This window comes from Roseateles sp. P5_E4, from assembly GCF_054049255.1.
In genome coordinates, this window is sequence record NZ_JBFUMS010000001.1 from 283480 (window position 1) to 339420 (window position 55941).

The following is a 55941-nucleotide window of genomic DNA, read 5'->3' on the forward strand; positions in this document are numbered from 1 at the left end:
AGCGGGCCACGGGCGCGCATCAGCAGCACGTCATCCATTTGGCGATGGTCGCGCACGAATTGCGCAGCCCACTCGCACCACTGAGCAATGCCGCGGAATTGCTGAGCCGATCCCGCGGTGATGAAAGCCGGCATGCGTGGCTGCAGGAGGTCATCAAGCGGCAGGTCGCGCACATGACCCGCATCGTCAACGACTTGCTGGATGGGTCTCGCGCCGAGACGGGCAAGTTCCATCTGGTTTGCGGCAATGTTGACTTGGTGGAGATCCTTGGCGAGGTGGCCCAGGCCTGCCAACCGGCGATGGACGAGAAGCATCAGCGCCTGCGCGTTTCTCTTCCACAAGGCCCGCTGAACGTGCATGGCGATCCCGTGCGGCTCGAGCAAGTTTTTCGGAATCTGCTCGACAACGCGGTCAAGTACACGCGTGACCGGGGCCACATCGCCCTCACGGCTGCCGTGATCGATCGCGTGATCTCGGTCACCGTGTCGGACAACGGCATCGGTATCGTGGCCGAGGCGCTGCCGCATGTATTCGACTTGTTCGTGCAAAACGAGCATGCGATGGCCATGCACCACGGCGGCCTAGGTATTGGCCTGGCGGTGGTGCGCGAGCTCGTAGAGGCCCATGGCGGCACAGTGGTGGCCGTCAGCGCGGGCCATGACAAGGGCAGCGAGTTCATCGTCAAGCTGCCCCTGGCCGCGCTTGCCACGCCTTGAGTGGGGACGCAAGGCCGGCATACAGCAGGCGGCCTCGATGGCGGAGCTGCCCGCAGCGTTCAGGCGAGTTTGCGGTCGCTGGGCCGCGCCAGGTAGAACCACTCGGTTCCCGGCGCGGACTTGGTGTTCGGGAACACGATGCGCCCCTCGCTCGGTGCCAGCACGGCCTCGCCGCTGGCGCGGGTGCCGATGCGCTGGCCCTTCGCGATGGCGTCGAAGCTGGCCCAGCCCTGCTCGAACTGGTCGCCCTCGGCCTCGCGGTCGATGACGTCGTAGAGCTGCAGCAGCTCAGGCGCCTGAGTGGGGCGGTGTGGCTCGACGGCGCTTGCGTCCAGCATGCCCAGGAACACCAGTGAGCGCAGGATGGCCATGCGCGCGACCTCGGGGCCGTTCGGGTCCAGATGCTGGCCGCATTCCAGCGTGATGGCCCAGCCGCCGGTGGAGCGCATGTATTCGGTGGTGCCGACGCCGTAGTGCGGGTCGGAGATCAGCGAGGCGCGGCGTGAGCCGTCGTGCTCGCGCTGCTGGCGGCGCTGCAGGCCCAGGGCATAGGTCGACAGCCAACCCTCGACGATGCGGCCCACGCCCAGGCGCGCGGCCAGCGCCGATTCGGTCGCCTCCTGAGAGAAGGGCTCCAGCTCGCCGCTGTTGTTGCGCGGGCCGATCATCGCGAAGGCCGGGCCCTGGCCCTGGAAGCTGTGCAGATCCAGGATGCCGTCGTGCTGTGCGATCAAGGCACAGAGCTGGCGGGCGATGCGGTCCTCGAAATCGTGCGCGATGACCGGCGGGCGCAGGTTGCGGTTGAGGTTGCGGTCGCCTTCGCGGCGGTTCAGCTGGTGGGCCAGCGGGTTGACGATGGGCACCAGGGTCAGCGTGCCGCGCAGCAGTGTCAGCTCGCCGGCATCGAGCTGGCGAATGATCTCGGCCATGGCTTTGGTGCCATGGATTTCGTTGCCATGCACAGCGCCGGTGACGAGGAAACGCGGGCCAGGTTGCAGGCCGGCGAACTGGTGGACACGGATGTGGGTGGGCTGGTTCATGACTGGAGCAGGGCGGAAGACAGGGCCTTGTCGGCGGAGAAGACGCGGCGCGGCAGTTCGGCGGCGGGCTGGCCGGCGCGGTAGGCAACGAGGCGATAGAGGGTGGCGAAAGCGAAGTCGGGCGGCTCCTCGCCGGCGCCCAGCACCAACTCGCCACCGCGGCGCACGGCGTCGGCCAGGAAGGCGGGCAGGCGCAGGTGATACGGGTTGCGCTCGATCTCGCCGGTGTGGCGCTCCAGCGCGGCGATGAGGCGGGCGGTGTCGGCGATATTGGTTTGCACCAGCGCATTGGGTGCCGACTGCGTGGACCAGAACTCGGTGTGGGCCAGCACCGCGTCCAGGCGTGCGGCGGCCAGCGCTTCGGCGACGAGGCGGTAGACGCCGCGGTGGCTGGGGTTGTCGTCCAGCGCATGCGGTGCCAGCACAAGGGCCGGGCGATGCCGGGCCAGCAGCGCGGCGATGGTGTCGACATGGGCGCGCCAGAGCTGCGGCTCGCGTTCGGCCGTGTCGGCGCGCACGTCCGACAGGCCGTCCTCGCCAACGCGGATGCAGTCGAAGCCGAGCACGCCGCAGGCGTCCTGCAACTCGGCCCAGCGCGACTCGCGGCGCTCGGGATTGCTGCCCAGGGTCACGGCGACATTGCCGACCCGCCAGCCGGCCTCCTGCTGAAGCCGCAGCGGCAGCGCGCCGACGATGCATTCATCGTCGGGGTGGGGCGCGAAGATCAGGCAATGGCCGGGGCTTGGCTCGCGGCCGGGTGCGGTCACGCGGTCGGGCGGGTTGCCCAACAGCTCGGCAAAGCGGGAAAGGTGCTCACGCCAGCGCGCGAGGTCTGCATCCAGGGACATGCCGGCATCCTACAGAGAGTAGGAGCCAGCGAGGCCGTGAGCGTGGCCCGCGTTGGGTCTGGCGTGGGGGCAGGCAAGGCGCGAGGAGGCCGCGGGCTCGCGCCCACAACGACGAGCAACGCCGCATGCGCCCACGCCAGACCCAACCCGGAGGGCCGGGGCGATTTGCGGCACCCGGCGGCGTTGCCGGCTCCTTGCGTGGCGCCCGCCACGCCGCGTCACCTGCGCCTTGCCGGCCACCGCAACTCGCCCCGGCGCGGGCCGCGCTCACGGCCTCGCTGGCTCCTTGGCCGGCCATGTCGCCAGCAGCACACCCAATAAGGCCAGGCCATAGGCCAGGGCCTGAAGGGCGGAGATGGATTCACCGAGAGCCAGGCCGATCAGGGCCGTGCTGATTGGCAGAAAGACCATGAAGACCCCCGCCTTGGCCGCCGGCAACCCCTTCAGGCCAGCCATCCACAGCCAGACGGTGATGACGCTGGCCGTGGCGGCGTAGTAGCCCAGCAGCGCCCAGTCCAGCACGCGCGGCGCGCCGAAATCGAAGCTCAGGGCCTGCCAGATGGCCAGTGGCGCGACGAGCACCAGGCCCCAGAGGTTGATCAGGGCGCTGATGCGCTTCGGGCCCAGGCCAGCGGTCAGCTTCTTGCCGATGACGACATAGCAGCCCTCGCAGAACACGGCCGCGAGCAGCAGCAGGGCACCCACCGGTGTCGTTTCCGCGCCGCCCTGCTTGCCACCGGCCACCAGCGCAATGCCACCCACCGCGCAGGCGATGCCGGCCAGCACGCGGCCGCCGAGGCGCTCACGCAGAAAGGCCCAGCTCAGCAGCGCCACCGCCGCCGGGATGCCGGCCATGATGACGCCGGCGACGACGGCCGAACTCTGCCGCAGCCCGAACAGCATGCAGATGGAGAACAGGAAGTTGCCGAGGAAGGATTCGAGGAAGAGCAACCAGCGCGAACGCGCATCCAGCGGCGCTTCGTGGGCGGGCTTCTTCAGCCAGGGCAGCATCAGCACGGCCGCGAAGCCGAAGCGCAGGCCGGCGAGCAGGAAGATGGGAAAGGCCGCCACCAGTAGCTTGGACAGGCCGACATAGCTGCCGACCAGGCTGGTGCTAGCTGCCAGCAGCGCGTAGGCGCGCCAGGGGACGGGATGCATTTGCTATTGGCTTTCGGGCCGAGCGCCGGGCCGCTCCCTAGCCGGCCCGCTTTGGCGATGTGCTTGCGGCTCAATGCCGCAAGCATCGCCGTCCCCGCGGGGGACCGACCAGGCCTGCCGGCGTTCAGCCGGCGCAAGACTGGGCGAGGGGCTCATTCAACCGTGAAGGCCAGGAACTGCGTGAACTGCGCGGGATTGAAGTTGTTGTCGGACACCAGGATCAGCGTGCGCTTGCCTTCCAGCATCGGACCGAACGTGATGCCTTCGATGTTGTCCAGGGCCAGCACGCTGCCGTCGTCGTTCTTCAGCGACGACAGGTCCAGCAGCATGGTGCGCTTGACGGGCACGACCTCGTGGCCCTTGATGCTGGACCAACCCGACACATCGGTCGCGCCGCGTGTGTCGATCAGGTAGAGCTTGATGGTGTTGCTGGTGGGCTGCTTGGTCAGCGCCGCGATGCCCGGCGTCACGGCGCCGACGGCGAAGGCGCGCTCGATGACGATGAACTCATGGGTCGACAGGGCCAGCATGTCGGGCACGCCGTTGGTGGCGAAATCGCCCTGGCGCGCCGGCGGGAAGGGTACGGGACCGACGTCGTAGATGTATTCGGCGCCGGCCTTGCCGCTGTCCAGGTCGAAGGACAGCATGCGCGCGCGGCTGCCGCGGCCTACGGCCGTGGGCAGGCTGTCCTGGGCCAGGCCGTTCTCGCTCATCGTCCACAGCGTCTTGCCGTCGGGCGTGATGGCGATGCTCTCGAAGGCGAGGTTGTTGTAGACGCCCACGTCGCCGGGCGTGATGCCGCCGGCGCTGCCCAGGGGGTTGTAGTAGCCCGGTACCGGGAATTCGCCGGCCGGCTTGCCGTCGGGGCTCATGCGGCGCACGGTCGGGTTCTGCAAGGAGCTGGAGACGCGCTGGCCCTCGTTGGCCCAGTAGATGAGGTTGCGCTTGGCGTCCAGGCGCAGGCTCTCGGGGTCGACCTGGTTGCGGCCAAAGGGCTGGCCGTCGAGGTCGAGAATGGTGGTCATGCTGACCCAGGCCACGCCGGCCTCACCGGGGTTGGCGCTGCGGCGGAACTTGGACAGGTCCAGGCTCAGTTCGTAGTAGCGCGCCGGCGCGCGGTCGCTGCGGTCATCGCAGATGGCCAGGTAGCGGCCGGTGGCGGGCACATAGTCGATGCTGGACAGGCCACCGACCGGCACCCCGCGGAAGCTTGCACTCGTCGGCACGATCTGCTGGCCGATGTAGTTCAGGGTCTGTGCGTGGGCGGACCCTGCAAGCAGCAGGGCGAGTAGCCATTTCATTGGGAAAACTCCAGGGCGGGGCCGCGGCGCCGGTACTGCCGCCACGGGGCGCGGATTATGCGGCGCGGCGCAGGGCGCCTCTGAGCGTGTCGACGATGCGTTCGATGTGGCCACTCTCGATGATGAGCGGCGGCGACAGCGCCACGGTGTCACCGGTCGTGCGGATCAGCAGGCCCTTGTCCCAGCAGTCCAGGAAGACGTTGAAGGCGCGCTTGGCCGGCTGGCCGTCCAGCGGCTTCAACTCGATGCCGCCGACCAGGCCGATGTTGCGCACGTCGATGACATTGGGCTCCTCGCGCAGCGAGTGCAGGGCCTTGGCGAACTCGCCTTCCATGCGCGCGGCGCGGGTCAGCAGGTCGTCGTCGGCATAGGTGTCCAGCGTCGCGATGCCGGCCGCGCAGGCCAGTGGGTGGGCCGAGTAGGTGTAGCCGTGGAAGAACTCGATGAGGTGCTCGGGTCCGGTCATGAAGGCGTCGTGGATCTTCTGCTGCGCGAACACGGCGCCCATCGGCACGCAGCCGTTGGTGATGCCCTTGGCCACCGTCATCAGGTCGGGCGTCACGCCAAAGGTCTGGGCGGCAAACGGCTTGCCGGTGCGGCCGAAGCCGGTGATGACCTCGTCGAAGATCAGCAGGATGCCGTGCTTGTCGCAGATCTCGCGCAGGCGCTGCAGATAGCCCTGGGGCGGGAGCAGCACGCCCGTGGAGCCGGCCACGGGCTCGACGATCACGGCGGCAATCGTCGACGCATCATGCAGGGCGACCAGGCGCTCCAGGTCCTCGGCGAACTCGGCGCCATGCGGCGGGACGCCGACCGAGAAGGCGTTGCGCGCCGGGTCGTGCGTGTGGCGGATGTGGTCCACACCGGCCAGCAGGCTGCCGAACATCTTGCGGTTGGCCACCATGCCGCCCACCGAGATGCCGCCGAAGTTGACGCCGTGGTAGCCGCGCTCGCGGCCGATCAGGCGGGTGCGGGCGCCTTCGCCGCGCACGCGGTGGTAGGCGATGGCCATCTTGAGCGCGGTGTCCACTGACTCGGAGCCCGAGTTGGTGAAGAACACGCGGTTCATGCCCGTGGGCGCGATGGCCGCCAGCCGCTCGGCCAGCTCGAAGGCCTTGGGGTGGCCCATCTGGAAGGGCGGTGCGAAGTCCAGCTCCGCGGCCTGCTCCTGGATGGCCTTGACGATCTTGGCGCGGTTGTGGCCCGCGTTGACGCACCACAGGCCGGCGATGCCGTCGAGGATCTCGCGGCCCTTGTCGTCGCGGAAATACATGCCATCGGCTTGCGTCAGCAGACGCGGCGCCTGCTTGAACTGCCGGTTGGCAGTGAAGGGCATCCAATAGGCGTCAAGCTTGGAAACGTCAGCGCTCATGCGGGGCTCCTCGACAAAGGAGCCCAAAGTCTAGAGTCAATTTGACGGGTTGGTCAGAATTTGCCGTTGCCTCAGGGTTCTCACCAGCGGCGTCAGCTGCACGAGCAGGATGCAGGCGAGCATCAGGCCGCAGCCGATCAGCCCGGCGGTGTTGAGCCGTTCGCCGAGCAGCGCATAGCCGAAGGCGGCAGCGAACAGGGTCTCGGCCGACAGGATGATGGCCGCGTCCGCCGCATGGGCGTAGCGCTGGGCCACCACCTGGGCCGTGAAGGCAATGCCGACCGAGACGATGCCGGTGTAGGCAATGGGCCAGGCGGCAGCGACCAGGCCGCTCCAGTGCACCGGCTCCATGCCGAAGGCCGCGATCAGCGACAGCACGCCGCAGACAGCGAACTGGCCACTGGCTACAAGAAAGGGCGCGCCCATGCGGTCGGCCCAGCGGCCCACCATCAGCACATGCACCGCCCAGGGGATGGCCGAGCCGGCCACCCAGAGGTCGCCCAGGCCGATGTGGAGCTCATGCGCGCCCGACAGCAGAAAGGCGCCCACCAGGCAACCCGCCGCCGCGGGCCAGACCGACCAGTGCGCCACCTGGCGCAGCAGCAGCCAGGCCAGCACCGGCACGAGAGGCACATAGACGGCGGTCAGGAAGCCGGCGTTGGTCACGCTGGTGTATTGGATGCCGACCTGCTGCATGACAGCGCCAAGCGTCATCAGGAGGCCCAGGCCGGCAATGTGAATGCCGTCCAGCTTCACCAGCGGCCGGCCTTCGCGGCCCAGGCGGCGCCACTCCAGCACGGCCAGCGGCAGCACGACCAGAGAGCCGATCAGGAAGCGCACGCCGGTGAAGAGCAGGGGGCCGACGTCGGCCATGCCGCGACTTTGCGCGACGAAGGCCGAGCCCCAGATCAGCGCGACGAAGGTGAGCAGCAGATTGGCTTGGAACCGCGTCATGGGCGAGCCAGCGCGGCCAGTTCCGCTTCATCGAAGCCGGCCGCGCGGCGGGCTTCGAGATTGAAGGGCGCGCGCAGCTTGGGCGCCTGATGAAGGGTGGCGAGTTCGGCGTAGGTCGCGATCGGGTCCAGGCCGCGTTGCTCGCACAGGAAGCGGTACCAGCGGTTGCCGGCCAGCACATGGCCGATCTCGTCGTGCAGGATGATGTCGAGGATCTCGCCGGCGCGTTTGTCGCCGGCGCCGACGAGCTTGCGCTTGACGGCGGGCGAGGCGTCCAGCCCGCGTGCCTCCAGCGTGCGCGGCACGAGGGCAATGCGGGCGAGCAAATCGTGTTTCGTCCGCTCGGCCATGTCCCACAGCGCGTTGTGGGCGTCGAAGTCGCCGTAGTCGAAGCCCAGCGTCAGCAGATGCTCGCGCAGCAGCGTGAAGTGCTTGGCTTCTTCCTGGGCGATGCGCAGCCAGTCGCGGTAGAAGGCCTCGGGCATGCCGGGGAAGCGCCAGCAGATGTCCAGGGCCAGGTCGATGGCATTCAGCTCGATGTGGGCGATGGCGTGCACCAGGGCCGCGATGCCGGCCGGCGTGCGCAGCGATGGACCTTTGAGCGTGATGTGCTCGACCAGGCGCGGGCGCGCGGGCCGCCCCGGAATGCCGCCGGGCTCGGGAATCAGCGCGCCGGTATCGACCGGCAGGGCGGCGTCAAGCGTCAGCGTGGCGGCGGCCTTGGCGGGCGCATCGGCAATCAGGAGGGGGCCGAGCGTGGCCAGGCGGAGGTCGGACATTGCCCGGGATTCTAAAATCCGCCCTTTTGCGCGTTTTGCGCGAGGCCGCGATGGCGATTTACCAGCTCGACGAGCACCTCCCCGACGTGGCTGATTCCGCCTGGGTGGCCGACAGCGCCGAGGTCATCGGCCGCGTGACGCTGGGCGAAGGCGTCAGCATCTGGTTCAACGCCGTGCTGCGCGGCGACAGCGACACGCTGACGATTGGCGCGGGCAGCAACGTCCAGGACGGCTCGGTGCTGCATGCCGACCATGGCTTCCCGCTCGTCCTCGGTCAGAACGTCACCGTGGGCCATCAGGTCATGCTGCACGGCTGCACGGTCGGCGACGAAAGCCTCATCGGCATCGGCGCGGTGGTCTTGAATGGCGCGCGCATCGGCCGCAACTGCATCGTCGGCGCCGGCGCGCTGGTGACCGAAGGCAAGGAATTCCCGGACGGCTCGCTGATCGTCGGCGCGCCGGCCAAGGTCGTGCGTGAACTGAGCGAGGCGCAGGTCGCCGGGCTCAAGGCCAGCGCGGCCCATTACGTCAACAACGGTCGCCGTTATGCGGCCGGCCTGAAAAGAATCCGATGAGTGAACTGCACAAATTCCTGTTCGACGGCCTGCCGGTGCGCGGCATGCTGGTGCGGCTGACCGACGCCTGGCGCGAGGTGCTTAGCCGCCGCGAGCCCGGCCAGGAGTACCCGCCCGAACTGCGCGACCTGCTCGGCCAGATGAGCGCCGCAGCGGTGCTGATGCAGGCCAACATCAAGTTCAACGGCGCGCTGGTGTTGCAGATCTTTGGCGACGGCCCGGTCAAGCTCGCCGTGGCCGAGGCTCAGCCCGATCTGAGCTTTCGCGCGACGGCCAAGTGCATCGGCGAGCTCGCTCCCGGGGCCGACCTGCCCAGCATGCTGAACGTGCACGGCCAGGGCCGCTGCGCGATCACGCTCGATCCCAAGGACAAGTTCCCCGGCCAGCAGCCCTACCAGGGCGTCGTGCCCCTGCACGGCGACCACCGCGAGCCCCTGTACAAGCTCTCCGAGGTGCTGGAGCACTACATGCTGCAGTCCGAGCAGCTCGACACCCGGCTGGTGCTGGCCGCCAATGGCGACATCGCCGCCGGCCTGTTGATCCAGCGGCTGCCGGTCGAAGGCGAGGGCAACCTCGAAGGAAAACGCAACGAGGATGACATCGGGCTGTCCGAGGGCTTCAACCGCGTCGCCATCCTCGCGGGCACGCTGACCGCCGAGGAGCTGCTGACGCTGGACGCCGACACCATCCTGCGCCGCCTGTTCTGGGAGGAGACGGTGACCCGTTTCGAGCCCCAGGCGCCGCATTTCGCCTGCACTTGCTCGCGGGAGCGTGTGAGCCAGATGCTGCGCGGCCTGGGCCGCGACGAGGCCGACAGCGTGCTGGCCGAGCGCGGCGAGATCGAGATCGGCTGCGACTTCTGCGGCCGGCACTACCGCTTCGACGCGGTGGATGTCGGCGCGCTGTTCACGCCCGCCGGACGCCAGCCGGACGGCGCCGAAGGCACGCTTCAATAGTTCTGAGGTCGTTCAGCGTTTCCATTGCGCAACGGGCCTCATGCCTTCTGAGGATGCCCGGCAGCCTAGTGATTGACGCCACTGCCCCGAGCTGAGACTTTCGCCTTTTGGCCCCTTCTTGAAAGGGCCAGGAGGCGACTGTGGCCGACAAGGGCGGATTTGGCAGCTTCCCGTGGGCAAGTGCCGCGGTGCTGGTGGCCTTCGTGGCCAGCACCCAGCTCGTGCCCCATGCCTTCGAACCGCTGCGGCCCGCCGAGAAGGCCCGCGCCCAGGCGCCGCTGGACCCGGATCTGGACGTCAACGCCCGCCTCTGGGAAGACCCGTTCACTGCGCTGCGCCGCTACGAGACGGAACGGGCGGAGCGCTGCGAGCGCGTGCGCAAGCAAACCTCGCAAACCCTGGACATCGACTGCCGCGACCGCGTGGCCGAGGTGCGTGACCCGCAGCGCATGCTGGCCAAGCTGGACCGCGACCACGACCAGCGCCTGGACGACACCCTCATCATCATGGGCCTGCTGCCCGGCGCCGATTTCGTGGGTGCCGAGGAGGCGCGGCGGCGTGTGCGCTACGCGACGCTGGCCGGCCTGCTGGCCCAGGACTATGTGCCCGACAACGCGGAGCGGCTCAGCCTGCTGGAGTTCAACCTGCTGGAGGCGGCCGCTCCGGCCGAGGCGGCGTCAGTGGCTTCAGCAGCATCGGCGGCCTCCCGGCCCGCTGCCGCCGACAAGCAGGCGCGCGCGGCCAAGGACAACTTCGTCGTGCCCTACGAGCTGTTGTCGGCGCGCTCGGAGCACCGCCGCAAGCCCGACGGCGAGGGCGATGCCAAGGCCGACAAGCCGCGCCGCTATGGCCAGATCGCCTTGCTGTGGGTGGACGAGAATTCCCTGCCCAACCGCAAGCTGGATGCCCTGGCCCGGCTGACCCAGCAGCTGATGGGCAGGCCGGCCCGCGACCTTGCGGCACCGGGTGGATCAGACGGGCAGCGCCTGCCCAGCCTGGCCGTCATCGGCCCTTCGTCGACCGACGCGCTGCGCGCCGCACTGATGGACCTGCGCTGCGCGGCCGACCGCAAGAACGCCGCCGCCGATGCCCTCAGCCCTGCGGCCAGCGCGGCGGCCGCACGCTGCAGCTCGGGCGTGGCGGGTGCCGTGCGGGGTCTCGCGCCCGACCTGCAGGAGGGCTACGAGCTGCTGTCGCGTGCCGAGTTCTACAACTCGGCCTCGACGGCGCCCAACAGCATGATCGCGGAGCTCAGCGACCAGAAGCTCGAGTCCTTCGTCACCGACCAGTTCAACCGCATCACCGGCGTCAACCCGGTGCGGCCGGTGCAGATGGTGCGCACCATCGGTACCGACGCCGAGCTCATCAAGCGCATCGTCGCCGAGCTCGGCCTGCGCCTGCCGCATGAGGGCCGGCGCGTCGTCATCGTTGCCGAGCGGGATTCCCTCTATGCCCAGTCCCTGGTCAGCGAGCTGCGCTACCGCCTGCCCGAGGGGCGGCCGCAGAGCCAGCCGCTGAAGATCGAGGTCATCTATTTCTTCCGTGGCATCGACGGCATCACGACGCGCGAGGCCGGCACCGCCGCCGCAGCCGGGCCGGCGGCCAAGAGCGCGCCGCTGGAATGGCCCGAGAGCCGTGACCAGCTCGACTATCTGCGCCGCCTCGGAGCCGGGCTCAAGCGCAGCGAGGCCGACTCAAGCCGCCTGCCCATCGGTGCCATCGGCATCTTTGCCAACGACGTGCACGACAAGCTGCTCGTTCTGCAGGCCCTGCACGAGGATTTCTCCGACCGCATGTTCTTCACGACGGACATGGACGCGCGCTATCTGCACCCCCGCACCCAGGCTTTCACGCGCAACCTGGTTGTTGCCAGCAGCCTGCCCCTGGCCTTCTACCCGCCCGCGGCAGGGGCACCGCACGGCGCCGTCGACCTGCAGGCCGGCACGCCGCCGCTGCGCGACATCTACCAGGCCAGCACCTATGCCGCCGCCCGCCGGGCCGGCTGCCGCAGCGAGAGCTGCAAGCGCGACGAGAGGCTGTCGCTGGAGCCGGCCCTGCAGAAGCCCTCGCTGTACGAGGTGGGCCGTTCCAGCGCAGTGCCGCTGGCTGGCTATGCGCTGGAGGCCCAGCCGACGCCACCGAGCGCGGGGCGCCACGGCCTGGCCGTGCTGATGGTGGTCGTGATGAGTTGCGCGCTGCTTGTCTGGCCGTCCACGCCGGCGATCCGGCAGGCGCGCCGTGTCTTCCTGCGCGAGCCGACGATGGACAACCAGCCGCAGATGGACATGACGTCCATCGTGCTGGTGGCCCTGCATGCCGGCGTGTTCGCCTACGTGCTGGCCAGCCTCATCGAATTCCTGCTGCCCAGCCAGCTCGGTTTCGTTCATGCCCTGCTGCTGGCCAGCCTGGCTGCTTTCGGGGCACTGCTGGCCGTGCTGCCGGCTTTGCTGCTGGCGCGGCGCGAGCAGCCAGCGCCGCCCGACCAGCGCGCTGGCGTCGACCGCCTGCATCTCGTCGTCGTGCTGCTGGTGGTGGGGGTCTGGCTGTGGCTGGCCTGGCCGGCCGGCGGATGGAACCAGGCCGGCGTCTGCGACAGCTGCGAGCCGGTGGCCTGGCTGGAAGGCGTCAGCGCCTGGCCTTCGCATCTCATCCACCTGCTGGCGCTGTTCGCCATCCTGTGGACGCTGGACTGGGCCTGGGCCGACTCGCTCAACCAGCTCCGCCACGACTCCGACTGGCTGCGGCTGCCGCGGCCCGTGCCCAAGCCCGTCGTGCGCAGCGACATGCGCCAGCTGTTGCGCGGCTGGTTCGAGCATGTCAGCGTGTTGTTCTGGAAGCCCGGCGTCGGCTACAGCTGCGACTTTGACGAGCTCTGGCAGGAGTACGGCGAGCGCGGCGAGGCCCGCCCGCGCGCCGCACGCACCCTGGTCTGGTACGGGCTCACGCTGAGCTGCGTCGGGCTGCTCTTCCTGTGCCTGTCCGAAGGGCAGATTCCCGAGGTGCCCGTGCGCGGCGACGAGCACCGCCAGATGGTGAGTGCCACGCTCTACGCCATCCTGCTGCTGCTGCCGCTGCTCATCGTCGCGGTGGCCGACGCGACGGTGCTGCTGGTGCGCTTCGTGCATCACATGAATGCCGGGCGCACTTTCTATCCCGAAAGCACTATCGAGATGTTTGCCAAGTCCCTGGGCGAGGAGCACAGGGCCTTGTGGGCGCAGCGCTTCAGCGCCCGGCCCGAGGACCGCAGCAAGGACGGCGGCGGCTTCGCGGTGCACACGCTGCTCGACGACTGGATCGACATCCAGGTCGTGGCTCGGCGCAGCACGCCGGTGGCCCGCCTCGTCATCGGTCCGTTCGTCGTGCTGGCGTTGCTGGTCGTCGCGCGCAGCCGGCTGTTCGACAACTGGTCGCTGACGCCGGCCATCGCCGTCGGCGTCAGCTTCTACATCGCCGCGCTCATCGGCCTGACGCTGCTGCTCAAGCGCGCCGCCGAGACGACGCGCCGCCGGGCGCTGGCGTCCATGCAGGCCGATCTGCGCTGGCTGGCGGGCAGCGGCAAACCGCTGTCCGACCTCGTCGAGCCCTACAAGCGGCTGATCGTGTCGGTCGAGAACGAGCAGTGCGGTGCGTTCGCCTCCTTCTTCGACCAGCCCCTGCTCAAGGCCATCCTCGTGCCCCTGGGGGGAGCGGGCGGTACGCAGCTGTTCGACTACCTGCTGCTCGGCCGCTAGAACAGCGGCGCTGATGCGATCTGGCAATTTCAAGCCCTAGAACCGCGGGCCGACCGGTCTGCACTTCCCCCCTCCATACGATGGTGTTTGCTGTCAGGGCGACTAGCCTGTTAGAGCGGCCGCCCCGATTCGAGGCCCCCGTCGGGCGCTCCCGGCATCGCCGTTCCATGCCGGTCACTGGAGTGAAGCATGACATCCGATCAACGACTGCTGGCCCTGATCGGCCGCCGGCTACCGGCCATCTTCGACGTCATCCCACGCGGGCCCCAGGGCTTGTCCGTGCATGATCGCGTCAGCGCCGTGGCATTGAATCCCCAGCCGCTGCCGCCCGAGCACATAGGCGCGGCGCTGGCGCAGGAGTTCGCCCACATGGCCTGGGTGAGCGACCGACTGGGCCTGAACTGGAAGACCATGGGCCAGGATCTGGACGACTGGTGCCCCACGCAACCGCGCAAGATCAAGTTCCCCGTTGGTTGGCCGCCCGTGCCCGAGCCCGATCCGCATCCGAACTGGCTGGCCGAGTTGCACCTGGGCTTTGCGGCCAAGCTGTCGGCGATCTCCGCCGAAAATGCCGGCACGCCACTGGCCGCCACGCTGGACCGCGCCGTCAATCGATCCGTCGACGCGCTGTCGCAGTTGCAGGCGAAGTGAAGCTCAGCGGGCCGGTGCGCCCACGGCCTGCGCGGCCTGAGCGAGACGGCTCGCTTCGTCGCCGCAGATGTCGACCCAGGGCAGGCCCTGGGCCGACAGTGCTGCGCGCAACCGGCCGTCGAAGCGCGACCGCACCTCGGGGCCGTCGCGCTGGATGCCGTCGGCCAGCCAGGGGAGGTCAGGCGCGCACAGCAGCGTCAGCGCGCAGCGGCGCTGGAAGGCCAGCGCGGGGACGAGCAGGCTGTCGTCGCCGAAGTAGTGCTGGCTGCACAGTGCCGTGATCAGCGGCGTGGTGTCGCAGAAGACCAGTTCATGCGCCCGCGCCGCGGCCTCGATGCGCGCGGCCTGCTCGGCAGCGATGTGGGCCTGCTCGTGCTGCAGCGGTGTGCGGCCATGGGCGTCGCACCATTCGCGCAGGTATTCGCTGACGAGCCCGGCATTGAAGCGGGCCGCCAGCGCCTCGGCCAGCGTGGACTTGCCGGTGCATTCGGCACCCAACAAGGCAATCATCCTTGCCATGAAGGCTCCGCAAATTGTGCGTGGCCAAGTTCGCCGTGTGGTGGCTGGCCAAGCGACTGCCGTGGAACCGGCTTTGCCGGGCCACTGGCAGTGCCCCCTCGAAGGGGGCGCGCGCAGCGCGGCGTAGGGGGTGAGCTCATTTTCTCCAGGCGCGCCAGCCGATCACGCTCATCGGGATGAAGCCCGCGTAGAGGATCACGGTCAACCAGTAGCCCTTGAGGCCAAAGAGCACGACGCTGACCACGTTGACGACGATCCAGGTCGGCCAGTTCTCTTCGTACTTGCGCGCCAGCAGCCATTGGCCAAGCAGGCTGGCGACGGTGGGGAAAGCATCCCAGTAGGGAAGGGGGCTGTCGGTGTTCTTCGCGAGAAAGACGCCGAGCAAGGGCCAGGCGGCCAGCGTCAGCAGCGCGGGCTTGACGAGGCCTTGCAGGCCGAGGCGGCGTACCTTCAGCGCCTCGCCCTCGCGCGTGCGGCCAAAGCGCCATTGCCACCAACCCCACAGCGCCAGTGCTGCGAACACCAACTGCAGCCCGGCCTCGCCGTAGAGCTTGCCGTCCAGAAACAGCGCGAAATACATCAGCGAGCTGATGAGGGCCAGCGGCCAGGCCAGCAGGTGGACGCGCATATTGCAGACCACCATCCAGACGGCCAGCACGAAGGCCACCAGCTCCAGCCAGGAGATGGGGCTGCCGAATGCTGTGAAGGCCGGCGCAAGAAGCGCCGTCCAGATGGTGGCGAGCATCAGCGCTTGATGGAAGACGCTGCAGCCGGCGCCAGCGGCACGAAAACTTCGTCGGACTTGATCATGCCCAGCTCGAAGCGGGCCTTCTCCTCGACCATCTCCAGGCCTTCGCGCAGATCACGCAGTTCGGCCTGCAACTGGGCGTTGCGGGCCCGGGCCTTGTCGTTGTCGGCCTGGGCCTGGCTCAGTTCCTCCCGGAGCTGAGCGACGTGCGGAATGCTGCCCCGGCCCACCCAGAGCTGGGCTTGGATGGCGATCAGGAAGATCGCCAGGACCGCGGCAAGCGCCTTCAAGCTTTACTTGAGGTTGTAGAAGGCGGCGCGGCCTGGATAGAAGGCGACGTCGCCCAGGTCTTCCTCGATGCGCAGCAGCTGGTTGTACTTGGCCATGCGGTCCGAGCGCGACAGCGAGCCGGTCTTGATCTGGCCGGCATTCAGGCCGACGGCGATGTCGGAGATGGTGCTGTCCTCGGTCTCACCCGAACGGTGCGAGATGACGGCGGTGTAGCCCGCGCGCTTGGCCATCTCGATGGCGGCGAAAGTCTCGGTCAGCGTGCCGATCTGGTTGATCTTGATCAGGATCGAGTTGGCGATGCCCTTGGAAATGCCTTCCTGCAGGATCTTGGTGTTGGTGACGAACAGGTCGTCACCAACGATCTGCACGTTCTTGCCCAGGCGGTCGGTCAGGATCTTCCAGCCGTCCCAGTCGCCTTCGGCCATGCCGTCTTCGATGGAGATGATGGGGTATTTGTCGACCCAGGTGGCCAGCATGTCGGTCCACTCCTGCGCGGTCAGCTGGATGCCGCCTTCGCCTTCGAGCACGTACTTGCCGTCCTTGTAGAACTCGCTCGCGGCGCAGTCCAGGGCGATGGCGATCTGGTCGCCAGCGCGATAGCCGGCCTTGTCGATGGCCTGCAGGATCAGCTGGATGGCTGCCTCATGGCTCTCGACGCTGGGTGCGAAGCCGCCTTCGTCGCCCACGGCGGTGGAGATGCCCTTGTCGTGCAGGATCTTCTTCAGCGCGTGGAAGACCTCGGCGCCCCAGCGCAGCGCTTCACGGAAGCTCGGCGCGCCCACGGGGACGATCATCAGCTCCTGCAGGTCCAGCGAATTGTTGGCGTGGGCGCCGCCGTTGATGACGTTCATCATCGGCACCGGCAGCTGGCAGCCGTTCATGCCGCCGAAGTAGCGGTACAGCGGCAGGCCCGACTCTTCCGCCGCGGCGCGGGCCACGGCCATTGACACGGCCAGCATGGCGTTGGCGCCCAGGCGGCTCTTGTTCTCGGTGCCGTCGAGGTCGATCAGGGTCTTGTCCAGGAAGGCCTGCTCGGAGGCGTCCAGGCCCAGCACGGCCTCGGAGATCTCGGTGTTGATGTGCTCGACGGCCTTCAGCACGCCCTTGCCCAGGTAACGGCTCTTGTCGCCGTCGCGCAGCTCGATGGCCTCGCGCGAACCGGTGGACGCACCCGACGGCACGGCCGCGCGGCCCATGACGCCGGACTCCAGCAGCACGTCGCATTCGACGGTGGGATTGCCGCGGCTGTCGAGGATTTCTCGACCGACGATGTCAACGATTGCGCTCATGGGGTTGTCTCCTGGAAATGAAAAATTCGGGCGGGCGCAAGTGTGCCAAGCGGGCGTTACCGTGTCACAACAAGCGGCCGGTGCGTTGGGGCGGGAGTTTAAGTGCTGGGCTGCGTCGGTCCCTGGCGCCATAGCCGCCAGGTGACGGCCGCGAGCAGCAGCACGCCCACGCCCAGCACGGCCCACAGCAGCAGGCGGCGCGGGGGTAGAGCGGGTTCCGCGGCTGGCATGGCCTGGGGTGTGAAGGCGCCGAGCTGGGCTCGGCCCAGGCGGGCCTGCTCACGCTGCCAGTCGGGCACCACTTCGGCCAGCGAGTGCGGGCCGGTCTCTGGCGCTGCGGCGCCCACCTGCAGGCTGAAAGGCGGTTCGCCCTGGGCAGCCCACACGAGGCGGGTGACGCGCACGGCCCAGTCCAGGCGCAGGCTGTCGGCGGGTGGCAGGGCGGTGCCGCGTGGCGGCAGCAGCCGCAGCTCGCTCGCTCCCACGTTCAGCGGCAGTGCCGGTGCGGCGTCGGCCGGGGCATCGCCGCGGTCCACGCGGTAGAACACGCTGCGGGCCACGGTCTGCCACGGTGCTTTCGCGCTTGAGCGCGTCTGCACCTGCACGGGCAGGACCCAAGTACCCTGCGTGCCGGCCAGCGTCAGGCTCAGCAGGGGCTGCGGGCCGCCGAGCGGGATGACCCAGCCGCCATCGGCATCTTGCGCGGGCAAGGCCGAGCTGCGAACCAGCTGCTGCGGCGCCGCGCCAGCGGGTTGGGCCAGCAGGGAGGCGGCCTCGGGCTGCACGGCGCGCGTGGCGTCGTCCCACACCAGGCGCAGATAGCGTTGCGGACGGCCTGGCAGGGTGACCAGCGGCTGGGCCAGCGGCGCGCCGTCGGTCGTGCGCAGGCCCAGCAACTGACCGGTTCCCAGCACTTGCCAGGCTTGCAGGTCGGGGCTGGTCTCCAGCCGGTAGCCGGCCTGGAAAGCTGCGGCGTCGGTGGGCCAGCGCAGCCGCAGTTGGCGGGGCTCGGCCGGCCATTGGGCCGGCCGAGCCCAGGTCCAGCAGCCAGCCGGCGGGAAGCCGATGACGTGGTGCCGACGCGGCGACCGGGGCCGGCGGCAGCGCGGCCAGCTTCAGCTCGCGCTCGGGCATGGTCAGCAGCTCGTCCGGCAGCAGCGCGAAGGGCACGCGGCGGCCCTGGGCGTCAAGCAGCTGCCAGTCGCGCAGGTCGCTGCCCAGGCTGTGCTGCCAGGCTTCGGCCGTGGCATCCAGCGTCAGGAAGGGCGCGGGTTGGGTGATCTGCACCGGCGCGCGGTGCGGGCTGGCTGTGGCCGATGTGGCGGCCAGCAGCACCAACAGCTCAAGAAGGCTTTTTCTCATCTTGTGTAGAGCCCGGCAAAGGCGCGATATAGCCGATGACCAGCATCAACACGCCCACGCCGATGAAGGAGACGATGCGCAGCACGGTGCCGCTGCCCTGCAGGTCGAACAGCATCAGCTTCAGCACGACGGCACCCAGCAGCACGGCGCCGGCCAGCCAGGGCGCGCGCTGGTGGCGGCGCGTGCCCAGCAGCATCAGCACCAGGGCCAGGGCGCTCCACAGCAGTGCCAGGCCGGTCTGCACGCCGCGGGACTCGAGCCAGCCGTCGACGTGATAGGGCACATCGCCCCAGTGATGGAAGCAGCGGATCAGCATGCCGTTGAGCCAAAGGAAGGCCAGGGCTGCCGGCACAGCCAGCGAGGAAGGCGGCAGCTTGAGCGCGGCAGCAGCCGGGCTGCGCAGCCAAGCGACGACGGCCAGCAGCGCGGCGGCGATGCCGAGGTCGAGCGGGTTCAGTACCGGGATGTAGGGCAGGGGTTGGGCGTTGCCGGGGCTGGCCCAGTTGGCGATCAGCACCCAGGCCGAAAGTGCCAGGCTCAGCACGGCAGCGCCCACCTGGGCATAGGCCGCAGGCGCCAAGCGCAGTGGCCAGGCCTGTTGATCAGCAGGGCGACGCTGCTGGCGCAGCACGGCAGCCAGCAGCAGCGCCGGCACCAGCAGCCAGCCCAGCCAACCCCAGGCACTGCCGGGGTCGCCGAGGTCGGCCGTCCAGTGGCGGCCCTGCAGAGCGCCGAGCAGCGCAAATGCCAGCAAGCTGCCGGCATGCGTGGCGTTGCGCAGCAGCGCGGGCCAGTGCGGCGCCGTGCGTTGCAGCACGAGTGCCTGCGCAACCCAGGCCAGCGGCAGTGCCCACAGCCCACCGGCCGACAACGGCGCGCCGTGCAGTACGGTGCCCAGGATGCCCAGCAAGCCCCAAGCCGGCAGCAGCAATGCCGTCGGCCACGCGACCGTGGGCCAGCGCCACAGCGCCTGTAGGCCCAGCAGCAAGAAGCCGATGGCGGCGATCAGCGCGACGCTGACGGCCCACTCGTGCGGTGCCGTCACCCACTGGTCAAGCACGATGCCTGCCGCGACGGCGAGCCAGGCGGTGCCCCAGCCGACCAGTGTGAACGCGACCGCCGAATGCCACGACCGGCTGTCGTCACGGCCCAGGAAGCGCGAGGCGCCCAGCCCGGCGGCGGCGATCAAGAGCGCATTCAACAGCTGCGACGGCGCATGGAGGCCGTCGGGGTCGCCGCGGGACATCGACCACAGCAGCGTGAAGCCGCCCAGCGCCATCAGTGCCAGGCCGCTGGCGAGTACGCGCAGCCGGCCTTGGCGCAAGCCCAGCCAGACGGCGCCGACACCTTCCAGTGCCCAGGCACCGGCGGTGGCCTCGGCGCTGAGCGCGAATGGAATGACCAGCGTGCCGAACACGGCGCCGAGCGCGATGAAAGCCTCGAACACCAGGGCATGCGCCGGGCGGCGCCGCACCCAGGCGGCCAGGCCCGCGTAGGCCGCGCCGATCAGCAGCGCAGCAAAGGCGATGGCCATCGAGTCGGGCTTGAGCAGCGCGTACTGCATCGCCGAAGCGAAGACCGGCACGCCGAACAACAGCGTGGCTTGCAGCCAGACCTCGGGTGCTTGTGCGCGGCGGCCCGGCATCAGCAGCACGGCGGTGAACAGCAGCCAGAAGGCGATCAGGAAGCCCTGGGCGACGGCGTAGTCGGCGGGCGTATAGGCCGTCAGTCCCCAGGCACTCGCGATGAAGGCGGTGAAGCTGAAGGCGATCAGGTTCAGGCGCGGCCAGTGCTTGAACCAGGCGACGAGCGCCACGCCCAGGCCCAGCACGAAGTCATAGCCGAGCAGCATGGCGATGGCGCCGCCGCCGGTGGACAGCAGCAGCGGCGTGGCATAGCCGCCCAGGGCGGCGACGACGGCCAGCGCCTGCGCGTCCTGCTTGACGGCCAGCAGTGCCGCCAGCAGCGAGACGGCCAGCATCAGCGCGAACACGAGTGCGAGCGGCTCCAGGCCGGCCAGCTTCACGGCGGCAAACAGCGTCAGGTAGACAACGGCCACGCCGCCGCCTTGCAGCAGCAGCCCGTAGCCGCGCGAGCGCAGCCTCAAGCGCCAGCCAATGACCAGCAGCGCAATACCGGTGGCACCGATGCCGGCCAGGCGCACTTCCAGTGGCACCGTGACGTTCTCTGCCGCGAAACGCGCGAGGAAGACGAGGCCGAGGAAGAGCATCGCCAGCCCCACCTTGACGATGGTGTTGGCCGCGGCAAGGCGCTGGGCCCAGGCGGGCATGGGGATGGGACGGCGCGGGACGGGCGCCGGGGCCGGTGGTTGGGGTGCCGGCCTGGGCGGCGGCGGTGCAGCAACCGGCGTCGCGACGTTAGGTGGCAACGGCGCGACAACCGCTTCGGTCCGCTGAGGCACGGCCACAAGGGGCGTTGAAGCGGGTGGTTGAGCGGGCAGCGGCGCCGGCGCCGGTCCGCGGGCTGTGAGCTGCTTTTCCAGGTCGGCGATGCGCCGCCCCTGTTGCATCTGCTGCCAGCCCAGCCAGCCCACCGCGGCGCCGAGAAACGCGCCGATCAGACTCTCCGAGGCGAAGCCGCCGAACAGCGCGCCCAGCAGCAATGCAACGACGGCCACGGGGCTCAAACGCCTTCGATCAACACCATGCGCATGACGGCGATGCCCTCGCGGGCCTCACGCGCCACACCGTACTCGGGCGAGTCATAGAAAGCCTGTGCGGCTTCCGGCGTGGGGAACTTCAGCAGCACGACACGCTCGGGTGTCCAGTCGCCTTCGAGCACCGTGGTCTTGCCGCCGCGCACCAGCACCTCGGCGCCGTGTTCCTTCATCGCCAGCGTCGAGAGTCGCCGGTAATCCTCGTACTGCGCTGGGTTGGTGACCTTGACGTTGGCGAGGATGTAGGCAGACATAGGTCTTTCAGCAGGAAAAGTCGTTCTCCAACAGAGGCTGCTTCTTGACGACGCGATCCAGCGCCACCAGTTGCTCCAGCAGCGTCTTCATGTGCTTGAGCGGCACGGCGTTGGGGCCGTCGCTGAAGGCCTCGGCGGGGTTCGGGTGCGTCTCCATGAACAGGCCCGCCACGCCCACGCCCACGCCGGCCCGGGCCAGCACGGGCACCATCTCGCGGGCACCGCCGCTGGAGCCGCCGAGGCCACCGGGCTTCTGCACCGAGTGGGTGACGTCGAAGACCACCGGCGCGCCGGTGTTGCGCATTTCGGCCAGGCTGGTCATGTCGGCGACCAGGTTGTTGTAGCCAAAACTGACGCCACGCTCGCAGGCTAGGAAGAGGTCTTCGGACAGGCCCACCTCGCGCGCGGCGGCGCGGGCCTTGTCGATGACATTCTTCATGTCCCAGGGCGCGAGGAACTGGCCCTTCTTGATGTTGACCGGCTTGCCACTTTGCGCGACCGCGCGGATGAAATCCGTCTGGCGGCACAGGAAGGCCGGGGTCTGCAGCACGTCCACGACGCTGGCGACCTCGGCCACCTGCGAGGCATCGTGCACGTCGGTCAGCACCGGCAGGCCGGTCTGGCGGCGCACCTCGTCGAGGATCTTCAGGCCGGCTTCCATGCCGACACCGCGCTTGGTGGTGCCGGACGACCGGTTGGCCTTGTCGAACGAGCCCTTGTAGATCAGCGGAATGCCGAGGGCTGTGCACGCTTCCTTCAGCAGGCCGGCGACGTCGAGCGACATCTGCAGCCCCTCGATCGAGCAGGTCCCGGCGATCAGGAAGAAGGGTTGGTCGATACCGACATCGAATCCGCAAAGCTTCATGGATCAGGCCTTTTGATGGTGTTCCAGCGCGGCCTTGATGAAGGCCGTGAACAGCGGGTGGCCGCCCCAGGGCGTGGACTTGAATTCGGGGTGGAACTGCACGCCCACGAACCAGGGGTGCACCTCGCGCGGCAGCTCGACCATCTCGGTCAGCTTCTCGCGCTGGGTGATGGCCGAGATGACGAGGCCGGCCTTCTGCAGGCGGTCGAGGTAGTGCTCGTTGGCCTCGTAGCGATGGCGGTGGCGCTCGGTGACGATCGGGCCATAGATGTCACGGGCCAGCGTGCCGTCCTTGACGTCGGAGCTCTGCGCGCCCAGGCGCATCGTGCCGCCGAGGTCGCTCTTCTCGTCACGCTTCTGGATGCTGCCGTCGGCGTCCTGCCATTCGTCGATCAGCGCGATGACGGGGTGGGGCGTCTCGGGATCGAACTCGGTGGAGTTGGCGTTCTCGAGGCCTGCCATGTGGCGGGCGTACTCGATGGTCGCGACCTGCATGCCCAGGCAGATGCCCAGGTAAGGCAGCTTGTGCTCACGGGCGTACTGGGCGGCCAGGATCTTGCCTTCCACGCCGCGCTTGCCGAAGCCGCCGGGCACGAGGATGGCGTCGAACTTGGCCAGCGTGTCGACCGTCTCGGGCGTCAGCGTCTCGCTGTCGACGTACTCGATCTTGACGCCGGCATGGTTGTGGATGCCGGCGTGGCGCAGCGCCTCGTTGAGCGACTTGTACGAGTCCGACAGGTCGGTGTACTTGCCGCACATGGCGATGGTGATCTCGGTCTTGGGGTTTTCGACCTCGTAGACCAGCGTGTCCCAGCGCCTCAGGTCCGTGCTCTTGGTGTTGAGCTGGAGCTTGGTGCAGATGAGCTGGTCCAGGCCCTGCTCATGCAGCATGCGCGGCACCTTGTAGATGGTGTTCACGTCCCACATCGAGATCACGCCGTACTCGGCGACGTTGGTGAACAGCGAGATCTTCTCGCGCTCGTCGTCGGGGATGCGGCGGTCGGCGCGGCACAGCAGCGCGTCGGGCTGGATGCCGATCTCGCGCAGCTTCTGCACCGTGTGCTGGGTCGGCTTGGTCTTCAGCTCGCCAGCGGCGGCGATCCAGGGCACATAGGTCAGGTGCACATAGGCCGTGTTGGTCGGGCCGGCGCGCAGGCTCATCTGGCGCACGGCTTCGAGGAAGGGCAGGGACTCGATGTCGCCCACCGTGCCGCCGATCTCGACGATGGCCACGTCAACGCCCTCGGCGCCGCGCTTGATGTATTCCTGGATCTCGTTGGTGATGTGCGGGATCACCTGCACCGTCTTGCCGAGGTAGTCGCCGCGGCGTTCCTTCTCGAGCACGGTCTTGTAGATCTGGCCGGTCGTGAAGTTGTTGGCCTTCTTCATCCGCGTGGTGATGAAGCGCTCGTAGTGGCCGAGGTCGAGGTCGGTTTCGGCGCCGTCGTCGGTGACGAAGACTTCACCGTGCTGGAAGGGCGACATCGTGCCGGGGTCGACGTTGATGTAGGGGTCCAGCTTGATCAGGGTGACTTTGAGGCCGCGCGATTCGAGGATGGCAGCCAGGGAGGCCGACGCGATGCCCTTGCCCAGGGAGGACACCACACCGCCGGTGACGAAGACGAATTTGGTCATGTCTTGCAGCACGCAGAACAGCATGCTGAGGTGGGAAATTGCGATTGTACGAGACCCGTCAATTGGGCCCCAGCAACTCCAGCACCAAGTCGGCCGTTTCCTCAGGTTTCTCGAAAGGGAACAGGTGCGAGCCCTCCATCCAGCGCCAGTTCTCCCCAGCCAGTTTCCTGGACGCCGCGGCACCGGCCTGGCGCAGCTCGACCGAGCGCGTACCGCCGACGAAAGCCACCGGGCACTGTGGCGGGCGCAGACGCAGCAGCAGGGGCAGGTGGTGGGGCAAGGTACGGTAGATGTGGGCCTCGACCTCGCGCGTGAAGCGCAGCCTGACCTGGCCGTCTTCCGACTCTTCGAAACCGGCGTCGATGTAGTCGGCCAGCACCCGTGGATCCCAACGGGCGAAAAGCTTCTTGGCTGAGAAATGCTTGTAGACGGCCTCGCGATCCGGCCAGACATGGCGACGCTCGCGGGCGATCTTGGACGGGCCGTAGCGGTGGATGAGTCCCGTCGTCTTGGCCATCGCAACGACCGCGGCCTTCATGCCCGACACGACGGGTGAGTCCAGCATGACAAGGCGGCTGACGAGATCGGGTCGGCGGCAGGTGGCCATCAAACTCAGCATGCCGCCCAGCGAGTGGCCGACAAGGGCGACCTGGCCTTGCGGGCGCACTTCATGCTCGATGAAATGCAGCAGCTGGTCACGCAGGCGGCGCCAGTCGCCAGTCACGGGGAAGCGCGGGTCGTGGCCAAAGCGATCCAGCGCCTCGACGTGCCAGCCGGCGGCGCGCCAACGCTCGAACAGCACGCGGTAGCAGCCGGCGGGATAGCTGTTGGCGTGAGAGAAGACCAGCGTGCGAGTTGTCATGGGCGCGCAGTTTGCCTGCGTCGGGCGACCTGTTCAGCGTCAGTTCTGGAGTGCCGAGTCCAGACGTGGCCGTCAGTCGGGCGGCAGCTCAAGCTCCAGCACGCGGCGCCTGCCGGCGTGGATCTCATCAAGACTGCGCCTGAAGCCGGGAATGCTGCGGAACAGGCGGTCGAAGCTGCCGTCCGCCAGGGCTGCGCGCAGGCCGCGCTCGATGCGGTCGGCCAGGGCCGGGTTGTCGCGGCTGGTGAAAAAGTAGAAGGGCACGCCGTAGTGCAGGAACAGGGTCTGCTCGATGGCCAGGCCGCTGTGCTGTTGCTGCTCGTACCAGGCCTCATAAACGCCGCGCGGCATGTAGTCGAAGCGCCTGGCGCCCAGCATCGCGAAGAGCTGTTCGTAATTGACGGACGTGACCACGGGCAGGCCGTTGGCGCGCAGCACGTCGGTCGATGGCCAGCCCTCGCCGGCCCCGGCCGTGAAGCGGCTCAGGTCGGTCAGCGTGCGCACGGCCCGGAAACGCGCCTGGTCGCCCCTGCGGATCAGGAAGACGCGGTAGTCGTTGAGTTCGCGCAGCAGCGAGAAGCGCACGGGAAGGAGCTCGGCCTCGCGCTTGGTGTTGCTGCCATCCCAGATGACGTTGATGGCGCCATTGTTCTTCAGCTCGACGAACTGGCGCTGGCCGCTCATCGGCTGCTCGTAGTGCTGGATCTCGAAGGCCCCGTCGCTGGCCTGCGTCTTCTCCAACGCCAGGCGCAGCAGTTGCGGGAAATAGCTTGCGTGCTCCTGCGAGCTGGGCGACAACTGCGGGATGGTGACGCGCAGGGGCTCCGCAGCCAGGGCGGCGGAGGGGCCTATCGTGGACAACAGCGCCAATGCGGCGCGGCGCCGGTTCATGGCGTTCAGCTGGCCGCCAGGCGCTTGAGTTGGTACAGCGCTTCCAGTGCCTCGCGCGGCGACAGCGCGTCGGGGTCGACCTTGGCCAGCGCCTGCAGCAGCTCGCTGGGCTCGGGCAGGGGCGGCGGCGCGGGCGGGGCGGCGAAGAGGTCGAACTGGTCGTCGGCCGCGTTCTGGCGGGCCTCCAGGGCCTCCAGCGTCGCGCGGGCCTGGCGCACGAGGCTGGCGGGCATGCCGGCCAGCTTGGCGACCTGCACGCCATAGCTGCGGCTGGCCGGGCCGGGCTGCAGCTCGTGCAGGAAGACGATGTCCTCACCGCTCTCCACGGCCGACACGTGCCAGTTCTGCGCCTGCGCATGCTTGGCAGGGAACTCGGTCAGCTCGAAGTAGTGCGTGGCGAACAAGGTGAACGCGCGGGTCTTGTCGTGCAGGTGGCTGGCGATGGCCGACGCCAGTGCCAGGCCGTCGAAGGTGGAAGTCCCCCGCCCGATCTCGTCCATCAACACGAGGGATTGGTCGGTGGCCGAATGCAGGATGGCCGCACCTTCGGTCATCTCCAGCATGAAGGTGGATTGAGCGTTGGCGAGGTCGTCCGCCGCGCCGATGCGAGTGTGGATGGCGTCCATCGGCCCAAGGCGACAGCTCGTCGCCGGCACATAGCTGCCTATTGATCCCAGCAACGCGATCAGCGCCACCTGGCGCATGAAGGTGCTCTTGCCGCCCATGTTCGGGCCGGTGATGACGAGCAGCTTGGTACGCGCATCGAGCTTGCAGTCGTTGGGCATGAACTCCGTGCCGCCGGTCTCGTGCAGGCGGGCCTGCACGACGGGGTGGCGGCCGGCTTCGATCGCCAGGCAGGGCTGGGTGACGAACTCCGGCCGGCACCAGTTCAGCGTGACGGCGCGTTCGGCCAGCGCCGCCAGCGCGTCCAGGCCGGCCAGCGTGCGGCCCAGCGCCGTCAGCGGCTCCAGGCGGCTGATCAGGGCGTCGATGACCTGCTCGTACAGCAGCTTCTCGCGCGCCAGCGCCCGCTCGTTGGCGGACAGGGCCTTGTCCTCAAAGGCCTTCAGCTCCGGCGTGATGTAGCGCTCGGCGTTCTTCAGCGTCTGGCGGCGCTGGTAGTCCATCGGCACCTTGTCGACCTGGCCCTGCGTCACCTCGATGTAGAAGCCATGCACGCGGTTGAACTGCACGCGCAGGTTGGCGATGCCAGTGCGGGCGCGCTCGCGGGTTTCGAGGTCGAGAAGGAAGCCGTCGCAGTTCTGCTGGATGCCGCGCAGCTCGTCAAGGTCGGCGTCGAAGCCGTCGGCGATGACGCCGCCGTCGCGCGTCAGGATGGCCGGCTCCAGCGCGATGGCGCGCTCCAGCAGCTCCTGGATGTCGGCGGGCGGGTTCAGGCTGGCGTCGCGCAACGCGGCGGGTGTCACAGCGCGCAGTTGCGGCAGCACCTGAAGCGTCGCGCGCAAGCCGGTCAGCTCGCGCGGGCGCACCTGGCGCAAGGCGATGCGGGCGGAGATGCGTTCCACGTCGCTGACCGATTTCAGCGCTTCGCGCAGGGGCTCGAAGCCTTCGTCGTGCAGGGCGGCGATGGCGTCGTGGCGCGAGACGGCTTCCGCCCGGTCACGCTTGGGATGCAGCAGCCACTGGCGCAGCGTGCGGCTGCCCATGCCGCTCTTGCAGGTGTCCAGCAGCGAGAAGAGGGTGGGACTCGGCTCGCCGCGCAGCGTCTGCGTCAACTCCAGGTTGCGCTGGGTGGCGGGCGGCAGGTCCAGCAGCTCGCCGCTGCGCTGCACGCGCAGGGAGCGCACGTGGGCGAGAGCCCGGCCCTGGGTATGTTCGGCAAACGCCAGCAAAGCGCTGCCGGCCGCGTGAGCCAGCGTCAGCTCATGCGCGTTGAAGCCCTGCAGGCCGGCCACGGCCAGTTGTTCGCACAGCTTGCGCTGGCCCAAAGCGGCGTCGAACTGCCAGCTCGGCCGGTTCGTGACCGGGAAGCGCGCCTTCATGACGCCCGATGGCTGCTGCTCGCGGTTCACCAGCACCTCGGCTGGCGACAGGCGGGCCAGCCAGGCGGGCAGCTCCACGTCGCTGCATTCGGCCAGGCCGATCTCGCCCTGGGTCAGCGACAGCCAGGCCAGGCCATGGCGGCGGCCGTGGCCGGAGACGGCCAGCAGCACGGCGTCCTGCTTGTCGGCCAGCAACTCGGTGTCGGTGATGGTGCCGGGCGTGACGACGCGCACGACCTTGCGTTCGACCGGCCCCTTGCTCGCGCCGACCTCGCCGACCTGTTCGGCAATCGCCACGGCCTCGCCCAGCTTGATGAGCTTGGCGAGATAACTCTCCAGCGCGTGCACCGGCACGCCGGCCATGACGACGGGCTGGCCCGCACTCTGGCCGCGCTGCGTCAGCGTGATGTCCAGCAGCGCATTGCACTTGCGCGCGTCATCAAAGAAGACTTCGTAGAAATCGCCCATCCGGTACAGCAGCAGCGTGTCCGGGAAGTCGGCTTTCAGGCCCAGGTACTGGGCCATCATCGGGGTATGGGCGCTGAAGTCAGCGGGCTGGGTCATCGGCGTCGAGCAAATAACAAAGCCCCCCGGCGGAGGGCTTCAGAATGGGCGACAGTTTACGCGGCGGCCAAGTAGGCTGGCCCGTCGGTTGAGCGGCCGACGGCCACGGAGCCTTCGCTGTGCTCCTGGCTTGCCGACGAGGCGCGCCGGCTGCCAACCTCCGTCTGGACAAGGGCGAACCGCTGGAGCGCTGGAATCGGCCTTCGCGACGGACAAAGCGCCATCAGTCACCCACGGAACGAGCGCTGGCGAACGATGCCTACCGATATGTTTTATGTTGCTGTGGCGGTGTATTTGGTGCTATGAATACCCGTCCCACCAGGGTGGGCCCCGGATCCTGCACAACAACACATGGAGACCGCCATGAAGACAGGACGTTGGAGGGTGGGCTTTGTGGCCCTGGCCACTGCGGCTGTGGGCGTGCAGGCGCAGCAGGCGGGGAGCGTGCAGCTATTTGGCCTGATGGACATCGGCGTACAGCAGCTGAAGGCCGACGGCGTCGGCAAGCGCCACCTGGTCACCAGCGACGGCAACGCCTCCAGCCGCTTGGGCGTGCGCGGTAGCGAGGATCTGGGCGGCGGGCTCAAGGTTGGCTTCTGGCTGGAGTCGGCCCTGTTGGTGGACGACGGCAGCAGCGGTGCGACGAGCACCAACAACAAGGACTCCATCAGCGGCGGTCTGACCTGGGCGCGCCGTGCGACGGTGCAGTTGTCCGGTGACTGGGGCGAACTGCGCCTGGGCCGCGACTATGTGCCGTCCTTCATCAACCTGACGATGACCATGCATCCCTTCGGCCCCAATGGCGTCGCCAGCTCGGGGCTGTTGTTCTATCCCGCGCCCGCCAATGGCACGACGCCGCGCACCAATGCGCGGGCGTCCAACTCCATCGGCTACTTCCTGCCGCCGGGCCTGGGTGGTGTCTATGCCCACGTGATGCTGGCCTTGGGCGAGCAGGGTGATGGCCCGACGCAAAGGGACGGCCAGCTGCAGGGCATGCGCATCGGCTGGCGCAACGAGGCCTTCAACGCCGCGGTCGCGATTACGCGCACCCGTTATGCGACGGGCGACTACAAGCAGAGCAATGTCGGAGCGGCCTGGCAGTTGGGCCCGGTCAAGCTGATGGGACTGTGGGGCGAGAACAAGGTCGGCACGACGAAGACGACGGCGCGCATGGCGGGCGCGCGCTGGCAGGTAGGCCCGCAGGGCGAAGTCCGCTTTGCCTACACGACCTTGAGGGCCAAGGGGGTGGCCAGCGACGCGAGTCATATCGCGCTCGGCTATGTGCACGATCTGTCCAAGCGCACCGCGCTGTATGGCAACGCCGCCCGCGCCGACAACAAGGGCACTGGCGTGCGCTTCAACGTGGGCATGGCGACGACGGTGCCGGGCGGCAACTGCAGCGGTGCCGAACTCGGCGTTCGCCACAGCTTCTGAGCGGCGCAAGAAACACCCATAAAGAGCAAGGCCCGCAACGCGGGCCTTGTTGATTCAGCGAAGCGCTTGGCTAGCGAAGCGTCTAATTAATCTTCCGACTTGAACACCAGCTTGACTTCGTGGGTCTGGGCGGCGCCGGTGCCTTCGAACTTCCACTGGCTCAGGGCTTCGGTGGCGGCACGGTCGAACACGCGCTTGGGTTCGGCTTCGACGATGGCGACATCCGAGACCTTGCCGTCGCCGGCAATGGTCATCTTGGCGCGCACGCTGCCGGCGCTGATGTTCTTCTTGACGGCCTCATTGGGGTACTCGGGAGCGACCTTCTTCAGAACCTTGGCATCGGCGTGGGCCAGGGAGGCAGCGGCGACGAGGGCGAGAGCGACAGCGGAGCGGGCAAACATCAGTAGCGTCTTTCGGGCGGTTTGATTGGGGGAACAGAGCGGCTCTGGCCGCGTTGCAGCACGCATTCTGGCGAGCCCGCCCCCCACGGGTAAGAGGTGCGGCCGTGCAGAAGTCACGCACGCATGACCGGGTTAGCCCTTGGTCACCGCTGCTGCCAATTCCTTCACAGCCAGAAAATGACAAAGCCCTCGCGAGGAGGGCTTCGAAGGGGACGGGTGGCGCTGATCAGGGCGCTGCGTCGCCGCTTTCATCCTTCTTGATGCGCACGGCGCCACGCTTCTTCGGCTCGGCCGGCGCAGACGCTGCATCACCATTGAGCATGGGAGCTGCGGCCTCTTCTTCCTTGATGACGCGGGTATAGGGCGCCAGCATCGTCACCAGCTGCGCGTAGATCTTGGGGTTGCCGGCCACCACTTCACGCTGGTGCAGGAAGTCGGCCTCGCCCGTGAAGTTGCCGATCAGGCCACCGGCTTCCGTGATGATGAGCGAGCCCGCCGCCACGTCCCAGGGCTGCAGGCCGGTCTCGAAGAAGGCGTCGTAATAGCCGGCTGCGACGTAGCAGAGGTCCAGCGCTGCAGCGCCCGGGCGGCGCAGGCCGGCGCAGTGCTGCATGACCTCCTCGAACATCTTCACGTAGCGCTTGAAATTGTCGCCACGGCGGAAGGGGAAGCCGGTGCCGATCAGCGCGTCGCTCATGCGGGTGCGCTTGGACACGCGCAGGCGGCGGTCGTTGCAGAAGGCGCCGCGGCCCTTGCTGGCGTAGAAGAGGTCGTTGCGGGTCGGGTCGTAGACGACGGCCTGCTGCACGACGCCGCGGTGCGCCAGCGCGATGGACACGCAGTACATCGGCAGGCCGTGGATGAAGTTGGTGGTGCCGTCCAGCGGATCGATGATCCAGACGAACTCGGAATGCTTGGCGCCGTGGGTGCGGCCCGACTCTTCGGCGAGGATGCCGTGGTCCGGGTAGGCGCCCAGCAGCGTCTCGATGATCACCCCTTCTGCGGCGTGGTCGACCTCGGTGACGAAGTCGTTCGGGCTCTTGGTGTTGATGCGCAGAGCTTCGAGGTCCAGCGAGGCGCGGTTGATGATGGCGCCAGCCGCACGCGCCGCCTTGATGGCGACATTGAGCATGGGATGGTGAGACGTTTGCAGCATGCGTGGCACTCGCTGGGAAGAAGGGGCTGACGGGAGGAAAGAGCGGCGGGACCCATGGAGGCGGCCCGGATAATCGCGCGATTCTAGCCGCAGCCTCCGTACAAACCCGTGGAATCTACACGCTTCGTTCTCATCAACACCAGCCACGCCGGCAACGTGGGCGCGACGGCGCGGGCGATGAAGGTGATGGGTTTCCAGGACCTGGTGCTGGTGGCGCCGCGCTTTGCCGACGTGCTCTGCCACGAAGAGGCGGTGGCCATGGCCAGCGGCGCGGCCGACATCCTGGCACGCGCCCGCGTCGTGCCCACGCTGGCCGAGGCGCTGGACGACGTGGACTTCGCCTGCGCCACCGCGATGACGCCGCGCGACTTTGGCCCGCCGACGCGTGAGCCACGTGCACTGTTCGGCGAGCTGGCCGCGCGTGAGGCCGCGCCCCGCCTGGCGCTGGTGTTCGGCTCCGAGCGCTACGGCATGAGCAACGAGGACGTCTACCGCTGTCATGCGGTGCTGAGCATCCCGACCCATCCGGACTACGGCTCGCTCAACCTTGCCCAGGCCGTGCAGTTGCTGGCCTACGACCTGCGCCAGGCCCTCGGCGGCTTCGGCGTGCAGGCGCGCACGCCTGACCCGCAACTGGCCGACGCGCGTGCCGTGCAGGGCCTGCTGGATCATCTACAGGCAGCGCTGGTGCACATCGACTACCTCGACCCCGCGGCGCCCAAGAAGCTGATGCCCCGCCTGAACCAGCTCTTCAACCGCGCCGGGCTCACGAACGAGGAAATCCACATCCTGCGTGGCATTGCGCGACAGATGCAGAAGACCGTAGTGCCAGCAGGCTCAAAGTAGCCCCACCTAAACTGGCCTGCCTTTCTCCCCTGGCTGCACCATGTTCCAGCGCCTGCGCGAAGACATCGCCCTGATCCTCGAACGCGACCCGGCCGCCCGGTCGGCGTGGGAGGTGCTGACCTGTTACCCGGGCCTGCATGCGCTGATGTTCCACCGCCGTGCTCACTGGTTCTGGCAGCGTGGCTTCAAGTGGCTGGCGCGCTGGGTCTCGCACTGGAGCCGCTTTCTGACGGGCATCGAGATCCATCCCGGTGCGCGCATCGGCCGCAAGGTCTTCATCGACCATGGCATGGGCATCGTCATTGGCGAGATGGCCGAGATCGGCGAGGGCTGCACCATCTACCAGGGCGTCACGCTCGGCGGCACCTCGCTCGTGAAAGGCGCCAAACGCCATCCGACCTTGGGCCCGGGCGTCATCGTCGGCGCCAATGCCAGCGTGCTGGGCGGCTTCACGGTCGGCGCCGGTGCGCGCATCGGCTCGGGCGCGGTCGTCACCAAGCCGGTGCCGGCAGGTGCGACAGCCGTGGGCAACCCGGCGCGCATCATCGAGGCCGCCAGCGAACAGGCCCGCGAGGAGGCGGCCGCCAAGATGGGTTTCTCGGCCTATGGCGTGACCCAGGGTGACGACCCGGTCGCCATGGCCATGCGCGGCCTCATCGACAGCGCCTCGGGCCACGAGCACCAGATCGCGCTGCTTTGGAGCGCGGTCTGCAAGCTGTCGACCCAGGCCGGCCGGCCGATCGGTGACTGCGTGCCCGATGACGCCCAGCGCGACGAGGCCTTCGATGCAGCGCAGATGAACCGGCTGGTCAAGTAGCGGCCGCGCCGGCGAAATAGACCGTCAGCCGGCCACGTCTTTGCCGCCGGCCGGCCCGGCGTGAATGAGAATCGCCGGTTCCGGGCCGCGATGGCCCGCCCTGTGTCGGCCTGCTGTGTTCCTGCGCGAGTTACGACTGCGGCTTTCCACTGGCTGGCGCATGGCGCTGTGCCTGGTCATGGCCCTCTGCCTGGCTGAGGCAACTGCGGCACCGGCGCCCAAGCGCTGGTCCAGCCTCGCCGACATCAGCTTCCAGCATCTCAGCCAGGAGCAGGGCTTGCCCAACGCCATCGCGACGGCCGTGGCCGAAGATGGCCAGGGTTTTCTGTGGGTGGGCACGCTCGGCGGTCTGGCGCGCTGGGACGGCTACCACTTCAAGGTCTACAAGGCCGATGCGCAGCGCCCCGGCGCCCTGCCGGACAACTATGTGCAGTCCTTGCATGGCGATGCCAAGGGGCGGCTCTGGGTGGGCACGAGCGCGGCAGGGCTGCTTCGGCATGACCCGACGACGGACCGTTTCGTCGCCATCCCGGTCGGTGGCGCCGCGGGCCTGAGCCATGTCAGCGTGCGGCAGATTGCCGACGACGGCGCGGGTGGGCTGTGGGTCGTGACCGACGGCGGCCTGGACCACCTGGATCCCGACAGCGGGCGCATCGAGCGTGCCAGCACCGTGGGCGGCTGGGCGGCCGGTGCCGGCACCCAGGTCTGGACCCTGCTGCTTGATCGCCGCGGCCAGCTCTGGATCGGTAGCGCCGCGGGCCTGTTCCGCCGCGCGGCCGCGGGCGCGCCGCTGCAGGCCGTGCCACTGGCGGTGGGCCGCGTCGTCCAGCCCCAGGCCCTGGCCCAGGACAGCGCCGGGCGCATCTGGGCCGGCGGCAAGCACGATGGCGTCTTCGTGCTCGCCGACAACGGCGAGGCGCCAGCCGTCGAAATGCGGGAGGCCGGCGTCGCCGCGAACGAGGACCTGCTGGGCAACAGCCAGATCACCAGCCTGCTCGAGACGCAGCCGGGGGAGATGTGGGTGGCGACCCTGGGGCAGGGTGTCGTGGCCGTCGACGTCGAGCGGCGCGACAGCCGGCGCATCCGCCACGTGCCGGCTTGGCCGGTCAGCCTGGCGGACAACGCGTTGCGCACCCTCTACCGCGACCGGTCCGGGCTGATCTGGGCTGCGTCGAACCGCGGCCTGAGTCGCCACGACCCCCGCCAGGGCGGGGTGCTGACCCGCCTGGGCGCCAGCGCCGAGGTTGGCGATGCACTTGACTCCCGTTTCATCAGCGCCGAGATCAGCTGGATCCTGCCGATGCCCGAGGGCCGCCTGTGGCTGGCCACGCACAAGAGCGGGATCGACATCCTCGACGCCACCGGTGCCCGCGCCGGTGCATTGCGGCCCGATGCGAGCCGGCCCGAGGCCGCGCTGCCGCCGGACATCGTGCTGGGCATGGCGCGCGTGGCGGATGGCAGCGTCTTCGTCGCCACCAAGCGCGGTCTTTATCGCTGCGATGCGAATGGGCGCCATTTGCGTCGCGTGAACCTGGCGGGCCGCAACCCTGCCGCATCCACCTGGGCCCTGCTGGTCGATGGCGGCACGCTGTGGATAGGCGGCCAGTTCGACGGCCTGTGGCGGTTGGACATTGCCAGCGGCAGCGCCGCGCCCGTCACCCTCCCGGCACCGGGCTTGACCGACCAGCGCATCATGGTGCTGGCCCGCGGCGCGGCGGGTGAGCTGTGGGTCGGAACGCGCAACGGCCTCAACCGGGTCGATCCCCTGAGCGGTGGTGTCGTGCAATACCCGGCCGGCCCGACGCTGGCGCGCGGCCTGTCGGCCGGCTTCGTCACGGCGCTGATGCTGGATGCCGAAGGCCGGCTCTGGGTGGGCAGCTATGGCGGCGGCATCGATGTGCTGCCGGCGCCGGGCCAGGGTGAAGCCATCCTGCGCGTGGGCGTTGCCCAGGGCCTGCCGGACGGCACTGTCAACGCGCTGCTGCCGGACCTGCAGGGCCAGGTCTGGGCCAGCACCGACAACGGTCTGGCGCGTATCGACCCGGCCCGCATGACGGCGCGCGCGCTGCGCCGGGCCGAGGGCGTGGTCTTCCCGACCTACTGGACGGGCTCGGCAGCGCGCACCGAGCGCGGCGAGCTGCTGTTCGGCGGTGCCGGCGGCATGACCGTGGTGCTGCCCGAGAAGCTGCAGGCCTGGACCTACCGGCCCGACGTGCTGGTGGCGGACGTGCAGATCGGCGGGCGCTCTGTGGCGCTGCCCCCGGGTGGTACGGCGCTGCTGGACGTGCCGGCCGACGGCAACAGCCTGGCCGTGGAGTTCGCGTCCACCGACTTCTCGGCGCCGGAACGCAATCGCTATGCCTACAAGCTCGAAGGCTTCGATGCCAGCTGGATGGCGGCCGACGCGGCGCGCCGGGTGGCCGCCTATACCAACCTGCCACCGGGTGACTACCGGCTGCGCCTGCGCGCCTCCAACCGCGACGGCCAATGGGGCGAGCGCGAACTGGCCCTGGCGGTGACGGTGAGGCCTGCCTGGCACCAGACCTGGTGGTTCCGCGCTGCCCTGGTGTTTGCGCTATGCCTGCTCGTGCTCGCGGCGGTGGCCGGGCGCACGCGGCTGCTGCGCCACCGGCAGCTCGAGCTGGAGCACAAGGTGCGCGAGCGCACGGTCGAGTTGCGGGCGATGCACCACGCTTTGCAAGAGAAATCAGAGCAGCTTCAGTTGAGCAGCGTGACCGACCCGTTGACGGGCCTGCACAACCGCCGCTTCCTGAGTGACCACATCGAGCAGGACCTGGCAGCCAGCCTGCGCCGATCACAGGAGACGCTTGCCGCCGGGGGCCAGCCGCTGGATACGGACAACGTCTTCCTGCTGCTCGACATCGATGCCTTCAAGCGCATCAACGACCGGCACGGCCATGCCGCGGGCGACGCGGTGCTGGTGCAGTTCGGCGCCCGGCTGCGTTCGGTGATGCGCGAGTCCGATTACCTGGTGCGCTGGGGTGGCGAGGAATTCCTGGCCGTGGCGCGCGACACCGATCGCCTGCGCGCTGAGGAGCTGGCCGAGCGCATGCGCGCCGTCATCGCCGCCACGCCGTTTGAGCTCGACGACGGCGGCCGCCTCGATGTCAGCTGTTCCGTCGGCTTTGCCTGCGTGCCCTTCGAGCCGGAGCGGCCACAGGCACGCAGCTGGCAGCAGGTCGTCAACCTGGCCGACCTGGGGCTCTATGCCGCCAAGCGCGCCGGCCGCAATGCCTGGGTTGGTGTGCACACCGCCAAGGGGCGCGGCGCCACCGGTCAGCGCGTCGTGGGCGGGTTCGGCCTCAGCAGCAATCGCAGCCTGGATGACGTGGCTGCGGCGCTGGCCGAGCCAGGAACGGTCGAAGGCTAGACGGGGCGTTGTGCGCTCTTGGGTCTGAAAGCCTTGCAGACCTCGTCGCGGGTCTCGATGTAGGGCCCGCCGATCAGGTCGATGCAATAGGGTACGGCGGCGAAGATGCCGCTGGCCTTCTCGTGGCCAGCCAGAGTTTCGGCGATGGCCTTGGGCTGGCCGGGCAGGTTGATGATCAGACTCTTGCCGCGGATGACGGCGACCTGGCGCGACAGGATGGCCGTGGGCACGAAATGCAGCGAGATCTGGCGCATCTGCTCGCCAAAGCCCGGCATCACGCGGTCAGCCACGGCCAGCGTCGCCTCGGGCGTGACGTCACGCGGTGCGGGGCCGGTGCCGCCGGTCGTCAGCACCAGGTCGCAGCGTTCGGTGTCGACCAGCTCGGTCAACGCCGCCGAGATGTCGGCCTGCTCGTCAGGAATCAGGCGGGACACGAACTCGATGGGGTTGTGCAGCGCGCCCGTCAGCCAGTCCTTGAGGGCAGGCAGGCCCTTGTCTTCGTAGACACCGGCTGATGCCCGGTCGCTGATGGACACGACACCGATGCGGACCTGCTCACTCATCTTCGGCCGCGGCTTCGGAAGCCTTGATGAACTGGAACAGCTCGCGGAAGGCGCGGCCGCTGCGTTTCTCCGGCTCATTGGCCGCGTCCTTGCGCGCCGCGCGCACGAGGCTGCGCAGCTGCTGGATGTCGACGTCGGCGTGCTCGGCGAGGAACTCCTGCAGCGCGTCGTCGGTCGCCAGCAGGCGTTCGCGCCAGCGCTCGGACTGATGCAGCTTCAGGCTGTCCTGCGCATGGCCGAGCTTGAAAGCGGCCACCGCTTCCCGGATCGGCTCGGGATCGATCTTGCGCATCAGCTTGCCGATGTACTGGATCTGTCGGCGCTTGCCCTCGAAATTGGTGATCTTCTTGGCGTGGCGCAGCGCGTCGTAAAGGATTTCGGGCAGCGCCAGCGGCTCCCAACGGCTCTCGGGCAAGACGAGCAATTCTTCGCCGAGCTTCTGCAGCGCGGTCATGTCGCGCTTGAGCTGGCTCTTGCTTGGGCCGTCGAAGTCGTCGTCGTCTTCGAATTCAGGGTTGGGATCGTGCATCGCGGTGCGGGGGGAGGGCGGAGTCTTATCATTGTCCCCCACCCCATTGACACCGGCGCCGGCATCGCCCGGCGCTTTGCTTTCATGCCTCAGCCCCAGAACGGTTTTGCCTACAGTCCCGAGCAGTTCCAGCAATGGATCGAGGATGCGCTCGGCGAAGCGAAAAAGATCGGCGCGACCGATGCCGGTGCAGAAGTGTCTGAGGGCTGCGGCCTGTCGGTATCGGCGCGCCTGGGCCAATTGGAGAACGTCGAGCGCAATCGTGACAAGTCGCTCGGCATCTCGGTCTACCTCGGCCAGCGCCGCGGCAATGCCAGCACGTCGGACTTCTCGCCACAGGCTATCCGCGACACAGTGCGTGCGGCTTACGATATTGCCCGCTTCACGGCCGAGGACGAGTTCGCCGGGTTGCCCGATGCGGCCGACCTGGCGTTGGATGCGACCCAGCGGCCCGAGCTGGATCTCTTCCATCCCTGGGCCGTCGACGCCGCTGCAGCCGCCGAGATTGCGCTGCGCTGCGAGGCCGCTGCCCTTTCCGTGGACAAGCGCATCACCAACAGCGAAGGCGCGGCCGTGTCGGCCCAGCAGTCGCATTTCTGGATGGGCAATACGCGCGGCTTCCGGGGCGGCTATGCCAGCTCGCGGCATTCGCTGTCGGTTGCGCCCATCGCTGGCCGCGGCGCGGGCATGCAGCGCGACGCCTGGTACAGCTCCATGCGCGACGCGGCAGATCTGGCCTCGCCCGAGGCGGTGGGCCGTTACGCGTCGGAGCGTGCTTTGTCGCGGCTGAAGGCACGCAAGGTGGCAACCGCCGAGATCCCGGTGCTGTTCGAGAGCACGGTGGCCATCGGCCTGCTCGGTGCGCTGGTGCAGGCGACCAGTGGCGGTGCGCTCTACCGCCGCACCACCTTCCTGCTCGACAGCTTGGGCAAGCCGGTCATGGCGCCGCATATCGACATTTCCGAAGACCCGCATGTGAAGAAGGGCAAGGGCAGCTCGCCTTTCGACGACGAAGGTGTCGTCACGCGTGCGCGCTCAGTTGTCGAGGGTGGCGTGCTGCAGGGCTACTTCCTGTCCAGCTACTCGGCGCGCAAGCTGGGCATGAAGACCACAGGCCATGCCGGCGGTTCGCACAACCTGCGCATGACCAGCCGTGCCACCGCGCCTGGCGACGACCTGCCGACGATGATCCGGCGCCTCGGCCGCGGATTGCTCGTCACCGAGCTGATGGGGCAGGGCGTGAACTACGTGACCGGCGACTATTCGCGGGGCGCGAGCGGCTACTGGGTCGAGAACGGCGAGATCGCCTACCCGGTTCATGAGGTCACCATCGCCGGCAACCTCAAGGACATGCTGCACAACATCGTCGGCATTGGCGCCGACGAGTACACGATGGGCACCAAGACCATCGGTTCGGTGCTCGTCACGGGCATGAAACTCGCTGGCAACTGACGCGCATCTGGCGCGTCAGCGCCGGGGTAAATCCGGGCCGGAGGCCGGTGCAGCCTTCCTAGAATCGGCCGGCAATTTTCTCTCTTCGCAAATCCGAAAACAGGAGACTTCAATGACCATGGAACGTCGTTCCTTCGTGCGCCACGCCGGCCTGGCTGGCGTGCTGGCGGCAGGTGCCGCCCCGGCCGTCGTGCATGCCCAGGCGCAGGTGCGCTGGCGCCTCGCATCGAGCTTCCCGAAGTCGCTGGACACCATCTTTGGCGCCGCAGACGTGTTCGCGAAGAAGGTCTCCGAGATGACCGGCGGCAAGTTCCAGATCTCCGTGCATGCTGGCGGCGAGATCGTGCCGGCGCTGCAGGTGGTTGACGCGGTGCAGAACGCCACCGTCGAGATCGCGCACACGGCGCCCTACTACTTCTTCGGCAAGGACGAGACCTTCGCGCTGGGCTGCGCCATCCCCTTCGGCCTGAACAGCCGCCAGATGACGGCCTGGATGGTGGAGGGCAACGGCCTGAAGCTGATGCGCGAGTTCTATCGCAACTACAACATCATCAACTTCCTCGGCGGCAACACCGGCGCACAGATGGGCGGCTGGTATCGCAAGGAGATCAAGAGCGTCGCCGACATCAAGGGCCTGAAGATCCGCATCGGCGGCTTCGCTGGCCGCGTGATGGAGCGCATGGGTGCTGTGCCGCAGCAGATCGCCGGTGGCGAGATCTATTCGGCGCTGGAAAAGGGCACCATCGACGCGGCCGAGTGGGTTGGCCCCTATGACGACCAGAAGCTGGGCTTCAACAAGGTCGCGCCCAACTACTACTACCCCGGCTGGTGGGAAGGCGGCCCGCAGCTGGACTTCTTCATCAACACCAAGGCGTACGAGGGTTTGTCGGCCGAGTACAAGGCCGTGGTCGAAGCAGCATCTGCAATGGCGCATATCGACATGCAGGCCAAGTACGACGCCAAGAACCCCGGCGCGCTGAAGCAGCTGGTGGGTTCGGGCACCAAGTTGTTCCGCTTCCCCAAGGACGTGATGGACGCCGCGTTCAAGGAATCCATGGGCATCTACGCCGAGCTGTCGGCCAAGAACCCGAACTGGAAGAAGGTCTACGAGGATTTTTCCAACTTCCGTCGCGACCAGAACCTCTGGTTCCGCTTCTCGGAAGCCGGCTTTGACGACTTCATGCAGGCGCAGAAGCTGTAAGCCTCGCGCCGCAGCAAAGGCAAAGCCCCGCGATGCGGGGCTTTTTCGTTGGCGGCCCGGAGTGCCTCCCGGAGTGCCTACTTCTTCGCCGCGTCCTCCAGGGCACGCCGCACGGCGTCGCCGTCATCCGCGGGCGCGCTGGCACCTGACGCCGCTGGTTCAGGGGCGAACAGCTTGCTCGCATCGTCCGAGCTCATGTCAGCGGGCTTGTCGTGGCCGCCCATCTGCTGCAACAGCTCCGACGCCTGGTTCAGGTCCACTGCCTTCTCCTTGTCGAGAAAGACGGTCACGGTCTGCGGGAAGAAGATGACGATGGCGACGAGGATGAGCTGCATGAACACCCAGGGGATGGAGCCCATGTAGATGTCGCTGGACAGCACCTTCTTCGGGATCGAGCCGTTCTTGAACAGCGTGTCCGAGATGCCGCGCAGATAGAACAGCGCAAAGCCGAACGGCGGGTGCATGAAGCTGGTCTGCATGTTCACGCACAGCATGACGCCGAACCAGACGAGGTCGATGCCCATCTTCTCGGCCACCGGCCCGAGCAGCGGCAGGATGATGAAGGCGATCTCGAAGAAGTCGAGGAAGAAGGCCAGGAAGAAGATGAACAGGTTGACGACGATCAGGAAGCCGATCTGGCCGCCCGGCAGGTCGCTCAACATGTGCTCGATCCAGCGCCCGCCTTCGACGCCCTGGAACACCAGCGAGAAGGTGCGCGAGCCGATCAGGATGAAGACCACCATGGCCGTGATGCGCATGGTGCCGAGCATGGTCTCCTTGATCAGCGGCCAGTTCAGGCGCTTGTGCAGGCCGGCCAGGATGAAGGCGCCGACCGCACCCATCGCACCGGCCTCGGTCGGCGTGCAGATGGCCGTGTTGATGCCGGGCAGGCCGCCCATGGAGCCGAGCACGGCAAAGATCAGCACGGCCGACGGAACGATGCCGCGCAAACACTTCTTCCACAGTGCCCAGCCTTGCAGCGTGCGCGCTTCCTTGGGAACACCGGGTACGTGGTCCGGCTTCACACGGCTCAGCACGAAGGTGTAGAGCGCAAAGATCAGCACCTGCAGGATGGACGGGCCCCAGGCGCCCTTGTACATGTCGCCCACGGAGCGGCCGAGTTGGTCCGCCAGCACGACCAGTACCAGCGACGGCGGCACCAGCTGCGTGATCGTGCCCGACGCGGCCAGCACGCCGGTCGCGTAGCGCATGTTGTAGCCGTAGCGCATCATGACCGGCAGCGAGATCATCGCCATCGCGATGACCTGGCCCGCGACGGTGCCGGTGATGGCACCCAGGATGAAGCCGACGATGATGACCGAATAGCCCAGGCCGCCGCGCACCGGGCCGAACAGCTGGCCCATGGAGTCGAGCATGTCCTCCGCGAGGCCGCATTTTTCCAGCAGCGAGCCCATCAGCGTGAAGAAGGGAATGGCCAGCAGCAGGTCGTTGGACAGGATGCCGAAGACGTTCTGCGGCAGCGCGCTCATGAACTCCGGCGGGAACCAGCCCTGGCTCACCGCGAAGAAACCGCAGGCCAGGCCGAGTGCTGCCAGCGAGAACGCGACGGGGAAGCCGATCAGCATGATCACGATCAGCCCCGCGAACATCAGCGGCGGGAAGCTCTCCATCGAGATCATTGCAGGGGCCTCTCGTAGTGGATGTCCATGTCGAACTTGTGCGCGAGCCAGGCCACGCGCTTGATGATTTCGGCCACGCCCTGCAGCGCAACGAGCGCGAAGCCCAGGGGCAGCACCAGCACGGCCGGCCAGCGGATCAGGCCGCCGGCATTGCTCGACACCTCGCCCGAGGTCAGCAGCTTGGTGACATAGCCCATGAAGCCGAGGCTGGCGACCGAGTCACTGGCGCTCATGCCGGTGCTGAGCTTGACGACGAACAGGCCCCAGGACAGCCAGGCCATGTAGCAGATGACCGGCATCAGGAAGACGACGAGGCCGAACAGGTCGACATAAACCTTGCCGTGGCCGGTCAGCCGGCTGTAGACCAGGTCCACACGCACATGCTCGTTGAGTCGGAGCACCTGGGCCGCGCCCAGCATGACGCAGGTGGCGAACAGATACCACTGGATCTCGAGGAAGGAGTTGGAGCTGTAGTCCAGCCCGTAGCGGACGACGGCGTTGGCGGCGCTGATGAAGCAGGACAGCAGCACGGCCCAGGCGGCAATCTTGCCGAAGCGGTCGTTCAGGCTGTCGATGCGCCGCGCAAGGGAGAGCAGGGCGTTCATGGGCTGGGCAGGAGAAAAGCGAAGCGGCCGCCAATGTAGCGACCGCTTGGGGGGCGTCGGCTTCATTCAGCCGTCGTTCAGGGTAAGCCCCGAGGGGGTTCAGCCCAGTTGCTGGGCTTGCATGAACAGGCGAGTCGATCGGGCACCGGAGCGGCAGAAGACCAGCAGCGGCCGCGGTAGTTCGGCCAGCAGATCGGCGAAGGCCGCAATCTCCTCGGGCGACTGGTAGCCGCCGGCCACCGGCAGGTGGCGATACGCCAGGCCTGCAGCTTCAGCGGCAGCTTGAATGGCTGCCGAGGTCGGCTGGTCGGGGCCGTGCTCGAAATCGGGCCGGTTGTTGACGACGCTCTTGAAGCCCATCGCCGCCGCTTCGGCCATGGCTTCGGGCGTCAGCTGAGGGGCGGCGCAGATGTCGGGGGCGATGGCTTGCATCGGCAGGCTCATGGCGGCTCCTTACTTGGCCAACGCGGCCTTGACCGCGCTTGAGACCGTGCTCATTTCGGCTACGCCGCTGAGTGCGGCCTTGGCGGCCGCCATGACCTTACCCATGTCGCCCGGGCCGCTCGCGCCCAGTTCGGCCACGATGGCGGCCACCTTTTCGGCCACAGCCTCGGCCGACAGGCGCTCAGGCAGATAGGCCTGCAGCACCGCCAGCTCGGCGGTTTCCTTGGCAACGAGGTCGTCGCGGCCGGCGGCGGCGAACTGACTGATCGAGTCCTTGCGCTGCTTGATCAGCTTGTCGACGATGGCCACCAGGGCCGTGTCGTCCACGACGACGCGCTCGTCCACTTCCTTCTGCTTCACGGCGGCCAGCAGGCCACGGATGGTCAACAGACGATCGGCTTCCTTGGCGCGCATCGCGGCCTTCATGTCTTCGGTGATGCGGTCTTTGAGGCTCATGGCGTAGAGGGTATGAAAAAACAAAAACCCGCGACAGCGTCCTGTGGCGGGTTTTGGTGTCAACCGGAGCTGTTATGCAAACAGGCCCCGGGTCGCGTCAGAGACGATCAGAACAGCTTCTTGGGCAGCTGCATGCTGCGCACACGCTTGTAATGGCGCTTGACGGCGGCAGCCTTCTTGCGCTTGCGCTCGGCGGTGGGCTTCTCGTAGAACTCGCGGGCGCGAAGTTCGGTCAGCAGACCCAGTTTCTCGATGGTGCGCTTGAAGCGACGCAGGGCGACGTCGAACGGCTCGTTTTCCTTGACGCGGATGGTGGTCATTTATTTCCTTCAGATTGCGCTCGGTGTTCGCGGCTGGGATCAGCAGCAGGTTCCGGATTACTGCTTCTCTTGAGTCTTCTTCGAGAAGTGCAGCGAATCGACGCGCAGGTTTGCCAGCAAAGCCGGGGATTGTAGCCAGAAAATCAACGACTTGCCAAGATTCGCTCAAGCTGTTGTGGCGGTGTCCGCCATGGCCCGGGCGCAGGCAGCTGCACTGGCCCACGCCCATTGAAAGTTGTAGCCGCCCAGCCAGCCGGTCACGTCCACGACTTCACCGATGAAATACAGGCCCGGGACGCGCTTGCTCTCGAGCGTTTGCGAACTCAGTTCCTTGGTGCTGACGCCACCGCGCATGACTTCGGCCTTGCGCCAACCCTCGTCGCCGTTGGGCATCAACTGCCAATCGTGCACGCTTCGGCCCAGGCGCTGCAGGTCGGCGTCGCGGCAGTCGGGCAGCGGTTTGGTGGCGTCCAGGTTTGCGCGCTCCAGCCAGGCGGCCGCCAGGCGCTGCGGCAGGCGGGACGCAAATTCGTTGCCGAGTTGGCGGCGTGAGGTGGCCTTGGCCTGGACAAGTTCCTTCTCCAGTTGGAGGTCGGGCGCCAGATTGAGCTGCAGCGCCTGATCATCGGCGCGGTAGCTTGAGATCTGCAGGATGGCCGGGCCGCTGAGACCACGATGTGTGAACAGCAGGTCTTCAAGGAACCGCATGCGCGCTTTGCCACTGCCAACGCTGACTTCCACTGGCAACGACAACCCGGCCAGGGCGGCGAAGGGTGCCCAGGCGTCCGCATCGAAGGTCAGAGGCACCAGCGCCGGGCGCGGCTCCACGATGGCGTGCTCGAAGCGCTTGGCCAGTCGCAGGCCCCAGTCGCTGGCGCCGATCTTGGGCACAGGCAGCCCGCCGGTCGCGACGACGACGCGCGGCGCCAGCACCGGACCCTGGCTGGTGTCCAACTCGAAGCCACCTTCGGGCAGCCTGCGCACGTCCGCCACCGTGCAGGGCTGCCAGCGCGTCACGCCACCCGCCTCGCATTCCTTGACCAACATCTGGATGATCTGCTCAGCGGAGTCGTCGCAGAACAACTGGCCCTTGTGCTTCTCGTGGAAGGCGATGCCATAGCCCTGCACAAGCTTGATGAAGTCCTGCGGGGTGTAGCGGGCCAGGGCTGAGCGGCAGAAGGCGGGGTTTTCGGACAGGAAATTGGCCGGCCCGGCCTCACGATTCGTGAAATTGCACCGGCCGCCGCCCGAGATACGAATTTTTTCGGCCAGCTTGGGCGAGTGGTCGATCAGCAGCACCTTGAGACCCCGCTGGCCCGCCAGGCCAGCACAGAACAGCCCTGCCGCCCCCGCGCCCACCACCACCGCATCGAATCCCCGCATAGACCTCCCGTGAATGGGGCGGCATTGTCGTGGGTGGGCGCATCGAAACTCGTTAGGATTCACGCCGGGTAGCAAAAGGGTCTTCTAGGGGGGAGGCCCGATTCATGGGGTGGCACGGCCTTGCTGGTGCTGCTTTGGCCCCACTACAGTCCCCCGACACCTTTGGTATTCGCGGCATTGCGCCGCGAATACACGATGGCATCACAACGATCTCATGGACATGACCGCTGACCAGACCGCGATGCAGCCGCCGCCCGGCAGCTTGGCGCATTGGCTGGCAGGCCACGGAGAACTGGGCGGCGAGACACTGGCCGGCCTCATCTCGTTGATCGAGCCCCTGGGCAGCCAGGCGGCGATCAAGGCGATGTCCACCGGCCGATACGTATTTGCGAGCACGGGCCTGGCGCAGATGTTCGAGCGTGAAGCGGTGGTCGGCCACACGGACGCCGAGTTGCTCAAGGCCGACGAGACGACGGCCTTGCGTCGTGTCGAGCAGACGGTCATGGCCCAGCGTCACCCGGTCGTCAGCGAGCACAAGCTGGAAATCAACAGCCGTCGCCGCGAGTTCAGCGTCACCCGGCTGGCCCTGAGTGCCGACTTCCTGCTCTCGGTATGGCATGAGCGCACCGAGGAGCGCCACCGAGAGGCCCATCTGCAGCGCGCCCTGGCCCAGATCGAGCAGCAGCAGTCCTCCATCGAGCAGATCCGCCGCGAGCTGCAGCAGGGCTCGGGGCGGGACGATGTTTCGGGCCTCTACATGCGGGCCCAGTTCGACGACCAGTTGCTGCGCGAGATCGACCTTTCTTCGCGCGAGCATCGTGAGTTCGCCCTCGTCATCATTGCGTTGGATGCCTCGCCGGCCATCACCGGCCTGGGTGATGACGCCCAGCAGCGCCTGCTCGAGGGCATCGGTCGCATGCTGCGCGCCAACACGCGGGCGATGGACTCGGCCTGCCGCATCGGGCCGCAACGCTTTGCGGTGCTGCTGTCCGGCGTGGGCCTGGCGACGGCCCATGCACGCATGGAGCAACTGCGCCGCCAGTGCGCGGCCCAGATCGTCGTGTTGAATGGCCAGGACCTGGGCTTGTCCATCTCGATGGGCGTGTCCAGCTTCCCGCATACCGCCTCGCGCCAGGACGAGCTGATGGCCGCCAGCGAAGCAGCTGTGCACGAGGCGCAGCGCCGCGGTGGCAACCAGGTCGTGCTGGCGTCCATTGCCTTCGGCTAAAGCTCCGACAGCCCCTTGTAGAGCATGTAGGCCGCGAGCGCGAACAACAGCATCGCGAAGACCCTTTTCAGCTGAGCCACGTCCATGGCATGGGCCGCGCGCGCGCCGAGCGGTGCCATCGTCACGCTGGCCACGGCAATCAACGCCAGCGCTGGCAGATAGAGGTAGCCCACCGATCCCGGCAGGGCCGGCGTCAGCCCCCAACCGCCAATGACGTAGCCGAGCGTGTTCGCGACCGCGATCGGGAAGCCCAGGGCGGCGCTTGTCGCGACGGCGAGGTGCACCGGCACATTGCACCAGACCATGAAGGGCACGCTGACAAAGCCGCCACCAGCCCCCACCATGCCTGAAAGCAGGCCGATTCCCGCGCCCGCACTGAACTGGCCGGTCGTGCCAGGCATCTGCCGGCTGGGCGCCGGGCGCTTGTTGCGCAGCATCTGCCAACCCGAAAAGCTGACGAATGCGGCGAAGACCAAGGCCAGCCAGGCGCCTTTGAGAAGGGCGAACAGGCCGGCACCCGCCAGCAGGCCGCCGATGAGGATGCCGGGCGCCAAGCCCTTGACGAGATCCCAGCGCACCGCGCCGCGCTGGTGATGGGCGCGCACGCTGGACAGCGACGTGAACATGATGGTGGCCATGGACGTCGCGATGGCCATCTTGACCGCCAGGCCCGGCTCGACGCCGCGCTGGCTCAGGATGAAGGTCAGGATGGGCACCATCAGCATGCCGCCGCCGATGCCGAGCAATCCCGCGAGGAAGCCAGCCGCGAGGCCGAGTGCGAGCAGTTCCGCGGCGAGGGTGGCTGTCATTTGCCGTGCAGGCGCTTCAACACGGCTTGCCATTCGGCCGGCGTGACCGGCGTGATCGACAGCCGGCTGCCGCGCTCCAACACGCGCATCGACGCGAGCTCCGGCGCCTCGCGCATTTCCTTCAGGCTCAGCAACCGCGTCGTCTCGCGCCAGCGCACGTCAACATGGACCCAGCGCGGTGCCTCGGGCTTGGACTTGGAGTCGTAGTAATGGCTGCCCGCGTCGAACTGCGTCGCATCCGGATAGGCCGCGCTGCTGACCTCGGCGAGGCCGGCGATGCCCGGCTCGGGGCAGGAGGAGTGATAGAAGAGCACGCCATCGCCCACCTGCATGTCGTCGCGCATGAAGTTGCGCGCCTGGTAGTTGCGGACGCCCGTCCATGGCAAAGTGCCGGCGCGTTGCAGGTCGAGGATCGAAGCCTCGTCGGGCTCTGATTTCATCAGCCAGTAGTTCATCAGCTGATGCTAAGCGGGAAGAAGGTGTCCACCGCAATCCGGGGGGCCGAGATCCTGAACACCCAGGGGTAATCAGGTGGGCGAGGTCAGCCGGACTTCGGGTTCATCTGACGCGAGACGATCACGCCCGTCCGGCATGTTCCAAGCCCTTGCTCATAGAGCATCGGATGAAGGAAATAAAGCCCCGGGGAAAGCGGTGGACGGCGTGAATTCTAAGTCTTAGAGCAGCTGCCCGTCGTGACCGAGTGCTTCATCCAGGCGCTTGACGAGGGTATCGATTTCGGGCGTTGACACCGGCGTCTCACGCGAGGTGTCGGCGAGCTGGTAGGCCAGGTTCAGCGCGGCCAATACGGCGATGCGTTCGCGTGCCTTGACCTTGCCGGCGTCGCGGATGGCGCTCATCTCGCGGTCCACCTGGGCCACGGCGGAGCTCAATGCAGCCTCGCCGCCTTCGGGGCAGCCGAGCAGATAGCTCTGGCCCATGATGGTCACTTCCATCTGCTTCATGCGTCTTCCTTGGGCGTCTCGACGGGCAGGCGCTCCAGCAGCGCATCGACGCGCGCTCGCGCCGCATTCAGCCGCGAGCGCAGGCTGTCGCGCTCTTGCGTGAGGGCCGCCACCTGCTCGAGCAGCAGGGTGTTGGTTCGGGTCAACTCGTCGTGGCGCAGCAGCAGGCGTTCGACGCGTTCGGTGAGGTCGCTGAGTTGGGCCATGGCGTGTGAGGGTTCAGGCGGCGGATTTTAGGTTCCGGCCGTAGTCGCATTCGTTGATGACCGCGCAAACATTGCACAGCGGCTTGCGCGCCTGGCAGACATAGCGGCCGTGCAGGATCAGCCAGTGATGGGCGTCAACCAGATAGTCTGTTGGCACGCGGTCCAGCAAGCCCAACTCGACGGCCAGCGGCGTCTTGCCTGGTGCGAGGCCGGTGCGGTTGCTGACGCGGAAGATGTGCGTGTCAACCGCCATCGTCGGCTCGCCAAAAGCAACGTTGAGCACGACGTTGGCCGTCTTGCGGCCGACACCAGGCAAGGCTTCGAGATCGGGGCGTGAGCGTGGCACTTCGCCACCATGCAGGTCGATCAGCATGCGGCAGGTCTGCAGCAGATGCCTTGCCTTGCTGCGGTACAGGCCGATGGTTTTGATGTACGACTCGAGGCCTTCCTGGCCAAGGGCGAGGATCTGCGCGGGTGTGTTGGCAACCGCGAACAGGCGCCTGGTGGCCTTGTTGACACCCACGTCGGTGGCCTGGGCGGACAGCAGCACGGCGGTCAGCAACTCGAAGACGCTGGTGAACTCCAGTTCGGTCTGGGGCGCCGGGTTGGCAGCCTTGAGGATGGCGAAGAAGCGTTCGACTTGGCTCGCGTTCATGCCGCGATTGTCATGTCCGTTTGGCCCTGGCGCGGGCAAGCGCGGCTTCAATGGCCGCGCGCTTGCGGTCGAGCTGCGCGGGGTCGGTGATCGCAGATGCCGCCGGCAGGTCCGCCAGCTTGGCTTCGGCCTTGACAACCAGGCGCGCTGCGTTCTCTTCGGCTTCGCGATGGCGGCGGAACTGGCGAAAGGCGTAGCGCTCGCGCGCCTCGTCGGCCTGCGGCGGGCTCCAGGCCGCCCAGCCGGTGGCAGTGGTGACCTCGGGCATGGAGATGCAGTCGACCGGGCAGGCCGGTACGCACAGTTCGCAGCCGGTGCACTGAGCAGTGACAATCACGTGCATGGCCTTGGGTGCCCCGACGATGCAGTCGGCCGGGCAGGCCTTGATGCAGAGGGTGCAGCCGATGCACCAGGCTTCGTCGATGACGGCGACGCCACGCGTGGCTTCAATGCCGTTGACGGGATTCAATGGCAGGGCAGGGCGCCCGGTGATCGCGGCGAGTCGTGCAATGCCCTCTGCACCGCCAGGAGGGCATTGGTTGATCTCGGCCTCACCCGCGGTGATGGCGTCGGCGTAGCGGCGGCAGTCCGGGTAACCGCAGCGAGTGCATTGGGTCTGCGGCAGTGCGGCGTCGATCAGCTCCGCGAGGTTCACGCTGGATTCAAGCCTTTCGCTTGCGGGCCGCCGGCTTGGCTGTGGTCTTGGCCACCGCCACCTTGGCCGTCTTCTTTAGCGGCGCAGCTTCGTATTTGGCGATGAAGTCGCGCACTTCGGGATAGACCTTCTCGCGCCAGCGGCGGCCCGAGAAGATGCCGTAATGGCCGGCGCCAATGGCGTCGTAGTGGTACTGGTGCTGCTTGGCAACACCCGAGCAGATGTCGTGTGCGGCCTTGGTCTGACCGGCGCCGGAGATGTCGTCCAGCTCGCCCTCGACAGTCAGCAGCGCGGTGGTCTTGATGTCCTGCGGGCGCACGAAGTGGCCGTCGACTGCCCAGGTGCCGTTGACGAGGGCGAAGTCCTGGAAGACGGTCTTGATGGTGTCGAGGTAGTACTCGGCCGGCATGTCGAGTACGGCGTTGTATTCGTCGTAGAACTTGCGGTGGGCTTCAGCGCTGTCATCGTCGCCGCGCACCAGGTCCAGGAAGTAGTCGTAGTGCGACGACAGGTGGCGATCCGGATTCATCGCAACGAAGCCGGTGTGCTGCAGGAAGCCCGGGTAGACCTCGCGGCCGGCGCCCGGGAAGTTGGTCGGTACGCGGTAGATGACGTTGTTCTCGAACCAGCTGTAGCTGCGGTTCATGGCCAGGTTGTTGACTGCCGTCGGGCTCTTGCGGGCGTCGATGGGGCCACCCATCATGGTCATGCTGCGCGGCGTGGCTTCACCGGCGCTGGCCATCAGCGAGATGGCAGCCAGCACAGGCACGGTGGGCTGGCAGACGGAGATCACATGGCCGTCGGCGCCGCCGACGTGGCGGATGAACTCCTGCACGTAGTGGATGTAGTCGTCCAGGTGGAAGGGGCCGACTTCGAGCGGCACCATGCGCGCGTCGGTCCAGTCGGTGATGTAGACCTTGTGGTCCTTCAGCAGTTGCTTGACGGTTTCGCGCAGCAGCGTGCTGTGGTGGCCGGACAGCGGCGCCACGACCAGCACCGTGGGCTGGTCCTTCATCTTGGCCAGCACCTTGAGATCGTCGGTGTAACGCTTGAAGCGCAGCAGGCGGCAGAAGGGCTTCTCGAGCGCCACCAGCTCCTGCACCGCGACGTCGACGCCGTCGACCTCCACGGACTTGATGTCGAACTCAGGCTTCTCGTAGTCCTTGGCCAGCCGATGCATCAGGTCCAGGCCGGCAGACAGGCGCTGCGCCATCGGCGTGTGGGTGAACGGTGACAGCGGGTGGCTGTAGAGCTTGGCCGACGCGGCTGCGAACTCAGAGAAGGGACTGAGCAGCGCGCGCTGGGTTTCGAAGAACTGATACAGCATTGGCAAACCTTGAACTAGGGGCCGGGACGCCCCGATGGTGCCAGAAAACGCTTTCGGCCTTGTGCGCTGCAGCATCGGATGGGCGGTCAAACCGCCAATCCTGCGCACTTGGCTGGTGCATTGAAGGGTTTTCAGCCCTTGATGACCGCCGCCATCGCGCTGGCGACGGTGGGCAGATTGCCCTCATTCAGTGCGGCGACACAGATGCGGCCAGAGTCCACGCCATAGACGCCGAACTCGCTGCGCAGACGCTGCATCTGGGTGGCGTTCAAGCCCGAGTAGCTGAACATACCCAGTTGCTCAGTGACGAAGGACAGGTCTTGGGTCACGCCGGCAGCTTTCAACGCGGCGACCAGCGCGCCGCGCATGGCCTTGATGCGCACACGCATGCCGGCCAGCTCCTCTTCCCAAAGCGCGCGCAGCTTGTCGTCGGACAGCACCTGGGCGACGACCTGGGCACCATGCGTGGGCGGGTTGGAGTAGTTGGTGCGGATCATGATCTTCAGCTGCGACAGCACGCGCACGGCTTCCTCGTCGCTGCTGCAAACCACGCTCAACGCGCCGCAGCGTTCGCCGTACAGCGAGAAGCTCTTGGAGAAGCTGGTGGACACGAAGAAACCGACACCGGCGGCCATGAACTGGCGCACCGCCTCGCCATCTTCCTTCAGGCCGAAGCCGAAGCCCTGGTAGGCCATATCGAGGAAGGGCGTCAGGCCCTTGGCCTTGACGGCGGCGACGACCTGGGCCCACTGCTCGGCCGTGATGTCATAGCCGGTCGGGTTGTGACAGCAGGCGTGCAGCACGACGACGGTGCCGGCGGGTGCGGCATTCAGCGCGGCCAACATGCCGTCGAAGTTGATGCCCTTCTTGGCCGCGTCGTAGTAGGGGTAGGCCTCGACCGTGAAGCCGGCCTGGGTGAACAGGGCGCGGTGGTTCTCCCAACTCGGGTCGGAGATCAGCACCTTGGAGGCGGGGTTGAGCTGCTTCAGGAAGTCGGCGCCGATCTTCAGCGCGCCGGTGCCGCCCAGGGCCTGCACGGTGGCGACGTTCTTCAGTTCGGAGCCGAAGACCAGCTTCTGAACGGCCTTGTCATAAGCGGCAATGCCATCAATGGGGAGGTAGCCGCGCGGCTTGGGGGCGGCGGCCATGGCGGCCTCGGCTTCGCGGACGCATTTCAACAGCGGCAGCTTGCCGGCTTCGTCGTAGTAGACGCCAACGCCGAGATTGACCTTGCCGGGGCGGGTGTCGGCGTTGAACTGCTCGTTCAGGCCGAGGATGGGGTCACGGGGAGCAAGGGCGACATCGGCGAACAAAGACATGGCGGGTTCCTGAAGGGACGTTGGCAGGAGGGGAGGCTTGAAGAATCAGGGTCTGCGCTAACCTGACCGCTTCTGCATTGCAGCAATGCAGCGCAGCAATTTTGCCGCCGAACCCAGGGAATTCCCCATGCAAGAAGCCTTGAACGTCATGTCCGGTCCAGAAAGTGACTCGGAGGAACGCAAGGGCGAATTCGTCAGCTTCGAAGGCTCGCCGTTCCAGCTGTTCCAGCCTTTCCCGCCGGCGGGGGATCAGCCGACCGCCATTGCCAAGCTCATCGAAGGCATCAACGACGGCCTCAGCTACCAGACCCTGCTGGGCGTCACCGGTTCGGGCAAGACCTTCACGATGGCCAATGTCATCGCCCGCTTGGGGCGCCCGGCCATCGTCTTTGCTCCCAACAAGACGCTGGCGGCCCAGCTCTACAGTGAGTTCCGGGACTTCTTTCCGAACAACGCCGTCGAGTACTTCGTCAGCTATTACGACTATTACCAGCCCGAGGCTTATGTGCCGCAGCGCGACCTTTTCATCGAGAAGGACAGCGCGATCAACGAGCACATCGAGCAACTGCGGCTTTCGTGCACCAAGAGCCTGTTGGAGCGGCGCGACGTGATCATCGTGGCGTCCGTATCGGCCATCTACGGCATCGGCAATCCGAGCGACTACCACCAGATGGTGATGACGCTGCGCGTGGGCGACAAGATGGGCCAGCGCGACGTCATCGCCCACCTGATCCGCATGCAGTACACCCGCAACGAAATGGAGTTCGTGCGCGGGCATTTCCGCGTGCGCGGCGACACCATCGATGTATTCCCGGCCGAACACTCGGAGCTGGCCATCCGCATCGAACTCTTCGACGACGAGATCGAGGCGCTGTCGCTGTTTGACCCTCTCACGGGGCAGATCCGCCAGAAGATCCCGCGCTTCACCGTTTACCCGAGCAGCCATTACGTGACGCCGCGCGACCGCGTGCTGGCGGCCACCGACGCGATCAAGGCGGAGTTGCGCGAGCGCGTTGATTTCTTCGTCAAGGAGGGCAAGCTGGTGGAGGCGCAGCGCGTCGAGCAGCGCACGCGCTTCGACCTGGAGATGTTGCAGGAGGTGGGCCACTGCAAAGGCATTGAGAACTACACGCGCCACCTGTCCGGCGCCCAGCCGGGCGACCCGCCGCCGACGCTGGTGGACTACCTGCCCAAGGACGCCCTCATGTTCCTGGACGAGAGCCACGTGCTGATCGGCCAGTTCGGCGGCATGTACAACGGTGACCGGGCGCGCAAGACGACGCTGGTGGAATACGGCTTTCGCCTGCCGTCCGCCTTGGACAACCGGCCGCTGAAGTTTGCCGAGTTCGAACGCAAGATGCGTCAGGCCATCTTTGTGTCGGCCACGCCGGCGCAGTACGAGCAGGACAACGCGGGTCAGGTCGTCGAGCAGGTCGTGCGGCCGACGGGCCTGGTTGACCCCCTCGTCGAGGTCCGGCCGGCCACTCATCAGGTCGACGACGTGCTTCAGGAGATCCGCCTGCGTGTCGAGGTGCATGAGCGCGTGTTGATCACGACCCTGACCAAGCGCATGGCTGAGCAACTGACCGACTACCTCAGCGACAACGGCGTCAAGGTGCGCTATCTGCACTCCGACGTGGACACGGTGGAGCGTGTCGAGATCCTGCGCGACCTGCGACTGGGCGCTTTCGACGTGCTGGTGGGCATCAACCTGCTGCGCGAGGGGCTGGACATCCCCGAGGTGTCGCTTGTCGCCATCCTGGATGCCGACAAGGAAGGCTTCCTGCGCGCCGAGCGCAGCCTGATCCAGACCATCGGCCGGGCCGCGCGCAACCTGAACGGCAAGGCCATCCTGTACGGCGACCGCATCACCGAGTCGATGCGCAAGGCCATTGGCGAGACCGAACGCCGGCGCGCCAGGCAGATCGCCTTCAACGAGGAAAACGGCATCACGCCCCGCAGCGTGCAAAAGCGCATCAAGGATTTGATCGACGGCGTCTATTCGGCCGAATCCGGCCGAGACGATGCCAAATTGCTGGCAGCGGCCAAGGTCGAGGACTTGTCCGAGAAGGATCTGGCCAAACGTATCGCCCAGCTCGAAAAGCAGATGCTGGAACACGCCCGCAACCTGGAGTTCGAACAGGCTGCGCGGATGCGCGATCAACTGGCTCAACTGCGCGAGCAGGCCTTCGGCGCCCGCGTGCACGACAACATCGTGCCCCTGGACAGTGCTCGAAAGGCAGGTCCAGTTCGCTGAAGCTGCTGCGCCGCAGCAAAAAACCTGCCGAAACCTAGGGATACCTGGCGGCCATAGGAAGTGGCCGAGTAGTCGAGTAAAATCATCGGAAATGATTCGCTCGGGTATTGTCTGGGCGTGCCGGGTTAACCCGAAATCATTTGTCCAGGACAAATCCTGGTCGTGCCACTCGCTAAGGAGTTTTTATGCGTCTCACTACCAAAGGCCGGTTTGCAGTCACCGCGATGCTGGACCTGGCGCTGCGCGAGAATACAGGCCCCGTGGCCCTGGCGGCGATCAGCCAACGGCAGCAGATTTCGCTCTCCTACCTGGAGCAGCTCTTCGGCAAGCTGCGTCGCCATGAACTGGTGGAAAGCACCCGTGGCCCGGGTGGCGGTTATTCGCTGGGCCGCAAGGCCGAGAACATCACCGTGGCCGACATCATCGTCGCCGTGGACGAGGCGCTGGACGCCACCGGCTGCGGCGGCAAGGAAAACTGCATGGGCGAGGACAGCGGCCGCTGCATCACCCATGAACTCTGGACCAATCTGAACGCCAAGATGATCGAGTACCTCGATTCCGTCTCCCTGCGCAAGCTCGCCGATGAGCAACTGGCCAAGGGCTTCGAGGTCGAGGCGGCGCCGGTCAAGCGCGCCATCTCCAGCCAGCCGGTGCTCAAGCCCATCCGCGTCACGGCGCCGAACTCGGTCTTTGCCCTGGGTGGCAATCTCGGTGGCGCATTCAGCAAGTAAGACCAAGAACTCAAAAGAAGTCGTTCCATGGACATGACCCCGCACTTCCCGATCTACCTCGACTACGGCGCGACGACGCCGTGCGATCCCCGCGTGGTGGACGCGATGATTCCCTGGTTGCGCGAGCACTTCGGCAACCCGGCGTCCCGCAGCCACGCCTGGGGCTGGGAAGCGGAAGAGGCGGTCGAGAAGGCGCGCGTGCAGGTGGCCGAGTTGATCGGCGCCGACCCGCGCGAGATCGTCTGGACGTCCGGCGCGACCGAGTCCAACAACCTGGCACTCAAGGGCGCCGCGCAGTTCTACAAGACGCGCGGCAAGCACCTGATCACCGTCAAGACCGAGCACAAGGCCGTGCTCGACACGATGCGTGAGCTGGAGCGTCAGGGCTTTGAGGTGACCTACCTCGATGTGCAGGAAAACGGTCTGTTGGATCTGGAAGTGTTCAAGGCGGCATTGCGCCCGGACACCATCCTGGCCTCGGTCATGTACGTCAACAACGAGATCGGCGTCATCCAGGACGTGGTCGCGTTGGGCAACCTGTGCCGCGAGCGCGGCGTCATCTTCCACGTCGACGCGGCGCAGGCCACCGGCAAGGTCGCTATCGATATGGCCAAGCTGCCCATTGACCTGATGAGCTTGGCCTCGCACAAGAGCTACGGCCCCAAGGGCATCGGCGCTCTCTACGTGCGCCGCAAGCCGCGCATCCGCCTGGAAGCGCAGATGCACGGCGGTGGCCACGAGCGCGGCATGCGCTCCGGCACGCTGCCCGTGCACCAGATCGTCGGCATGGGCGAGGCCTTCCGTATCGCCCGCGAGGAAATGGGCGCCGAGAGCGAACGCATCCGCGCACTGCACAACAAGCTGATCAAGGGCCTGTCCGGTATCGAGCAGACCTTCATCAACGGTGACCTCGAGCACCGCGTGCCGCACAACCTGAACATCTCGTTCAATTACGTCGAGGGCGAGTCGCTGATCATGGGCGTCAAGGGCCTGGCGGTGTCGTCGGGCTCGGCTTGCACGTCGGCGAGCCTGGAGCCCAGCTATGTGCTGCGCGCACTGGGCCGCAGCGACGAGCTGGCGCACAGTTCGCTGCGCATGACCATCGGCCGTTTC

Annotated in this window: 52 protein-coding genes (2 of these 52 cut by a window edge); 15 read left to right on the forward strand and 37 right to left on the reverse strand. The window is 67.4% G+C overall.

Going from position 1 to position 55941, the window contains the following annotated elements:
• Positions 1 to 716: the final stretch of a diguanylate cyclase domain-containing protein gene (locus ACXJLH_RS01185; RefSeq protein WP_457442208.1), read on the forward strand. Its footprint begins 907 nt before the window's first position; only the last 716 of its 1623 coding nucleotides appear in the window; the start codon falls outside the window, past its left edge; the stop codon is at positions 714 to 716.
• A gap of 59 nt (positions 717 to 775) precedes the next feature.
• Here ACXJLH_RS01185 and ACXJLH_RS01190 read toward each other — a convergent pair whose 3' ends face one another.
• From ACXJLH_RS01190 to ACXJLH_RS01220, 7 genes are all read right to left on the reverse strand, one after another.
• Positions 776 to 1756: a succinylglutamate desuccinylase/aspartoacylase family protein gene (locus ACXJLH_RS01190; protein WP_457355834.1), complete on the reverse strand. Its 981-nt coding sequence runs from the start codon at positions 1754 to 1756 to the stop codon at positions 776 to 778.
• A complete protein-coding gene (locus tag ACXJLH_RS01195; protein WP_457442209.1) occupies positions 1753 to 2604 on the reverse strand; it encodes a PIG-L deacetylase family protein in 852 nt (283 codons plus the stop codon). Before ACXJLH_RS01195 ends, ACXJLH_RS01190 begins: the two co-directional genes overlap by 4 nt.
• A 267-nt stretch (positions 2605 to 2871) precedes the next feature.
• On the reverse strand, positions 2872 to 3762 hold the full coding sequence (locus tag ACXJLH_RS01200; protein WP_457442210.1) for a DMT family transporter: 891 nt from the start codon (positions 3760 to 3762) through the stop codon (positions 2872 to 2874).
• Positions 3763 to 3914: 152 nt separating this feature from the next.
• Complete coding sequence (locus tag ACXJLH_RS01205) at positions 3915 to 5063, reverse strand: esterase-like activity of phytase family protein (protein WP_457442211.1); 1149 nt, start codon at positions 5061 to 5063, stop codon at positions 3915 to 3917.
• Positions 5064 to 5118: 55 nt separating this feature from the next.
• Complete coding sequence (locus ACXJLH_RS01210) at positions 5119 to 6435, reverse strand: aminotransferase class III-fold pyridoxal phosphate-dependent enzyme (protein ID WP_457442212.1); 1317 nt, start codon at positions 6433 to 6435, stop codon at positions 5119 to 5121.
• A 36-nt stretch (positions 6436 to 6471) separates the two neighbouring features.
• Entirely contained in the window at positions 6472 to 7389 is a 918-nt protein-coding gene (locus ACXJLH_RS01215; protein ID WP_457442213.1) for a DMT family transporter, read from the reverse strand.
• On the reverse strand, positions 7386 to 8168 hold the full coding sequence (locus ACXJLH_RS01220) for a ferritin-like domain-containing protein (RefSeq protein WP_057299660.1): 783 nt from the start codon (positions 8166 to 8168) through the stop codon (positions 7386 to 7388). Before ACXJLH_RS01220 ends, ACXJLH_RS01215 begins: the two co-directional genes overlap by 4 nt.
• A 50-nt stretch (positions 8169 to 8218) precedes the next feature.
• On the opposite strand from ACXJLH_RS01220, the gene ACXJLH_RS01225 reads away from it, so the two are divergent.
• From ACXJLH_RS01225 to ACXJLH_RS01240, 4 genes are all read left to right on the forward strand, one after another.
• Positions 8219 to 8743, forward strand: coding sequence for a gamma carbonic anhydrase family protein (locus ACXJLH_RS01225; protein WP_457324363.1), 525 nt, complete (start codon positions 8219 to 8221; stop codon positions 8741 to 8743).
• Positions 8740 to 9699 (forward strand): Hsp33 family molecular chaperone HslO, encoded by a 960-nt coding sequence (gene hslO, locus ACXJLH_RS01230; RefSeq protein WP_457442214.1) that lies wholly within the window; start codon positions 8740 to 8742, stop codon positions 9697 to 9699. Before ACXJLH_RS01225 ends, hslO begins: the two co-directional genes overlap by 4 nt.
• A 140-nt stretch (positions 9700 to 9839) precedes the next feature.
• Positions 9840 to 13430, forward strand: a complete 3591-nt coding sequence (locus tag ACXJLH_RS01235; RefSeq protein ID WP_056196798.1) for a hypothetical protein — start codon at positions 9840 to 9842, stop codon at positions 13428 to 13430.
• A 189-nt stretch (positions 13431 to 13619) separates the two neighbouring features.
• Positions 13620 to 14081 (forward strand): hypothetical protein, encoded by a 462-nt coding sequence (locus ACXJLH_RS01240; RefSeq protein WP_457324366.1) that lies wholly within the window; start codon positions 13620 to 13622, stop codon positions 14079 to 14081.
• A gap of 3 nt (positions 14082 to 14084) precedes the next feature.
• Here ACXJLH_RS01240 and ACXJLH_RS01245 read toward each other — a convergent pair whose 3' ends face one another.
• From ACXJLH_RS01245 to mutS, 12 genes are all read right to left on the reverse strand, one after another.
• Complete coding sequence (locus ACXJLH_RS01245; protein WP_157281485.1) at positions 14085 to 14600, reverse strand: AAA family ATPase; 516 nt, start codon at positions 14598 to 14600, stop codon at positions 14085 to 14087.
• A 136-nt stretch (positions 14601 to 14736) separates the two neighbouring features.
• A complete protein-coding gene (gene pnuC / locus ACXJLH_RS01250) occupies positions 14737 to 15345 on the reverse strand; it encodes a nicotinamide riboside transporter PnuC (RefSeq protein ID WP_457442215.1) in 609 nt (202 codons plus the stop codon).
• Positions 15345 to 15638 carry a septum formation initiator family protein gene (locus tag ACXJLH_RS01255; protein WP_056196809.1) on the reverse strand — a complete coding sequence of 98 codons (294 nt, stop codon included), beginning with the start codon at positions 15636 to 15638 and terminating at the stop codon, positions 15345 to 15347. The genes pnuC and ACXJLH_RS01255 overlap by 1 nt, the downstream gene beginning before the upstream one ends.
• 3 nt (positions 15639 to 15641) lie before the next feature.
• Entirely contained in the window at positions 15642 to 16928 is a 1287-nt protein-coding gene (eno, locus tag ACXJLH_RS01260) for a phosphopyruvate hydratase (protein ID WP_056196812.1), read from the reverse strand.
• A gap of 98 nt (positions 16929 to 17026) precedes the next feature.
• Entirely contained in the window at positions 17027 to 17995 is a 969-nt protein-coding gene (locus ACXJLH_RS01265; protein ID WP_457442422.1) for a DUF3999 family protein, read from the reverse strand.
• Positions 17996 to 18270: 275 nt separating this feature from the next.
• A complete protein-coding gene (locus tag ACXJLH_RS01270) occupies positions 18271 to 20928 on the reverse strand; it encodes a DUF2339 domain-containing protein (RefSeq protein WP_457442216.1) in 2658 nt (885 codons plus the stop codon).
• A 5-nt stretch (positions 20929 to 20933) separates the two neighbouring features.
• Complete coding sequence (locus ACXJLH_RS01275) at positions 20934 to 21221, reverse strand: DUF1330 domain-containing protein (RefSeq protein ID WP_457390057.1); 288 nt, start codon at positions 21219 to 21221, stop codon at positions 20934 to 20936.
• 7 nt (positions 21222 to 21228) lie between these two features.
• Positions 21229 to 22086 carry a 3-deoxy-8-phosphooctulonate synthase gene (kdsA, locus tag ACXJLH_RS01280; protein WP_457442217.1) on the reverse strand — a complete coding sequence of 286 codons (858 nt, stop codon included), beginning with the start codon at positions 22084 to 22086 and terminating at the stop codon, positions 21229 to 21231.
• A 3-nt stretch (positions 22087 to 22089) separates the two neighbouring features.
• Entirely contained in the window at positions 22090 to 23721 is a 1632-nt protein-coding gene (locus ACXJLH_RS01285; protein WP_457442218.1) for a CTP synthase, read from the reverse strand.
• 58 nt (positions 23722 to 23779) lie between these two features.
• Positions 23780 to 24583 carry an alpha/beta fold hydrolase gene (locus ACXJLH_RS01290; protein WP_457442219.1) on the reverse strand — a complete coding sequence of 268 codons (804 nt, stop codon included), beginning with the start codon at positions 24581 to 24583 and terminating at the stop codon, positions 23780 to 23782.
• A 72-nt stretch (positions 24584 to 24655) separates the two neighbouring features.
• Complete coding sequence (locus ACXJLH_RS01295; RefSeq protein ID WP_457442220.1) at positions 24656 to 25474, reverse strand: substrate-binding periplasmic protein; 819 nt, start codon at positions 25472 to 25474, stop codon at positions 24656 to 24658.
• A gap of 5 nt (positions 25475 to 25479) precedes the next feature.
• Positions 25480 to 28041 (reverse strand): DNA mismatch repair protein MutS, encoded by a 2562-nt coding sequence (mutS, locus tag ACXJLH_RS01300; RefSeq protein ID WP_457442221.1) that lies wholly within the window; start codon positions 28039 to 28041, stop codon positions 25480 to 25482.
• A 363-nt stretch (positions 28042 to 28404) separates the two neighbouring features.
• On the opposite strand from mutS, the gene ACXJLH_RS01305 reads away from it, so the two are divergent.
• Complete coding sequence (locus ACXJLH_RS01305; protein WP_457442222.1) at positions 28405 to 29475, forward strand: porin; 1071 nt, start codon at positions 28405 to 28407, stop codon at positions 29473 to 29475.
• An 86-nt stretch (positions 29476 to 29561) separates the two neighbouring features.
• Here ACXJLH_RS01305 and ACXJLH_RS01310 read toward each other — a convergent pair whose 3' ends face one another.
• Both ACXJLH_RS01310 and ACXJLH_RS01315 read right to left on the reverse strand, forming a co-directional pair.
• Positions 29562 to 29876 (reverse strand): energy transducer TonB, encoded by a 315-nt coding sequence (locus ACXJLH_RS01310; protein WP_056196838.1) that lies wholly within the window; start codon positions 29874 to 29876, stop codon positions 29562 to 29564.
• Positions 29877 to 30102: 226 nt separating this feature from the next.
• Positions 30103 to 31032 (reverse strand): inositol monophosphatase family protein, encoded by a 930-nt coding sequence (locus ACXJLH_RS01315; protein WP_457442223.1) that lies wholly within the window; start codon positions 31030 to 31032, stop codon positions 30103 to 30105.
• A 108-nt stretch (positions 31033 to 31140) separates the two neighbouring features.
• Between ACXJLH_RS01315 and ACXJLH_RS01320 the strand changes: the two genes are divergently transcribed.
• The 3 genes from ACXJLH_RS01320 to ACXJLH_RS01330 all read left to right on the forward strand — a co-directional run bounded on the left by ACXJLH_RS01320 (position 31141) and on the right by ACXJLH_RS01330 (position 36086).
• Positions 31141 to 31878, forward strand: coding sequence for an RNA methyltransferase (locus ACXJLH_RS01320; protein ID WP_082532618.1), 738 nt, complete (start codon positions 31141 to 31143; stop codon positions 31876 to 31878).
• Between the two features lie 40 nt (positions 31879 to 31918).
• Positions 31919 to 32695 carry a serine O-acetyltransferase gene (cysE, locus tag ACXJLH_RS01325; RefSeq protein ID WP_056196844.1) on the forward strand — a complete coding sequence of 259 codons (777 nt, stop codon included), beginning with the start codon at positions 31919 to 31921 and terminating at the stop codon, positions 32693 to 32695.
• 160 nt (positions 32696 to 32855) lie between these two features.
• Positions 32856 to 36086 carry a ligand-binding sensor domain-containing protein gene (locus tag ACXJLH_RS01330; protein WP_457442224.1) on the forward strand — a complete coding sequence of 1077 codons (3231 nt, stop codon included), beginning with the start codon at positions 32856 to 32858 and terminating at the stop codon, positions 36084 to 36086.
• On the opposite strand, the gene mog is transcribed toward ACXJLH_RS01330, so the two are convergent.
• Positions 36083 to 36649 carry a molybdopterin adenylyltransferase gene (gene mog / locus ACXJLH_RS01335; RefSeq protein ID WP_457442225.1) on the reverse strand — a complete coding sequence of 189 codons (567 nt, stop codon included), beginning with the start codon at positions 36647 to 36649 and terminating at the stop codon, positions 36083 to 36085. The two genes, ACXJLH_RS01330 and mog, sit on opposite strands and share 4 nt — an antisense overlap.
• Complete coding sequence (gene yjgA / locus ACXJLH_RS01340) at positions 36642 to 37313, reverse strand: ribosome biogenesis factor YjgA (protein WP_457390067.1); 672 nt, start codon at positions 37311 to 37313, stop codon at positions 36642 to 36644. Before yjgA ends, mog begins: the two co-directional genes overlap by 8 nt.
• Between yjgA and pmbA the strand changes: the two genes are divergently transcribed.
• Positions 37263 to 38630 (forward strand): metalloprotease PmbA, encoded by a 1368-nt coding sequence (gene pmbA, locus ACXJLH_RS01345; protein ID WP_056196855.1) that lies wholly within the window; start codon positions 37263 to 37265, stop codon positions 38628 to 38630. The two genes, yjgA and pmbA, sit on opposite strands and share 51 nt — an antisense overlap.
• A gap of 118 nt (positions 38631 to 38748) precedes the next feature.
• Positions 38749 to 39831 (forward strand): TRAP transporter substrate-binding protein, encoded by a 1083-nt coding sequence (locus ACXJLH_RS01350; RefSeq protein WP_056196858.1) that lies wholly within the window; start codon positions 38749 to 38751, stop codon positions 39829 to 39831.
• A 77-nt stretch (positions 39832 to 39908) separates the two neighbouring features.
• On the opposite strand, the gene ACXJLH_RS01355 is transcribed toward ACXJLH_RS01350, so the two are convergent.
• The 6 genes from ACXJLH_RS01355 to ACXJLH_RS01380 form a co-directional block, all read right to left on the reverse strand.
• Positions 39909 to 41468, reverse strand: a complete 1560-nt coding sequence (locus ACXJLH_RS01355) for a TRAP transporter large permease (RefSeq protein WP_457354121.1) — start codon at positions 41466 to 41468, stop codon at positions 39909 to 39911.
• Entirely contained in the window at positions 41468 to 42076 is a 609-nt protein-coding gene (locus ACXJLH_RS01360) for a TRAP transporter small permease subunit (protein ID WP_457390068.1), read from the reverse strand. The genes ACXJLH_RS01355 and ACXJLH_RS01360 overlap by 1 nt, the downstream gene beginning before the upstream one ends.
• A 99-nt stretch (positions 42077 to 42175) precedes the next feature.
• Entirely contained in the window at positions 42176 to 42520 is a 345-nt protein-coding gene (locus ACXJLH_RS01365) for a TIGR01244 family sulfur transferase (RefSeq protein ID WP_457354115.1), read from the reverse strand.
• 9 nt (positions 42521 to 42529) lie between these two features.
• A complete protein-coding gene (locus ACXJLH_RS01370; RefSeq protein ID WP_056196868.1) occupies positions 42530 to 42976 on the reverse strand; it encodes a GatB/YqeY domain-containing protein in 447 nt (148 codons plus the stop codon).
• A 107-nt stretch (positions 42977 to 43083) separates the two neighbouring features.
• Positions 43084 to 43296 (reverse strand): 30S ribosomal protein S21, encoded by a 213-nt coding sequence (rpsU, locus tag ACXJLH_RS01375; protein WP_056196873.1) that lies wholly within the window; start codon positions 43294 to 43296, stop codon positions 43084 to 43086.
• Positions 43297 to 43461: 165 nt separating this feature from the next.
• Positions 43462 to 44679, reverse strand: coding sequence for an NAD(P)/FAD-dependent oxidoreductase (locus ACXJLH_RS01380; RefSeq protein WP_457442226.1), 1218 nt, complete (start codon positions 44677 to 44679; stop codon positions 43462 to 43464).
• Between the two features lie 214 nt (positions 44680 to 44893).
• Here ACXJLH_RS01380 and ACXJLH_RS01385 point away from each other — a divergent pair, with 214 nt between their 5' ends.
• A complete protein-coding gene (locus tag ACXJLH_RS01385; RefSeq protein WP_157281491.1) occupies positions 44894 to 45907 on the forward strand; it encodes a GGDEF domain-containing protein in 1014 nt (337 codons plus the stop codon).
• On the opposite strand, the gene ACXJLH_RS01390 is transcribed toward ACXJLH_RS01385, so the two are convergent.
• The 8 genes from ACXJLH_RS01390 to ACXJLH_RS01425 all read right to left on the reverse strand — a co-directional run bounded on the left by ACXJLH_RS01390 (position 45904) and on the right by ACXJLH_RS01425 (position 51840).
• The gene (locus tag ACXJLH_RS01390) at positions 45904 to 46716 is read right to left on the reverse strand and encodes a sulfite exporter TauE/SafE family protein (RefSeq protein WP_457442227.1); all 813 of its coding nucleotides are present in this window, start codon (positions 46714 to 46716) and stop codon (positions 45904 to 45906) included. The genes ACXJLH_RS01385 and ACXJLH_RS01390 overlap by 4 nt on opposite strands.
• Complete coding sequence (locus ACXJLH_RS01395; protein ID WP_457354107.1) at positions 46713 to 47171, reverse strand: EVE domain-containing protein; 459 nt, start codon at positions 47169 to 47171, stop codon at positions 46713 to 46715. Before ACXJLH_RS01395 ends, ACXJLH_RS01390 begins: the two co-directional genes overlap by 4 nt.
• 219 nt (positions 47172 to 47390) lie before the next feature.
• Entirely contained in the window at positions 47391 to 47678 is a 288-nt protein-coding gene (locus ACXJLH_RS01400; RefSeq protein WP_056196881.1) for a cell division protein ZapA, read from the reverse strand.
• Positions 47675 to 47884: a hypothetical protein gene (locus ACXJLH_RS01405; RefSeq protein ID WP_025563979.1), complete on the reverse strand. Its 210-nt coding sequence runs from the start codon at positions 47882 to 47884 to the stop codon at positions 47675 to 47677. Before ACXJLH_RS01405 ends, ACXJLH_RS01400 begins: the two co-directional genes overlap by 4 nt.
• A gap of 13 nt (positions 47885 to 47897) precedes the next feature.
• Positions 47898 to 48539, reverse strand: a complete 642-nt coding sequence (gene nth / locus ACXJLH_RS01410) for an endonuclease III (protein WP_056196885.1) — start codon at positions 48537 to 48539, stop codon at positions 47898 to 47900.
• A gap of 10 nt (positions 48540 to 48549) precedes the next feature.
• A complete protein-coding gene (gene rsxB, locus ACXJLH_RS01415; protein ID WP_457390072.1) occupies positions 48550 to 49194 on the reverse strand; it encodes an electron transport complex subunit RsxB in 645 nt (214 codons plus the stop codon).
• Positions 49195 to 49201: 7 nt separating this feature from the next.
• The gene (locus ACXJLH_RS01420) at positions 49202 to 50521 is read right to left on the reverse strand and encodes a polyhydroxyalkanoate depolymerase (RefSeq protein WP_457442228.1); all 1320 of its coding nucleotides are present in this window, start codon (positions 50519 to 50521) and stop codon (positions 49202 to 49204) included.
• Positions 50522 to 50652: 131 nt separating this feature from the next.
• The gene (locus ACXJLH_RS01425) at positions 50653 to 51840 is read right to left on the reverse strand and encodes an amino acid aminotransferase (RefSeq protein ID WP_457390073.1); all 1188 of its coding nucleotides are present in this window, start codon (positions 51838 to 51840) and stop codon (positions 50653 to 50655) included.
• 127 nt (positions 51841 to 51967) lie between these two features.
• Between ACXJLH_RS01425 and uvrB the strand changes: the two genes are divergently transcribed.
• The 3 genes from uvrB to ACXJLH_RS01440 form a co-directional block, all read left to right on the forward strand.
• Positions 51968 to 54097 (forward strand): excinuclease ABC subunit UvrB, encoded by a 2130-nt coding sequence (gene uvrB / locus ACXJLH_RS01430; protein WP_457442229.1) that lies wholly within the window; start codon positions 51968 to 51970, stop codon positions 54095 to 54097.
• 185 nt (positions 54098 to 54282) lie between these two features.
• A complete protein-coding gene (iscR, locus tag ACXJLH_RS01435; protein ID WP_056196893.1) occupies positions 54283 to 54828 on the forward strand; it encodes a Fe-S cluster assembly transcriptional regulator IscR in 546 nt (181 codons plus the stop codon).
• Positions 54829 to 54855: 27 nt separating this feature from the next.
• Positions 54856 to 55941: the 5' portion of an IscS subfamily cysteine desulfurase gene (locus ACXJLH_RS01440; RefSeq protein ID WP_056196895.1), read on the forward strand. The gene runs 135 nt beyond the window's last position; only the first 1086 of its 1221 coding nucleotides appear in the window; its start codon is at positions 54856 to 54858; its stop codon lies off the right edge, out of view.

Bases quoted from the DNA above. Each gene is read 5' to 3' on its own strand.
- ACXJLH_RS01190 (WP_457355834.1), bottom strand. From the start codon at position 1,756: ATGAACCAGCCCACCCACATCCGTGTCCACCAGTTCGCCGGCCTGCAA.
- ACXJLH_RS01195 (WP_457442209.1), bottom strand. From the start codon at position 2,604: ATGTCCCTGGATGCAGACCTCGCGCGCTGGCGTGAGCACCTTTCCCGC.
- ACXJLH_RS01200 (WP_457442210.1), bottom strand. From the start codon at position 3,762: ATGCATCCCGTCCCCTGGCGCGCCTACGCGCTGCTGGCAGCTAGCACC.
- ACXJLH_RS01205 (WP_457442211.1), bottom strand. From the start codon at position 5,063: ATGAAATGGCTACTCGCCCTGCTGCTTGCAGGGTCCGCCCACGCACAG.
- ACXJLH_RS01210 (WP_457442212.1), bottom strand. From the start codon at position 6,435: ATGAGCGCTGACGTTTCCAAGCTTGACGCCTATTGGATGCCCTTCACT.
- ACXJLH_RS01215 (WP_457442213.1), bottom strand. From the start codon at position 7,389: ATGACGCGGTTCCAAGCCAATCTGCTGCTCACCTTCGTCGCGCTGATC.
- ACXJLH_RS01220 (WP_057299660.1), bottom strand. From the start codon at position 8,168: ATGTCCGACCTCCGCCTGGCCACGCTCGGCCCCCTCCTGATTGCCGAT.
- ACXJLH_RS01225 (WP_457324363.1), top strand. From the start codon at position 8,219: ATGGCGATTTACCAGCTCGACGAGCACCTCCCCGACGTGGCTGATTCC.
- hslO (WP_457442214.1), top strand. From the start codon at position 8,740: ATGAGTGAACTGCACAAATTCCTGTTCGACGGCCTGCCGGTGCGCGGC.
- ACXJLH_RS01240 (WP_457324366.1), top strand. From the start codon at position 13,620: ATGACATCCGATCAACGACTGCTGGCCCTGATCGGCCGCCGGCTACCG.
- ACXJLH_RS01245 (WP_157281485.1), bottom strand. From the start codon at position 14,600: ATGGCAAGGATGATTGCCTTGTTGGGTGCCGAATGCACCGGCAAGTCC.
- pnuC (WP_457442215.1), bottom strand. From the start codon at position 15,345: ATGCTCGCCACCATCTGGACGGCGCTTCTTGCGCCGGCCTTCACAGCA.
- eno (WP_056196812.1), bottom strand. From the start codon at position 16,928: ATGAGCGCAATCGTTGACATCGTCGGTCGAGAAATCCTCGACAGCCGC.
- ACXJLH_RS01275 (WP_457390057.1), bottom strand. From the start codon at position 21,221: ATGTCTGCCTACATCCTCGCCAACGTCAAGGTCACCAACCCAGCGCAG.
- kdsA (WP_457442217.1), bottom strand. From the start codon at position 22,086: ATGAAGCTTTGCGGATTCGATGTCGGTATCGACCAACCCTTCTTCCTG.
- ACXJLH_RS01285 (WP_457442218.1), bottom strand. From the start codon at position 23,721: ATGACCAAATTCGTCTTCGTCACCGGCGGTGTGGTGTCCTCCCTGGGC.
- ACXJLH_RS01290 (WP_457442219.1), bottom strand. From the start codon at position 24,583: ATGACAACTCGCACGCTGGTCTTCTCTCACGCCAACAGCTATCCCGCC.
- ACXJLH_RS01295 (WP_457442220.1), bottom strand. From the start codon at position 25,474: ATGAACCGGCGCCGCGCCGCATTGGCGCTGTTGTCCACGATAGGCCCC.
- mutS (WP_457442221.1), bottom strand. From the start codon at position 28,041: ATGACCCAGCCCGCTGACTTCAGCGCCCATACCCCGATGATGGCCCAG.
- ACXJLH_RS01305 (WP_457442222.1), top strand. From the start codon at position 28,405: ATGAAGACAGGACGTTGGAGGGTGGGCTTTGTGGCCCTGGCCACTGCG.
- ACXJLH_RS01310 (WP_056196838.1), bottom strand. From the start codon at position 29,876: ATGTTTGCCCGCTCCGCTGTCGCTCTCGCCCTCGTCGCCGCTGCCTCC.
- ACXJLH_RS01315 (WP_457442223.1), bottom strand. From the start codon at position 31,032: ATGCTGCAAACGTCTCACCATCCCATGCTCAATGTCGCCATCAAGGCG.
- cysE (WP_056196844.1), top strand. From the start codon at position 31,919: ATGTTCCAGCGCCTGCGCGAAGACATCGCCCTGATCCTCGAACGCGAC.
- ACXJLH_RS01330 (WP_457442224.1), top strand. From the start codon at position 32,856: ATGGCGCTGTGCCTGGTCATGGCCCTCTGCCTGGCTGAGGCAACTGCG.
- mog (WP_457442225.1), bottom strand. From the start codon at position 36,649: ATGAGTGAGCAGGTCCGCATCGGTGTCGTGTCCATCAGCGACCGGGCA.
- pmbA (WP_056196855.1), top strand. From the start codon at position 37,263: ATGCCTCAGCCCCAGAACGGTTTTGCCTACAGTCCCGAGCAGTTCCAG.
- ACXJLH_RS01350 (WP_056196858.1), top strand. From the start codon at position 38,749: ATGGAACGTCGTTCCTTCGTGCGCCACGCCGGCCTGGCTGGCGTGCTG.
- ACXJLH_RS01360 (WP_457390068.1), bottom strand. From the start codon at position 42,076: ATGAACGCCCTGCTCTCCCTTGCGCGGCGCATCGACAGCCTGAACGAC.
- ACXJLH_RS01365 (WP_457354115.1), bottom strand. From the start codon at position 42,520: ATGAGCCTGCCGATGCAAGCCATCGCCCCCGACATCTGCGCCGCCCCT.
- ACXJLH_RS01370 (WP_056196868.1), bottom strand. From the start codon at position 42,976: ATGAGCCTCAAAGACCGCATCACCGAAGACATGAAGGCCGCGATGCGC.
- rpsU (WP_056196873.1), bottom strand. From the start codon at position 43,296: ATGACCACCATCCGCGTCAAGGAAAACGAGCCGTTCGACGTCGCCCTG.
- ACXJLH_RS01380 (WP_457442226.1), bottom strand. From the start codon at position 44,679: ATGCGGGGATTCGATGCGGTGGTGGTGGGCGCGGGGGCGGCAGGGCTG.
- ACXJLH_RS01385 (WP_157281491.1), top strand. From the start codon at position 44,894: ATGGACATGACCGCTGACCAGACCGCGATGCAGCCGCCGCCCGGCAGC.
- ACXJLH_RS01390 (WP_457442227.1), bottom strand. From the start codon at position 46,716: ATGACAGCCACCCTCGCCGCGGAACTGCTCGCACTCGGCCTCGCGGCT.
- ACXJLH_RS01395 (WP_457354107.1), bottom strand. From the start codon at position 47,171: ATGAACTACTGGCTGATGAAATCAGAGCCCGACGAGGCTTCGATCCTC.
- ACXJLH_RS01400 (WP_056196881.1), bottom strand. From the start codon at position 47,678: ATGAAGCAGATGGAAGTGACCATCATGGGCCAGAGCTATCTGCTCGGC.
- ACXJLH_RS01405 (WP_025563979.1), bottom strand. From the start codon at position 47,884: ATGGCCCAACTCAGCGACCTCACCGAACGCGTCGAACGCCTGCTGCTG.
- nth (WP_056196885.1), bottom strand. From the start codon at position 48,539: ATGAACGCGAGCCAAGTCGAACGCTTCTTCGCCATCCTCAAGGCTGCC.
- ACXJLH_RS01420 (WP_457442228.1), bottom strand. From the start codon at position 50,521: ATGCTGTATCAGTTCTTCGAAACCCAGCGCGCGCTGCTCAGTCCCTTC.
- ACXJLH_RS01425 (WP_457390073.1), bottom strand. From the start codon at position 51,840: ATGTCTTTGTTCGCCGATGTCGCCCTTGCTCCCCGTGACCCCATCCTC.
- uvrB (WP_457442229.1), top strand. From the start codon at position 51,968: ATGCAAGAAGCCTTGAACGTCATGTCCGGTCCAGAAAGTGACTCGGAG.
- iscR (WP_056196893.1), top strand. From the start codon at position 54,283: ATGCGTCTCACTACCAAAGGCCGGTTTGCAGTCACCGCGATGCTGGAC.